The organism is Rickettsia endosymbiont of Gonocerus acuteangulatus (assembly GCF_964026435.1).
In the GTDB taxonomy this organism is placed as follows: domain Bacteria; phylum Pseudomonadota; class Alphaproteobacteria; order Rickettsiales; family Rickettsiaceae; genus Rickettsia.
The window spans coordinates 115,344-171,765 of the sequence record NZ_OZ032147.1 but is presented as its reverse complement, the minus strand read 5'-3'; the positions used below and the strand labels follow the sequence as shown (position 1 = coordinate 171,765).

Genomic DNA, 56,422 nt, shown 5'->3' with positions numbered 1-56,422 from the left:
CCTATTTCTAAAAATTTTATTTGATATCTCTTTTCTATCTCTAAACATATTTCTCGTAATACTTGATCAACTGATACGTCAAACACTGCTCGGCGATATTTTGCTGGAAATACCATGTGATACAGCAGTACCGTAACATTATGACTTTTATGTATATATTTGCTCATTCCGCCATATTACGCCGCAAGCGGCGGGGAATATACCCAAAAGAGATTTAAAATAATAAGATTTTAAATAGGTAATGATGAACAGAAAATATAGACACTTATCTCGAGAAGAGAGATATGAGATAAAAAGAATGTATGACCTAGGAGTCAGTATTAATAAGATAGCACAACATCTTACGAGGTCTAAAAGCACTATTAGTATGGAGCTAAAAAGACAAAACTTACGCTATGTTATAGCAAATATGCTAAAAACCCTTACTACAAAGCTATGTTTTTACAGTGCATCACTTTATAATATCCTTTAATTTATAGGAATTATATCAAACATAGCGTAAGTTTTAAAGAAATAAGGTAAAAGATAAGTATATGCCTTGTGTTGCTCAGGAAAAATATGAAAACAGGATGTATCAGCAAGAGTTATTAAAAATAGAAAAGAACCCTATGTTGTTAGATTATATTAAAAATGCTATGATTCGCAAGAAATGGTCGCCGGATGCTATAGCCGGAAAGTTAAAACTAGACAAAAATACAGCTTTGTGTATCAGTACAGAAAGTATATATAGATTTGTTTACACTTCTGTAGTAGCAGCTAAATTAAAGTTATATAGCTATTTACCTTCTAAAAGATATAAAAGGCAAGAAAGAGGGAAGAGGCGTCAAAGGATCATTATACCACAAAGGATCTCAATACATCAGCGTGATGCAATAGCTACGAAAAAGGTAGAAGTAGGGAATTTTGAGGCAGATCTTACATTTCATAAAGGTAATCAAAGTATGAATATTGGTGCACTGGTGGATAAAAAGAGTCAAAAGATTATTTTAGTGCTGAATAACTCCAAGAGAGCTACAACAGTTACCAATGGTTTTTTAAGAAAGATAAAAACTCTTCCAAATAGTGTGAGAAAGACTATTACTATGGATAATGGCAAAGAGTTTGTAGGGCATGTTGCCTATAGACTATCTGGGTTTCAAACTTTCTTTTGTGATCCATACCGCCCTAGACAAAAAGCATTAGTGGAAAAAATGAATTCTATGATTCATAGAATTTTACCTAAAAATACAGATATTACTACCGTTACACAAAGAGGTCTTGACAATGTTGCTGAGATTTTAAATAACATGCCAAGAAAGATTTTTGGTTATAAAACCCCCAATGAAATTTGGGCAGAAAATTTATAGGTTTTGTTCTACTTAGTCCTTGCATTTTCAATGCTCTATAGGATTTAAATCAGGAGAGTAAGTTGGTAAATACAATATGGTACAACCAACGGATTCAATGAACTCTTTAACTTTAGAATTTTTATGAAAATTAATGTTATCCATAATAACGGTTTGCCCAGGTTGTAATTCTGTAATTAATACATCCCTAATATAAGTTTTAAAGACCTCTGTATTACAATTACCTTCAAATATTACAGGAGCAATAAGATTACCATTACAAAGACCAGCTATCATACTTATTCTAAATTTATGTTGATACACCTTTTCTCCATAACACCTTTGTCCTATAATGCTCCATCCATACTCTTTGCAAGCATTATCCTCTATTCCAGATTCATCAAGATATACTAATTTGTCTTTTGTGATGGTTTGTATCTTTGCTATAAATTCATTTCTTAATTTAATATCTCTTTTCGGATGAAAATGAGTTTTGTTTATAGCTATAGCCAAGTTTTCTGATTTGTCTTAAAATAGTTACAGATGCAATATTACCCCATTGCTTTGCTAACTCCTTTGATGTTTTATTCATATTAGCTTTAAAAAATTCTTTAATGTCATTGTCAATTAAAAAGGGACCAGTAAATTGCACGAAAAAGGAACCACTATATTTAAAAATTTTTATGCCATATTACCTCCAGATTTATAGTTATTAATACGATAACTTTTACCTTTTATGTTTAGTATATGAGCATGATGTACCACTCGATCAATAATTGCATGAGTTAATACTTCATCAGCAAATATTTCATTCCATTTTTCAAAATCCTTGTTTGTGGTAATAATGGTAGATTTATTTTCATATCGTTTAGCAATAATATTAAAAAAGTCTTCTACTGAATGTTTTGGCAATTGCTTAAACCCGAGCTCATCAAGAATTAATAAATCAAACGATAGGAGTAATTTAACCTTTTTGTGATAACTATTATCTGCTCTTGCAATATGTAAATTATAAAGCATATCCGATACCGTAGTAAAATATACAGAGTATTCTCGTGTTAAAGCTTTTAATGCTAGCCCAATGGCAAGATGAGTTTTCCCAGTTCCTGAATCACCTATGAATATTACATTTCCCTTAGTATTAATATAATCACAAGTTGATAAATCACTTATTACTTTGGCATCAACACTTGGTTGGAAATTAAAATCAAAGTCTTCTAAATTTTTAGTTACCGGCAATTTAGCAGCACTTTTACGGCGACGGTAATTATTATCCTTACGGTTAGATTTTTCATCTTCACATAATAGTGATAGAAATTCTTTAAATCCTAGTTTATTATTTTGAGCATAAATAATCCTTTCATTTAAACTATTGACTATACCTGATAATCTAAAGCTTCATAGGTCATTAAATAAGTTCTGCATTATTACCTCCAAACTCTGGTAATGGTAAGTTTACTGCATTACTATTTAAAATATTCTTAATTTTAGAGTAAGAACTTATACCATAATGTAGTGCTCTATGACAGGCTTTATCTATTAAGTCATCATTGTAAACCTTACGTAAAGAAATGATACCTCGTGCACAACATTGCCAATCATTCACTCTTGTTTGTTGTAATGATTCTAATAATAAACTGCAATTATTCCCTATCTGCTGCATTTGTTGTTGATAATGTTCACTATATTCTATAAAACCTGGGCATAGACGTTTGTATTTAGCATAATGAGACGGATTAGTGGTAAATATCCCCTTGCCCTCTGTTCTAACGTGTCTTGCTATTAAATCATTTTGTATAGAAAATATTTGAACAAGTTTTGGGGACAATTGTACCATTACCTCACTGTATATATATTTTGCTGGTACAGAGTAATAATTATTATCTATGGTAATATGACAATCTTTTGCTACTTTTCGATTATGCCAAGATGACAAATCAAAAGTTTCTAATGGTAAAGGAATCAAACTACTTCTTTCCTCTTGCTCAAACAGTTCTCTAGGTATTCTCTTAGTAGTACCATGTATTCGGCTATTGGCCTTATTTAACCAATTTGCAAGACCATTTGTTAATTCTTCATATCTATCAAATTTACGACCAGCAAAAAAATTATTTTTAACGTATTTTATTCCCGACTCAACTTTGCCTTTTTCTTGCGGTTGATACACTCGACAAGGAGAAAGTAAAATTCCATAATGATCGGCTAAGCACTTATATTCCTTCTGATATACTGGCTCATAAAAATTGGCATCTACTACTCCAGCTTTAAGATTATCAAGTTTTATTACTTTTGGACTACCAGCAAAATAATTAAATGCATTGATATGACATTGAATCCATGTTTGACAACTTTGATCAAACACTACTTCATAATAATCAAGGCGACTATAGCTTAAACGCATATTAAATACATATGCTTTAACTCTACGCCCTTTAGAATTATACTGTAAGCCTATGTCACCAAAATCTACTTGTGCTTCCTCTCCTGCTAAAGTATGAAAACGAATGCAACTGTTATCCTTAATTTTATATTTTTTGATATAACGGGTCAAAGAAGTATAACTGCTTGTATAACCTTGATTTTTTAACTCCTCAAAAATTCTTATGTAACTCAGATTTTTTTCTAATAACTCAATTATTTTTTCGTGCCAAAAATCCAAAACTGAAGATCGTTCATAGATTGCTGGGGATTCTGTACCAGCCTCTACATAGCGGTTTATTATTTTTCGTACTGTTTTGCGGTCTGTTCTTGTTAGTTTGGCAATATTCCTTTGACTATTGCCTTGTTTATAAAGGGTGATAATTGTTGTATACATATTTATTCTTATCATTGTATCACTAGATATTTACTTGCTTAATTATCTAGTGAATATTGCACATTAACCTTATTAGGTCACACCAACTTCTCTGGTCCCTTTTTCGTGCAATTTACTGGTCCCTTTTATTTTAGCAATGACATTAAAAGATTCTGAATCTTTTATCTTATGACTATGTCCTTTCTGATAACCAGTTGCTGCTTCTAAAGTACCTTGCTTATCTTTTAATTTTTTCCATTTATATATAGTATCACGACTTACATTAAATAATTTACTTACCTTACTTATTCGTATCCCTGCTTCTACAGCTTTTATAACTCTTAGTCTTAGTTCTATTGCATATGCTCGTGCCATATCTCTTTACATGCTTGTTAATATTTGCTTACTATAACATGATACTCTCGCTCTGTCAGTACCTTAATGACTTATGCTATAGCTGCATAACCAAGGGCAATAGCTATATGGGTTTTTCCTACTCCAGAAGGACCAAGCAGAATAATATTTTCCTGTCTTTCTACAAAAGATAGAGATCTTAGGCCTTCCAGAATCTTGCGTTTTATTCCTGTAGCAAAATCATAATCAAAATTATCCAGCGTTTTAATAGCAGGAAAACCTGCCATTCTGGTTAGTATTGATTTACTTCTATTCTGTCGTGCCAACAGCTCTGTTTTTACAAAACTTACGCTATGTTTGATATAATTCCTATAAATTAAAGGATATTATAAAGTGATGCACTGTAAAAACATAGCTTTGTAGTAAGGGTTTTTAGCATATTTGCTATAACATAGCGTAAGTTTTGTTTAATATTGACTCAAGGAAATCCGTATAACTTGAGTCTTCTTTACTAGAAGATTGTGCAATATCAAAATAATTTTCAGCTATCTGAATAAGGTTTAAAGAGCGGCATAGCTCTTCTATACGTTGGTGCTGTAGGTTCATAATGCCTCCAGTATACTTTGGTATATGCAGAGGGAATGTTTTAAGGAAACTGTAGAAAATCGTTCCCTTTTATCTTCCATAATCTCTAGTGCTGCAGGATGACTACCACTATAATCCAATGGTAGTGGCGGAAGATTGCTCCTTTCAAACTTTAATCTTTCTGCAGGTATAGCATAAGTCATTAAGGTACTGACAGAGCGAGAGTATCATGTTATAGTAAGCAAATATTAACAAGCATGTAAAGAGATATGGCACGAGCATATGCAATAGAACTAAGACTAAGAGTTATAAAAGCTGTAGAAGCAGGGATACGAATAAGTAAGGTAAGTAAATTATTTAATGTAAGTCGTGATACTATATATAAATGGAAAAAATTAAAAGATAAGCAAGGTACTTTAGAAGCAGCAACTGGTTATCAGAAAGGACATAGTCATAAGATAAAAGATTCTGAATCTTTTAAAGAATTTTTTAAAGCTAATATGAATAAAACATCAAAAGAGTTAGCAAAGCAATGGGGTAATATTGCATCTGTAACTATTTTAAGACAAATCAGAAAACTTGGCTATAGCTATAAACAAAACTCATTTTCATCCGAAAAGAGATATTAAATTAAGAAATGAATTTATAGCAAAGATACAAACCATCACAAAAGACAAATTAGTATATCTTGATGAATCTGGAATAGAGGATAATGCTTGCAAAGAGTATGGATGGAGCATTATAGGACAAAGGTGTTATGGAGAAAAGGTGTATCAACATAAATTTAGAATAAGTATGATAGCTGGTCTTTGTAATGGTAATCTTATTGCTCCTGTAATATTTGAAGGTAATTGTAATACAGAGGTCTTTAAAACTTATATTAGGGATGTATTAATTACAGAATTACAACCTGGGCAAACCGTTATTATGGATAACATTAATTTTCATAAAAATTCTAAAGTTAAAGAGTTCATTGAATCCGTTGGTTGTACCATATTGTATTTACCAACTTACTCTCCTGATTTAAATCCTATAGAGCATTACTGGTTTAAGATAAAAAATGAAATTAGGAAAGTTGTAGGAGATTTTGAAACATTTTATGATGCTGTTTTTAATACTAATAAAAGTAATCCCCGCCGCAAGCAGCGGGGTATTTTAGAAGAAAGCTAGCTGATGATCCTCATGCAGTTTCTGATATTCCTTGCCTTGGTTTTTTACGTATTTTCCTATCATATTCTCATTTCCATGCTTACCTACCGTACTCGTAAAATATCCATCAGTCCAAAATTCTCCACCCCATAATTGTTTCTTTACCTGTGGACACTGTCTAAATATTTGACGAGCTGTAACACTTTTAATTGTTGTTACTATTTTTGTTACGCTATAGGTTGGTACAGATTGTACCAAAAAATGGACATGATCTTCATCAACCCCTATTTCTAAAAATTTTATTTGATATCTCTTTTCTATCTCTAAACATATTTCTCGTAATACTTGATCAACTGATACGTCAAACACTGCTCGGCGATATTTTGCTGGAAATACCATGTGATACAGCAGTACCGTAACATTATGACTTTTATGTATATATTTGCTCATTCCGCCATATTACGCCGCAAGCGGCGGGGAATATACCCAAAAGAGATTAAATTGTCAGTATCTTAATGATTTATGCTATATTTCGCCTGTTGTTCCATGCACACGCCGATTCGCAGTATCACGCAACCATTTTAGCACCTCTGAATTTGCAGTATCCACATCCAACACTAACTCTGCAGTTTTTAATTTTGTTGCTAATGGATTATAAAAGCTTTCTCTTATATATCTGTTAAATCGCTCAACCGTGCCCTTAGTTTTTGCTCTATAAGGCCTACACACTTTTAATCGGAAACTGTAATGTTTGGCAAAATCCAGCATACCTTTATTAAAGCGGTGTATGCCAGGACCATATGTATCCCTATCCAGTATTACTGTCTTCATGTTGTCATACAGTACTTCTTCTGGCACTCCGCCAAAATATTCAAATGCCCGCTTATGGCATTCTATTAATGTTACAAGCTTCTCATTAGTAACAAATTCTACATAGCTTGCTCGACTAAATCCTAATGTAGCCACAAAAGCTGATAGAGGACTTTTCCCCTTACGAAATTCTATCCAGTCAACTTGCATCTGTTTGCCAGAAGCAGTCTCAAATCTTATCATATCCTCCTGTTTAGCTGCAGGCTTTATACTCCTTAAATAATCCCTGAGTTGGGTCATCCCGCCTGTGTAACCCAACTCCTTTATCTCTTGAAACAGTACCAGATAGTGATACAGGATGGGCTGATTTTATTCTGTCACTCAAGTAGTCTTTATATGGGGCAAGCTTTGTTACCAACTTTGGCCTATCCTTATATTTAGGGGAACCATCATATTTTAAATATTTACGTACTGTATTTACTGATGCACCTACTTCTCTTGCTATACTTCTTAAGCTTTTACCATGTTTATTCAATATTTTTATTTCCATTATTTGCTCCAGTATTATCATTATTCATTACCTCCTTATTCAGAAGATATTACTTTAATACTGTATCAATTTTTATCCGTTGCTCTGTATCATTTTACTTCCGTTGCTAACAAAATTTAATTCTATAAATTTTTTAAATCCCTCTATGTCTCTTATTATTCTACGATGTCCTGTATGATAACCACTTTTTGCTTTGACATCCCCAGTTTGTTTCTTTAATTTTTTCCACTCTATTATAGTCTTCCTACTAATAGAGTATATCTCTGAAGTCTCTTTTATTGTTTTACCATCTGTTAAACTTTTTATTACTCGTATTCTTAAATCGTATGAATATGCCTTTGCCATAAGTTTTTCATTTAGTATAATCCAACTCATACTATAAGTCATTACCTTATCGCATTAAGCTATATAATAAAAATACAAAACTTACGCTATGTTATATAGCAAATATGCTAAAAACCCTTACTACAAAGCTATGTTTTTACAGTGCATCACTTTATAATATCCTTTAATTTATAGGAATTATATCAAACATAGCGTAAGTTTTGAATATTAAATAGAATAATAAAAGAGATATGTACAAAGTTAATCCAAGAGTAGATTTAGCATTTAAAAAAATCTTTGGGGTAGAAGAGAATAAGGATTTATTGATATCACTTATTAATTCAATAGTTAGTGAAAAAGATCAAGTAAAAGAAGTAACGCTACTTAATCCATATAATCCGAAAAATTTTGCAGCAGATAAATTATCTATTCTCGATGTAAAGGCTAAAAGTGAAGCCGGTAAAATGTTCAATATCGAAATACAAGTGACCGATGAAGCTGACTATGATAAAAGAGCCTTATATTATTGGTCTAAATTATATGCAGAACAATTAAAAACCAGTGATGACTATTCAAAATTAAATAAAACAATAGGTATTCATATACTAAATTTTACTAGTATTCCGAATACTGCAAACTATCATAGTGCCTTTGAGTTAAGAGATAGAGTAACCGGCTTAGTATATTTTGAAGATATAGAGTTACATACAATAGAACTAAATAAATTTACTAATGCTAAAGAAGAGCTAACAGATATAGTAAAAAAGGTTAAAGATTCTCTTGATATATGACTAGCTTTTTTAACTCGCCATGATTTATTAAATAAAGATAAGTTGCCAAAAAAACTAGATAATAAAGTTTTAAAGAAAGCCTTAACTGTACTTGAAGTTATGAATTTTAACGAGGAAGAGCGAAACGCTTATGAAGACCGCTTAAAATGGCTTATGATCGAAGCTAATACCTTAAAAAAGGCAGAAATGAAAAAAGCTGAAAGCAGAAATTTAGAAAGGATTATTTAAACCAAGTTTTCCGTATGTTTCTGAATTATCTATGACTTTTATTCCTTGCTTGATTAGGCGTAATATATAATACATTCCTGCCCCGAAAACAATCGTATATACTACTATAAACGCCATCAAAGAAATAAACACATATTTACCTAGCACTGGTGATGCCATGTCAGCAGTTCTTAAAATATTATAGACAATATAAGGTTGTCTGCCTACTTCAGTAACAAACCAACCGGCAAGTACTGCAATAAAGCCTGAAGGTGACATTAACATATACCAATATTGAAACCATTTAGCATTATATAATCTTTTCTTTAAATAAAGATATAATCCGGCGATGCCAGTAAATACCATTAAAAAACCAATCCCGACCATAATACGGAAACTATAAAATACTGTAGCAACAGGTGGGCGTTCATCTTTTGACCATTCTTTTAGTCCTTTTATTTCACCATCTAAACTATGAGTTAAGATTAAGCTACTAGCATATGGTATTTGTATGGCATATTTTGTTCTTTCCTCTTCTTTGTCTGGAAAGCCAATAATATTTAAAGCTACCCCTTTTTCTGTGTCCCAAATTCCTTCCATAGCCAAAACTTTAACAGGCTGATATTTAAGAGTATTTAAGCCATGCTGATCACCAATAAATACTTGAACAGGAGCAACAAATAGTGCCATTAATACTGCCATAAAAAGCATAATTTTAGCATGTTCTTTATAGCGATTATTTAGCAAATAAAAGCTCCCTACGCCGCCAACAACAAATGAAGTAGTTAAGTAAGCTGCCGTAAGCATATGAAGAAAACGATATGGGAAAGAGGGGTTGAAGATAATTTCAAGCCAATTTAAAGGATAAAAAAGCCCATCATCCCTAACTTCAAAGCCAGTAGGTGTGTGCATCCAGCTAATAGCTGAAAGTATCCAAAAAGCTGAAATAACAGTACCAATAGCAACTATTAAAGTAGAAATAAAATGTACTTTTTTGCTGACTTTATTAAAGCCAAACAACATGATACCAAGAAAGGAAGACTCTAAAAAGAAAGCGGTGAAAACCTCAAAGCCGAGTAATGGACCAAGCACGTTGCCGACCTTATCAGAAAAATTTGACCAATTAGTACCAAATTGATAGGACATTACAACGCCAGAAACTACGCCCATACCAAAAGTAACTGCAAAAATCTTTACCCAGAATTTATATATTTCTTGGTAAACAGTTTTTCCTGTTTTTAACCATAACCCCTCAATGATTGTCAGAAAGCTTGCAAGACCTATAGTAAATGCCGGAAATATGATATGAAAGCTTATGGTAAAAGCAAACTGAATTCTTGATAATAATACTTGATCAAACATATATTACGAAACCATAACTAATAAATTTCTGTATTTGATTTAATTATCCGCCTTTGCTATTATCAAATTCTATCTGATTAGTTTTAACAAATTTTCCTTTTTCGGAGTTCCAATTATAATAAACATTTACTATTCTTACTTCTGTAACATTAACATCACCGTTTGGCAATTGCGTAACATCATATCCTTTACGGATAGAATCAGTAATTAACAGGCTTGCTTGGCAAATATATTTTACATCGAAGAATGGAGAATTATCATCTTTCAGGTCTTCTTGTTCTTCTAAAAAATTATTAGATAATTCTTTCTCTTGCATTTCTAATGATTTTGAGTTTATTTTCTGATTATTGTAACACTATTTAAAGCAAGAAGCAAGACTTTTCAATATCATTTAATAGTTTTAGATATATTTTTACAAAAAAATTAACAAAACTTACGCTATGAGTAAAAAAGTGATAAATTATTGTAAAAATAATTAAACATGTCAAAGAGGATAAAGTTGCAAGCAATACCAATTAATAGGACAGATTATTGTCAATTTTTAATAGTTAGCCAAAAGAATTATAGTTTAACCTACTACGCTGAACATGCAAAGAAATGTAGTCATGATGTTATTAATAGATTTTTAAGGAATGAAAAATATACACCTTCTTTGTTATGGGAACACATCAAGAATGATGTTATTTTTTCATCTAATGGATATACAATATTTGATGATACGGTTTTAAATAAAAGGAATACGAAGCAAATAGAAATTGCAAGATCGCAGTACAGTGGAGCTACAGGTAGAGTTACTAAAGGTATAGGAGTAGTGAGTCTGGTATATTATAACCCTGATATTAATAAGTTTTGGGTAATAGATTATCGAATTTTTGCACCTGATCATGATGGAGCAACAAAACTAGAACACCTATTAAACATGTTAAATAATGCTGTTTATAGCAAGAAGATTCCTTTTCAAACAGTACTTTTTGACACATGGTATTCTACACACAAAATTATGCAACATGTTGACTCTCTGGGGAAATATTATTATGCCCCTATTAAAGCCAATAGAAACGTTAGTAAAACACACGATTCTAAACCTTATAAAGCTGTAAAAGAGTTGACATTTTCAGATGAAGAGATCAGGCATGGAGTAGAGATTCATATAAAAGGCTTTGCTAAAAATAAGCATGTTAATTTGTTTAAATTTACTGTTTCTACCAACAGAGTTGAGTATGTTGTTACCAATAACAAAACTCACAAATCTTCTAAAGCTGCACAAGATGAGTGTGGCTTTCGATGGGTAATTGAGAGCATGCACAGAGAAATTAAGCAACTTACTGGGATAGAACGTTGTCAATGCAGGAAACAGCGTATTCAACGTAATCATATTAGTTGGGCATTTTTAGTTTGGGCATTTCTCAAAAGGACTGCAAATACAATCGGTAAAACGGTTTACCAAATAAAGTTAGGGCTTTTAGATGACTATATGCAACAACAGCTGCGTTCTCCATCTTTACGATATTTAGAACCAAACATAGCGTAAGTTTTGTTAAGTTAAATACACTGCTTTTTTAAAATATGAGGTAACATTATAGTGATAAAATATCCTACTTTATCCAAATCGACGCTTAGTTTAGGTATTTATTTTTTAAAATTTGATAAAGTTAAAATTCTTTTATTAACTGCTAGTTGTATTATATTTGGTATGATTCCAGCGGTTGATAGCATATTACTACAAAAAATTATCGATTTAATTGAGTCATTCAGTGACGATAATGCACATAATCTTTTATCTTCAATGATTTATTGGGCAGTATTTTATGCTCTTTGGTGGGAGGGAATTAATATCGCTTACCGCTTATACGATTATTTATATCTAAAAACCATGCCGGTTATTAAAGGAAAGATATTAAATGAACTTTATAATTATACTCAGTATCATAGTCATAAATTCTTTCAAGATAATCTAGCAGGGCATATTAGCAATAGAATTACTGAGACTGCTAGATCATTTGAAATGATAATTTCGATATTTGGCGAGAAAATTCTCCGTAAGCTAGCAATTATTGCTTTTGCATTAGTTGCTTTATATTCAGTACATTATGTTTTTGCCACGATATTTATTATATGGATTACAGTTTTCTTAGGGCTTAGCGTTTTATTTTCAGGTAACATTAATAAATATTCGTTAAATTATGCAAGAAGCCAATCGTTTGTTGCTGGTAGCATTGTTGATGCAATTAGTAATATTAATGCGGTTAGAATGTTCACCTCTCATAAATTTGAGCGTCAACATTTAGAAACAAGAGTAGAAAATGCCGTAGCTGATGAACAAACTATGCAGTTTTTTATGTTCAAACTGCGCTACGCTCTTGGTACTTCTTGCTCGATAATGATTTTTGTCATGATTTACTACCTCTCAACACTTCGTAGTGAACTCGCTATAACCATAGGTGATTGTGTGCTGGTGTTAACATTATGCATAAATGTGTCAGATAATATTTGGGATTTAACCCAAGAAATCGGTGATATGTTTGAACAGGTGGGAGCATTTAATCAAGGTCTATCGCTAATGGGACCACATATTATAACCGATATAGAAAACGCTTCTCCTTTAGATATAAAAGATGGCATTATTGAATTTAGAAATGTTACATTTAATTACCATCATAATAATAACTTATTCCGTAATAAATCAGTATTAATTCCAAGTAAGCAGAAAGTAGGGTTAGTTGGATTTTCCGGCTCAGGTAAAACAACTTTCATTAGCTTAATTACCAGATTACACGATATCGAAGATGGGATGATCTTGATTGATGGTCAAAATATCAAAAATGTAACGCAGGATTCTTTAAGAAAAGCTATTAGCCTTATCCCGCAAGAGCCAATACTTTTCCATCGTACTATTTTAGAAAATATTAGATATGGTCGTAAAGAGGCATCGTTTGAAGAGGTAGTTGAAGCAGCAAAAGCCGCTCATATACATGAGGTGATTAGTAAGTTACCAGAAGGGTACGATACTATGTGCGGCGAGCGTGGCAATAACCTTTCAGGCGGTCAGCGTCAGAGAGTTATTATAGCAAGGGCTATCTTAAAAAATGCACCTATCCTAATTTTTGATGAAGCAACAAGTAGCCTAGATAGTGAAACAGAAAGCTTAATCCAAGAATCAATGGAATATTTAATGCAAAATAAAACTGTGATAGTTATTGCTCATAGGTTATTGACTTTGCTTAATATGGATAGAATTTTAGTTTTTGATAAGGGTAGTATTACTGAAGATGGTAGCCACGCAGAGCTGCTGAAAAATAGTAAGCTTTACCAAAAATTATGGAATTCACAAGTGAAAGGGTTGATAACCTAAATTTATGGGTAATGAATTTTTGCTTGATATTAAAGAAATTTATAATACTAAAAATATACTTTCACAAAATAATATAAAGAATTTCAGGAAAAGTTTTCTTAAGTTTAATATAGATGAAATAAATAATAAATTTTCATCTATACCAACTGTAAGTGCAGCCATAGAAATAATGGCTTATATATTCAAGCAGTTAAATAGTAAAAACGCTATAGAATTGAAGCACTCACTAATACAGCAATTAATTTATAATTATCCATATGAAAGTTATAAAGATCATAAATTATTAGCTAATTATAAAATAATAGAAAAATCTAATTTTGTTGAATATACATTAAACCGTGAATATGTAATAGGGACACCACATAAAGTGGTTAGCAAAAAACTGAAACGCTAATAACTAAGATTCAGCTAATGAGCTTTGCTTTTCAATGTAGTATTTTAAATCTCTTTTGGGTATATTCCCCGCCGCTTGCGGCGTAATATGGCGGAATGAGCAAATATATACATAAAAGTCATAATGTTACGGTACTGCTGTATCACATGGTATTTCCAGCAAAATATCGCCGAGCAGTGTTTGACGTATCAGTTGATCAAGTATTACGAGAAATATGTTTAGAGATAGAAAAGAGATATCAAATAAAATTTTTAGAAATAGGGGTTGATGAAGATCATGTCCATTTTTTGGTACAATCTGTACCAACCTATAGCGTAACAAAAATAGTAACAACAATTAAAAGTGTTACAGCTCGTCAAATATTTAGACAGTGTCCACAGGTAAAGAAACAATTATGGGGTGGAGAATTTTGGACTGATGGATATTTTACGAGTACGGTAGGTAAGCATGGAAATGAGAATATGATAGGAAAATACGTAAAAAACCAAGGCAAGGAATATCAGAAACTGCATGAGGATCATCAGCTAGCTTTCTTCTAAAATACCCCGTTGCTTGCGGCGGGGATTACTTTTATTAGAAGCGACGAAAAAGTAACAGAAGAAATATTTAAATATATAATCACAGCAATAAGTTTATATTTTAAAAACCCTAATGGAAACTATATAGAATGTGCCAAATATTTATTGCCTGTAATAAAACTTATTGAACCGAAATCTCAACTTTTAATTATACACGTATTAGTACCATATATACAATCTAACTTGGATTTATCAGACCAATTTGTTGATTTACTAACAGAAAATAGAAATTTTGCAGCTGCTAAGGATTTACTTGAAGCATCTATTTGGTCATTAGATACTAATACTAAAGATCAAACTTTAGCTCAATGGTATTATAGAGTAGGTCGTATTTATAAAGAAACCGGAGACTATAAAATATCAACAAAATGTTATAAATATGCTTCCAAGCTTTTATCAAACCATGAATCAATAATTTTTAGTTTATGGTCTAATTATAGAATCCAAGGTAAATTTAACAAAGCCCAGAATTTATTAGAACAAATTTCAGTATCAGATGTAAAATCCATACTGGAAATGTTAGCTAATCCATATGAAATTTCTTATAAAAGTGAAAAATTTATCTCAATTAAAGTAGATGGCTTATCTTCTTTCTATAAAACTCTTTACAATGGCTGTGAATATATGGCTTTTTATAATCAAATTCCAAATAAACAGGCAATTACTAACAAAAAACAATCTGAATTAACCAAGAAATTGCAAGAAATTCTTGATTCTTCGAATAATACATTATTAGCATTCTCGCTTGCTATATCTACTAAGCAATATAAAATATCTTCTAAACTCTTACATGATATATCTCAACATACAATAAATTTATATGATAAGGCTCTGTTAAAGCTTCATAGTTACATAGATCCAAATTATATATTACCTGAGAATAATACTCTTAATCCGGCTGAAAAGGTGGAAGTCCTTAATGCAATTAATACTAGTTTAATAGCAGATAATAAAGAGTTAGTACCTGAAAAAGTCGAAAAGATTTTCCAGAATATTGATAATGCTTTACAAAATGATTCTCATAACGAAGATACTTTAGAGATGGGAGTTGTCACTGCTTTACTAAATACTAATAAAGAAAAATTACAAAAATATGCAGATAAATTAAGTCAAGAAAAACAAAAAGAGATTATTACAAATTATTCTAACGATAATAAACAAACAGAAAATTTAGAACAATTAATTAATGGGCATGATGCAAAGAAAATTCATCAATATTATCAAATAAAAAAGCAATATGAACTTCAATAATTTAATTGTTCAAAAATTACTAATTTTAATAAAAATTCTTGGAATATACCTACAGAAGGTAAAATTGAAATTGATAATAAAGTAGAGGAAGGTAAAGCTATATTATTAGGTAAATATCGAGCATTAGATTGCTATGGTACTATTTCTAAAAAAATTTATGGTATATTTAAAAATGAAATTACCCCTTTTGTTTTCGCTTTAAAAAAGGATAATACATCATAAATTTGGAGTAAACGGAGTTAAGATCATTGGAAAAAATGTTTTTGAAGCTAAATGGAGTTGTGAAAAACGTCTATTTACTAATAAATTATATTTTAGTGACCAAGGAATATTAATAAGTTTTGATGAATATGGTAATCATGAGGAAGTAAAAAAATTCATCCTTGGTCATCAGTTAGAGTTATGTAATGCGGAGTAATGTGAAGTTAGGATAAGAAGTTTATCCAAAACTAGCGTGAGTAATATTATCCCCAACCTCCCCAATTACTTGCATATGCTCTTCATATTCTATCGCAGAAATATAGCATAAATCATTAAGATACTGATAATTTAATAGTATTAAAAACAGCATCATAAAATGTTTCAAAATCTCCTACAACTTTCCTAATTTCATTTTTTATCTTAAACCAGTAATGCTCTATAGGATTTAAATCAGGAGAGTAAGTTGGTAAATACAATATGGTACAACCAACGGATTCAATTAACTCTTTAACTTTAGAATTTTTATGAAAATTAATGTTATCCATAATAACGGTTTGCCCAGGTTGTAATTCTGTAATTAATACATCCCTAATATAAGTTTTAAAGACCTCTGTATTACAATTACCTTCAAATATTACAGGAGCAATAAGATTACCATTACAAAGACCAGCTATCATACTTATTCTAAATTTATGTTGATACACCTTTTCTCCATAACACCTTTGTCCTATAATGCTCCATCCATACTCTTTGCAAGCATTATCCTCTATTCCAGATTCATCAAGATATACTAATTTGTCTTTTGTGATGGTTTGTATCTTTGCTATAAATTCATTTCTTAATTTAATATCTCTTTTCGGATGAAAATGAGTTTTTTTATAGCTATAGCCAAGTTTTCTGATTTGTCTTAAAATAGTTACAGATGCAATATTACCCCATTGCTTTGCTAACTCCTTTGATGTTTTATTCATATTAGCTTTAAAAAATTCTTTAAAAGATTCTGAATCTTTTATCTTATGACTATGTCCTTTCTGATAACCAGTTGCTGCTTCTAAAATACCTTGCTTATCTTTTAATTTTTTCCATTTATATATAGTATCACGACTTACATTAAATAATTTACTTACCTTACTTATTCGTATCCCTGCTTCTACAGCTTTTATAACTCTTAGTCTTAGTTCTATTGCATATGCTCGTGCCATATCTCTTTACATGCTTGTTAATATTTGCTTACTATAACATGATACTCTCGCTCTGTCAGTACCTTAATGACTTATGCTATACATCAGATTAGAAATAGTTTAAAATATGTATCATATAAAGACCGAAAAGAATTAGCGGCTGATTTAAAGCCTATTTATACTGCTAGCACAGAGGAAGAAGTGCATCTTGCTTTAGAATCTTTTGAAGCTAAATGGAGTAAACAGTATCCACAAATTGCTAAATCTTGGTATGTTCATTGGGAAAATTTAATGGTTTTTCTAGGATACCCTGAGGCGATAAGGAAAGTAATATACACAACGAATAGTGTAGAATCTGTCAATAGCCAATTACGTAAGGTTACCAAGAATAAACGGGTTTTTCCAAATGATAATGCCGTTTTTAAGACCTTATATTTGGCAATTGATTATATGACCAAGAAATGGGCTATGCCGATTCCAAACTGGAACGCAGCTATGGGCTCACTTTTTGATAAAATTTGAAGGTAGAAATAAAAGTAATCCCCGCCGCAAGCAGCGGGGTATTTTAGAAGAAAGCTAGCTGATGATCCTCATGCAGTTTCTGATATTCCTTGCCTTGGTTTTTTACGTATTTTCCTATCATATTCTCATTTCCATGCTTACCTACCGTACTCGTAAAATATCCATCAGTCCAAAATTCTCCACCCCATAATTGTTTCTTTACCTGTGGACACTGTCTAAATATTTGACGAGCTGTAACACTTTTAATTGTTGTTACTATTTTTGTTACGCTATAGGTTGGTACAGATTGTACCAAAAAATGGACATGATCTTCATCAACCCCTATTTCTAAAAATTTTATTTGATATCTCTTTTCTATCTCTAAACATATTTCTCGTAATACTTGATCAACTGATACGTCAAACACTGCTCGGCGATATTTTGCTGGAAATACCATGTGATACAGCAGTACCGTAACATTATGACTTTTATGTATATATTTGCTCATTCCGCCATATTACGCCGCAAGCGGCGGGGAATATACCCAAAAGAGATTTAAGCCCTATGAAAAATTTACACACTTAATTAGAAAGACTCAACTGTTGTAATTGTTCTGGACCATTGAATTGCTCTTGAAACATTTCATCATGCATAAGCAATATTAACTTATTAGGTAAAATCGTGTTTCCGGCATTAAATTTATCTTCAATTTCTTGTACTAAATGCGTAACTGACTGGATTGGTTTACCATGTGTATTATGAGCCCATTCTAAATCCCACCCGAAGATATAAAAACCATTTTTATATATCGCATCGTCATCTATTGTCTCCACCATATCTTCTGCTTTTGTAATATATGGATCATCTTTTTTGAGGTTAGGGGTACGGAATACATCTCTTCCTGGTAACCTTGTGATAATATGGTCACCCTTTAAACCTAAAGTAATATTATTTTTCTTTAAATCTTGAATTACATCCGAGCAATGATGATAAAAATACCTATAATGATTGTGTACATGAGTATAGCTATGATTTCCTACGTCAATAAGAGGAGATTTTCTAGCATTATTTATAAAATTTCTTACATCTTGTTTTGCATTATCATAATGTAACCCTACCATAAACAACGTAATAGGTGTTTTGGTTTTCAACATAACATTAATCAAACCCTTTGTGCCTGGTAGCGGTCCATCATCGGATGTTATATAAATGGTACGAGTATTTGGTAATGATCCATATGATGTACTTACGATAGTTAATAAGTAACCTAATATAATTATTCTTAAAATTTTCATAATGTTAATCTCTTTTAAAGTTATATCGATTGGTTATAAAAATTTTATTGTCGTTTTATTTGAAAAATTGGCAATAATATTTCTTATTTTTGATCCTCAAGTATTAAAACGTATGCTGAGGTCAAAAATTTATATGCTTCTTGCTTTTCTTAAGTTGATTTTTATTTATTAAGAGGGTTATCTTTCTGCTCTAAACTAAATAAAGTAAAGCCTGTAAAGATTTTACTTTCTTTTTTACTAGTTGCATATTCTTCTAAAGTTACTTCGACAATTTCTTTAGGTTCTAAGGAAGTTGCGTGTCTAAAATAAAGCTTATCGTTTTTAGTAAATACAAACCCAACGTGAGCTATATTATGTTCTGATTTTGTTAGCTCTAATAATTTTGGGTTGTCCATTGTTATAATCGCAAGATATGTCTTTCCTGTTAGTTGCTTTGTCAGTTCTTGCTCATGATCTAAGAAATCGGTAAAGCTTATATAACTAATATCAGATTTAAAAGGTTTGATGGATTTTATCTGATTATATTTTTCGCCAAATGAAAAACATTCGTCTTTAGATACATTATCTTTAATGTAATTATTGATTTGTGTTTCAAGTAAACCTGCTTTATTAATCATCGCAGTTTTAACTTTAGCATATGGAAGATTTGCAAATACATCTTCCATTGTAAAATATACAGAGTATTCTCGTGTTAAAGCTTTTAATGCTAATCCAATAGCAAGATGAGTTTTGCCAGTTCCAGAATGACCTATGAATATGACATTGCCCTTAGTATTAATATAATCACAAGTAGATAAATCACTTATTACTTTGGTATCAATACTTGGTTGGAACTGAAAATCAAAGTCTTCTAAATTTTTAGTGACTGGTAATTTAGCAGCACTTTTACAACGACGGTAATTATTATCCTTACGGTGAGATTTTTCATCTTCACATAATAGTGAGAGAAATTCTTTAAATCCTAGTTTATTATTTTGAGCATAAATAATCCTTTCATTTAAGCTATTGACTATACCTGATAATCTAAAACTACGTAGGTCATTAAGCAAGTTCTGCATTCTGACCTCCAAACTCTGGCAATGGTAAGTTTACTGCATTACTATTTAAGATATCAAAACTTACGCTATGTTTGGTTCTAAATATCGTAAAGATGGAGAACGCAGCTGTTGTTGCATATAGTCATCTAAAAGCCCTAACTTTATTTGGTAAACCGTTTTACCGATTGTATTTGCAGTCCTTTTGAGAAATGCCCAAACTAAAAATGCCCAACTAATATGATTACGTTGAATACGCTGTTTCCTGCATTGACAACGTTCTATCCCAGTAAGTTGCTTAATTTCTCTGTGCATGCTCTCAATTACCCATCGAAAGCCACACTCATCTTGTGCAGCTTTAGAAGATTTGTGAGTTTTGTTATTGGTAACAACATACTCAACTCTGTTGGTAGAAACAGTAAATTTAAACAAATTAACATGCTTATTTTTAGCAAAGCCTTTTATATGAATCTCTACTCCATGCCTGATCTCTTCATCTGAAAATGTCAACTCTTTTACAGCTTTATAAGGTTTAGAATCGTGTGTTTTACTAACGTTTCTATTGGCTTTAATAGGGGCATAATAATATTTCCCCAGAGAGTCAACATGTTGCATAATTTTGTGTGTAGTAGAATACCATGTGTCAAAAAGTACTGTTTGAAAAGGAATCTTCTTGCTATAAACAGCATTATTTAACATGTTTAATAGGTGTTCTAGTTTTGTTGCTCCATCATGATCAGGTGCAAAAATTCGATAATCTATTACCCAAAACTTATTAATATCAGGGTTATAATATACCAGACTCACTACTCCTATACCTTTAGTAACTCTACCTGTAGCTCCACTGTACTGCGATCTTGCAATTTCTATTTGCTTCGTATTCCTTTTAATAAAAGTAATCCCCGCCGCAAGCAGCGGGGTATTTTAGAAGAAAGCTAGCTGATGATCCTCATGCAGTTTCTGATATTCCTTGCCTTGGTTTTTTACGTATTTTCCTATCATATTCTCATTTCCATGCTTACCTACCGTACTCGTAAAATATCCATCAGTCCAAAATTCTCCACCCCATAATTGTTTCTTTACCTGTGGACACTGTCTAAATATTTGACGAGCTGTAACACTTTTAATTGTTGTTACTATTTTTGTTACGCTATAGGTTGGTACAGATTGTACCAAAAAATGGACATGATCTTCATCAACCCCTATTTCTAAAAATTTTATTTGATATCTCTTTTCTATCTCTAAACATATTTCTCGTAATACTTGATCAACTGATACGTCAAACACTGCTCGGCGATATTTTGCTGGAAATACCATGTGATACAGCAGTACCGTAACATTATGACTTTTATGTATATATTTGCTCATTCCGCCATATTACGCCGCAAGCGGCGGGGAATATACCCAAAAGAGATTTAAAACCGTATCATCAAATATTGTATATCCATTAGATGAAAAAATAACATCATTCTTGATGTGTTCCCATAACAAAGAAGGTGTATATTTTTCATTCCTTAAAAATCTATTAATAACATCATGACTACATTTCTTTGCATGTTCAGCGTAGTAGGTTAAACTATAATTCTTTTGGCTAACTATTAAAAATTGACAATAATCTGTCCTATTAATTGGTATTGCTTGCAACTTTATCCTCTTTGACATGTTTAATTATTTTTACAATAATTTATCACTTTTTTACTCATAGCGTAAGTTTTGTAGAATATGCTAATAGTTTATTCGAAAAATTCTCGTCTTTTAATGATATTGCTAGCTTGTGAAGATTTTGCATATTAATAGGAGAGATTTTATTTGTTTGTGTGCTTATACTTTGAACCTTATCCGTAGTAGGTGACTCATTAAAAGCATAGCTATTAAAAGAAATAATAGAACAAATGCTTAAAGTTAAAATTAATTTCTTTCTCATTATAAACCTCTCCTATTTAATAAAAGAGGCATTATAAAGAAAAATTAACTATCTATCAAGAATTAGTTAATAAATATTTACTATTTGAGAATTTTCATTAGTTCTTCCCATTCTCGTTTAGTCATTCCGCTAGTTTCATGGGTAACTTTTTCACCGTTTATCATCTTCTTAATTACTTCCAAACCTTTGCGGGAAATATTTGCTCCCTGCATACGGTATTCTTCAAAAGCTTCATAAGTAAAAGGTAACCAAGCTTTAACTATATCAAGCATCTTCTCGGCATAAACTCTAATTTCATATTGAGCGTGCGGATCAGCACGTAGCCTTAAGAAGTGAAGCAAATTATGTAAATTAATTTTCCAATACCATTCCGTATAATAGTTTAAGGTCAAATTCATGCGAGCAAGCTCCCTAGCTATACCGGTAGTATTTTCGTCTATGACATTACCTTCTTCGTCGGTATTCATTAATTCCGTATAGTGCTTATAACAATTGCGGGCATCTTCTTCTAATATGTTAAGGACCTTTTCGGCTACTTCTTTTGGTAGGCTATCGCTTTCTCGGCATTGTTTATTAGTACTAGATTGCGGGGCAATATTTTGTGGTTCAGGTAAATAAAACTCATTACCTAATATTGAGTATCTAGCAGAATATTCGTTAACGCTTGCTGTTCTATGCCTAATCCACTGTCTTGCAATAAAGATCGGTAATTTAATGTGAAACTTAATATCACACATCTCAAAAGGCGTAGTATGATAGTGACGTAGTAAATAATTGATCAACCCTTTATCTTGGTTTAGCTGTTTTGTGCCTTTGCCGTAAGAAACACGAGCAGCTTGTACTATAGCACTATCATCACCCATATAGTCGATTACTCTAATAAAACCGTGATCTAATACTTTTATAGGCTCATATAGAATCGCTTCAAGTGCTGGAACTACTACTCTTTTTGTTGCGTTATTCATTTATTCCTCTGTGTTTTTGTTTTACAAGTGTATAGTTGTTACCCCGTGGCTTGTCCACGGGGTCCAGAAAAATAATTAAAAATACTACGTATTTTTTACTGGATCCCGTGGACAAGCCACGGGATGACACCGAAGGTGCTTTTCGATCCATGCAACTATGCCGCCACGGGATGACAAGTTATAATAAATAACTATATAAACAAAACTTACGCTATGTTTGGTTCTAAATATCGTAAAGATGGAGAACGCAGCTGTTGTTGCATATAGTCATCTAAAAGCCCTAACTTTATTTGGTAAACCGTTTTACCGATTGTATTTGCAGTCCTTTTGAGAAATGCCCAAACTAAAAATGCCCAACTAATATGATTACGTTGAATACGCTGTTTCCTGCATTGACAACGTTCTATCCCAGTAAGTTGCTTAATTTCTCTGTGCATGCTCTCAATTACCCATCGAAAGCCACACTCATCTTGTGCAGCTTTAGAAGATTTGTGAGTTTTGTTATTGGTAACAACATACTCAACTCTGTTGGTAGAAACAGTAAATTTAAACAAATTAACATGCTTATTTTTAGCAAAGCCTTTTATATGAATCTCTACTCCATGCCCTGATCTCTTCATCTGAAAATGTCAACTCTTTTACAGCTTTATAAGGTTTAGAATCGTGTGTTTTACTAACGTTTCTATTGGCTTTAATAGGGGCATAATAATATTTCCCCAGAGAGTCAACATGTTGCATAATTTTGTGTGTAGAATACCATGTGTCAAAAAGTACTGTTTGAAAAGGAATCTTCTTGCTATACACAGCATTATTTAACATGTTTAATAGGTGTTCTAGTTTTGTTGCTCCATCATGATCAGGTGCAAAAATTCGATAATCTATTACCCAAAACTTATTAATATCAGGGTTATAATATACCAGACTCACTACTCCTATACCTTTAGTAACTCTACCTGTAGCTCCACTGTACTGCGATCTTGCAATTTCTATTTGCTTCGTATTCCTTTTATTTAAAACCGTATCATCAAATATTGTATATCCATTAGATGAAAAAATAACATCATTCTTGATGTGTTCCCATAACAAAGAAGGTGTATATTTTTCATTCCTTAAAAATCTATTAATAACATCATGACTACATTTCTTTGCATGTTCAGCGTAGTAGGTTAAACTATAATTCTTTTGGCTAACTATTAAAAATTGACAATAATCTGTCCTATTAATTGGTATTGCTTGCAACTTTATCCTCTTTGACATGTTTAATTATTTTTACAATAATTTATCACTTTTTTACTCATAGCGTAAGTTTTGTAAATTTCTGCCGTTTCTTTTTAGCCATAATTTAGCCGGTTGGTATTCGGGATAAATATCTTCAACTAGCTGCCAAAAATTTTTGCTATGGTTCATTTCCTTTAAATGTGCCATTTCATGAGCTACTAAATATTTTAGAACTTCGTAAGGAGCAAAAACTATTCGCCAGTTAAAAAAAAGATTGCTGCAGCTAGAACAGCTGCCCCATTTCGTAGTTACATTTTTCATTATTCTAATATTAGAATAAATTAAATTATGCTTTTTGGAAATGGTTTCTACTATAGCTTTTATTTCTGATAGTAATTTTTTTTTCAAAAATACTTCAATGCTAATTTTTTTAAGTACCTTGCTGCAATATACTTCCAATGCGTCATTTTGTAATTTTACCTGATTTTCAGGCGAATCAATATGCGTTATTTGATAATCTTTGCCTAAAATGGAAATCTTATTTTCTTCATTGATAGGTTTAGTTACGTTACGGCGTAATTTTTGCCTAACCCAATGTTCTTTACTTAGCAAAAAATTATAACCCCTTTCAGCTTTTACCTTAAGGGGTAATACAAGCTCAGCTCCTTTATGTGTAATTTGGATAGTTATATTCTTAGCCTGATTGCTTCTTCTAACTGCTACATTCTGAGGATCACCATATTTAGTTAAAGTAATAAGTTCCATTTTAGAATGCGATATATTTAGTTGGGTCAACTGCTACTTTGCCTTTACGCATAGCTAGATACAGCTTATCTTCCACATGCCCGATTATACTAGTTTTAGTAACTTTATCACCTTTTTTAACTGATAAATCTTTTAATCCGGCATAAGCTACTTCTAGATCATCTTTATCTAATTTAACGATTACTAAATTACCGAATTGTGCATTATTTCCTGAAAATATAACAGTTCCTGAGCCTATAGAATTAACGCTGCTTTCTTCTAAAACAGCAATATCTATGCCTTTATTCTTCCCCTCTTTAAACTCGGTAACAATCTCGCCATCTAGAGGTTTCTCAAAAATTAGCTTTGTTATTTCTTCATCATGTTTTGTGGTAGGAATCACTACAACATCATTATCGTTTTCAGTAGTTTCTATTGCAGGCTCTTCTAAAGAGCCGCTTACTTCTAATTTAGGAGCTTCTTCTATAGTGCTACTAGTTATTATCCCCTCATCATTATCAATAACATTACCAGAATTACTAATGGTAATTCCTCTTTCTTTATACTCGATTGGGGCAGGAGGTTGATCAACGCAAGCAGCTAAACAAAAGAATATTAGACTACTTAGTGCAACAGGGTATTTCATATATTTAATAAGATTATTATATTGTGTTAGTCAATAAATTATACTTATTATATAATTCTTATCATTCATTTTCCATTAAAAAAATTAATTATGAAAACTTACGATATTGTTATAGCAAGTGATCACTCCGGTTATGAACTTAAATCCAAAATTATCGATTATCTACAAAAAAAATCTTTGAGTGTTTACGATTGCGGAACACATAATACGCAATCCGTTGACTATCCCGATTATGCCAAAAAAGTAGTAAATAATATTATTGAAAAGCTCACTCGCCTTGGTATTTTAATCGGTGATACGGGCATTGGTATGTCGATTGCTGCTAATCGTAGTTCAGAAATAAGAGCGGCTCTATGTGTTAATGTGTCAACAGCTGAGAGTGCTAAAGCTCATAACGATGCTAATATTTTGGTATTGGGTGCAAAAATCCTAGATCAAGTAGAGGTATTTAATATTATAGATAAATTTCTAGCCACTAAATTTGAAGGCGGGAGACATAGCGTTAGGTTATCGAAGATTAAATAAATAATCTTAGTCGTCTGAGCTACGCGACTAAAGGCTTTGTTACGTAGATCGAAAAACGTCCTCGATGTCATTCCCGCGGAAGCGGGAATCCAGAAAAATAAACATAAAAGCAGCAAGTTTTTAAAATTAAAAGCTTAGGTATCTCGCTTTATGCTGGATTCCCGCCTACGCGGGAATGACATCGAGGGTATTTTTTGAGCTACGCAACAATGACATATAATTCTTAATTTATTAAAAACATATTTTAGCTCTAAATACAACTTATATTTTACTTATCACAACAATAATGATTTCCTTATTCTGCTCTAATAAACGAGTCATGTACTCGGTTATGGGCATTACGATCTTATTAGCTTTTTATCAAGGCATAATAAATATTATCGGGCTTGGTGCGTTAGCTGTTTTTTCTGCTATTACTTATGCTTATTTCAATTTCCTGCAGCTGAATAAAGTAATAAGAACCTTATTATTTGTATCTATCTCGGTTTGTTTTGCTGCGTTTGCTTTCCATAAAGTTCCTGGATTTTTAACGTAATTGCGATTAGTAATTTACAATTATCTAAAGCTTCCATGACATTTTCAATGTATTTGAATTTTGATAAGGTATAGCATAAGTCATTAAGGTATAGCATAAATCATTAAGATACTGACAATTTAATAGTATTAAAAACAGCATCATAAAATGTTTCAAAATCTCCTACAACTTTCCTAATTTCATTTTTTATCTTAAACCAGTAATGCTCTATAGGATTTAAATCAGGAGAGTAAGTTGGTAAATACAATATGGTACAACCAACGGATTCAATGAACTCTTTAACTTTAGAATTTTTATGAAAATTAATGTTATCCATAATAACGGTTTGCCCAGGTTGTAATTCTGTAATTAATACATCCCTAATATAAGTTTTAAAGACCTCTGTATTACAATTACCTTCAAATATTACAGGAGCAATAAGATTACCATTACAAAGACCAGCTATCATACTTATTCTAAATTTATGTTGATACACCTTTTCTCCATAACACCTTTGTCCTATAATGCTCCATCCATACTCTTTGCAAGCATTATCCTCTATTCCAGATTCATCAAGATATACTAATTTGTCTTTTGTGATGGTTTGTATCTTTGCTATAAATTCATTTCTTAATTTAATATCTCTTTTCGGATGAAAATGAGTTTTGTTTATAGCTATAGCCAAGTTTTCTGATTTGTCTTAAAATAGTCAAAACTTACGCTATGTTTGGTTCTAAATATCGTAAAGATGGAGAACGCAGCTGTTGTTGCATATAGTCATCTAAAAGCCCTAACTTTATTTGGTAAACCGTTTTACCGATTGTATTTGCAGTCCTTTTGAGAAATGCCCAAACTAAAAATGCCCAACTAATATGATTACGTTGAATACGCTGTTTCCTGCATTGACAACGTTCTATCCCAGTAAGTTGCTTAATTTCTCTGTGCATGCTCTCAATTACCCATCGAAAGCCACACTCATCTTGTGCAGCTTTAGAAGATTTGTGAGTTTTGTTATTGGTAACAACATACTCAACTCTGTTGGTAGAAACAGTAAATTTAAACAAATTAACATGCTTATTTTTAGCAAAGCCTTTTATATGAATCTCTACTCCATGCCTGATCTCTTCATCTGAAAATGTCAACTCTTTTACAGCTTTATAAGGTTTAGAATCGTGTGTTTTACTAACGTTTCTATTGGCTTTAATAGGGGCATAATAATATTTCCCCAGAGAGTCAACATGTTGCATAATTTTGTGTGTAGAATACCATGTGTCAAAAAGTACTGTTTGAAAAGGAATCTTCTTGCTATAAACAGCATTATTTAACATGTTTAATAGGTGTTCTAGTTTTGTTGCTCCATCATGATCAGGTGCAAAAATTCGATAATCTATTACCCAAAACTTATTAATATCAGGGTTATAATATACCAGACTCACTACTCCTATACCTTTAGTAACTCTACCTGTAGCTCCACTGTACTGCGATCTTGCAATTTCTATTTGCTTCGTATTCCTTTTATTTAAAACCGTATCATCAAATATTGTATATCCATTAGATGAAAAAATAACATCAAAACTTACGCTATGTTATAGCAAATATGCTAAAAACCCTTACTACAAAGCTATGTTTTTACAGTGCATCACTTTATAATATCCTTTAATTTATAGGAATTATATCAAACATAGCGTAAGTTTTGACATCATTCTTGATGTGTTCCCATAACAAAGAAGGTGTATATTTTTCATTCCTTAAAAATCTATTAATAACATCATGACTACATTTCTTTGCATGTTCAGCGTAGTAGGTTAAACTATAATTCTTTTGGCTAACTATTAAAAATTGACAATAATCTGTCCTATTAATTGGTATTGCTTGCAACTTTATCCTCTTTGACATGTTTAATTATTTTTACAATAATTTATCACTTTTTTACTCATAGCGTAAGTTTTGTATAAAAAGTAATCCCCGCCGCAAGCAGCGGGGTATTTTAGAAGAAAGCTAGCTGATGATCCTCATGCAGTTTCTGATATTCCTTGCCTTGGTTTTTTACGTATTTTCCTATCATATTCTCATTTCCATGCTTACCTACCGTACTCGTAAAATATCCATCAGTCCAAAATTCTCCACCCCATAATTGTTTCTTTACCTGTGGACACTGTCTAAATATTTGACGAGCTGTAACACTTTTAATTGTTGTTACTATTTTTGTTACGCTATAGGTTGGTACAGATTGTACCAAAAAATGGACATGATCTTCATCAACCCCTATTTCTAAAAATTTTATTTGATATCTCTTTTCTATCTCTAAACATATTTCTCGTAATACTTGATCAACTGATACGTCAAACACTGCTCGGCGATATTTTGCTGGAAATACCATGTGATACAGCAGTACCGTAACATTATGACTTTTATGTATATATTTGCTCATTCCGCCATATTACGCCGCAAGCGGCGGGGAATATACCCAAAAGAGATTTAATGTAAGTCGTGATACTATATATAAATGGAAAAAATTAAAAGATAAGCAAGGTACTTTAGAAGCAGCAACTGGTTATCAGAAAGGACATAGTCATAAGATAAAAGATTCAGAATCTTTTAAAGAATTTTTTAAAGTTAATATGAATAAAACATCAAAGGAGTTAGCAAAGCAATGGGGTAATATTGCATCTGTAACTATTTTAAGACAAATCAGAAAACTTGGCTATAGCTATAAACAAAACTCATTTTCATCCGAAAAGAGATATTAAATTAAGAAATGAATTTATAGCAAAGATACAAACCATCACAAAAGACAAATTAGTATATCTTGATGAATCTGGAATAGAGGATAATGCTTGCAAAGAGTATGGATGGAGCATTATAGGACAAAGGTGTTATGGAGAAAAGGTGTATCAACATAAATTTAGAATAAGTATGATAGCTGGTCTTTGTAATGGTAATCTTATTGCTCCTGTAATATTTGAAGGTAATTGTAATACAGAGGTCTTTAAAACTTATATTAGGGATGTATTAATTACAGAATTACAACCTGGGCAAACCGTTATTATGGATAACATTAATTTTCATAAAAATTCTAAAGTTAAAGAGTTCATTGAATCCGTTGGTTGTACCATATTGTATTTACCAACTTACTCTCCTGATTTAAATCCTATAGAGCATTACTGGTTTAAGATAAAAAATGAAATTAGGAAAGTTGTAGGAGATTTTGAAACATTTTATGATGCTGTTTTTAATACTATTAAATTGTCAGTATCTTAATGATTTATGCTATAATGCCGGCATTAATAATTTTTATTATGAGTGATTTATCTATTTTAGAACGCTTGAAAAGTGAAGGGGCTGTTAAATATACAATTATTTTCGCTATTCTCATGTATAGCAATAATTATAACTCTAGTATTAGTAAGCGGTTATGTTTTATTTGAGCCTAAACTCCCCGATATATTACTGATATGGATGATTAATAATTTCTTTTTTATCTGTTTTAGTGAAGAAGTATTTTTTAGGGGATTTATACAAAGAACGCTACAAAACCTTTTGCCGAAACAACAAATGTTAGCAGTTATTATAAACTTTAATATTTGGAGCTATGCATTACCGCGGTGGTTTAACATATATAGTGTTAAGTAGCATAGGCGGTTTTTTTAATGGTTATACATATTACAAAACGAATAGAATATTATGTACTATGATAGTTCATTTTGCTTTAAATCTATTTCACATATTGCTATTTACTTATCCAGCACTTATTAGACCTCTTGCGTAACGTGGCTACCTTAGGGCGTTTTTCGATCCACGCTGGCAATGTCTGCACGGGGATGAAATGCAAGCTTTTTTCTGGATCCCGTGGACAAGCCACGGGATGACACCAAGAACGTTTTTCGATTTATGCAATAATAATTCTTTACTTCCCAGCTCTCTTACGGTCGTTAGGGTCGAGTAGAGCCTTACGTAAGCGGATAGATTTTGGGGTTACCTCAACTCGCTCATCATCTTGTATATAGCTAATTGCTTGCTCTAAGGTCAAAAGCATTGGCGGGGTTAATTTAATAGCCTCATCTTTACCGGATGCTCTAACGTTGCTTAGCTGTTTAGCCTTAAGCGGATTTACTTCTAAATCGTTATCACGGCTATGTTCACCGATAATCATACCTCTATATACTTTGTCACCTGGATTGATAAACATTTTTCCTCTATCTTCCAGATTCCATAAAGCGTAAGCAACTGCCTCACCATCGCCGTTAGAGATAAGCACGCCCTTAGTCCTCCCTTCGATAGTGCCTTTATAATCAGCATAGCCATGGAAAATACGGTTCATGATACCAGTACCACGAGTTTCGGTTAAAAACTGACTATGATAACCGATCAAACCTCTTGATGGACCGATAAAGGTAACACGGCTTTTACCCCCGCCTGATGGCCTCATGTCGGTCATTTCACATTTTCTAAGTGACAAGGAGCTTACGACCACACCAACATAATCATCATCAACGTCAACTTGAATTTCTTCCATAGGTTCTTGTTTATTGCCATTTTCACCTGTTTGGAATAATACTTCCGGTCTACTGATGGATAATTCAAAGCCCTCACGACGCATAGTCTCGATTAAGATACCAAGCTGTAATTCTCCACGTCCTGCAACTTGGAAAGCATTTGATCCAGCTGCTTCGGTCACTTTAAGGGCGACGTTACTCTCAAGCTCACGCATCAATCTGCTACCGATTAAGCTTGATGTGACTTTCGTACCCTCTCCTGCAAGTGGTGAATCATTAACGCTAAAGGTCATGGATAGGGTTGGTGGATCAATTGGTAGTGATGGTAGTGCTTCAGTTACTTCAGGTGCACATATCGTATTAGCAACGTTAGCATTTTCAGCACCAGCAATGGCGATAATATCACCGGCTGTAGCCTCATCTATAGCAATTCTCTCGAGTCCTCTAAAGGCTAATATTTTAGTGATTCGCCCATTTTCAAGTACTTTATTTTCACGGTTTAGTACTTTAATATTTTGGTTAACTTTAACGCTACCGCTTTGTACTCTACCGGTTAAAATTCTACCGAAGAAAGGATTGAATTCTCTAGTAGTAACAAGCATAGAAAATGGTGCTTTAGCATCAGCTATAGGAGCATGTACATGCTTTACTATCAGGTCAAATAAAGGTGCTAGATCATCTGCTAAATTGTCTAAAGGATTTATCGTTTCATCAAAATTTAATGAAGCTCTTCCTGCTCTACCTGAAGCATAAACTATTTTATCTATGAAATTAAGCTGATCATCATTTGCTTCTAACGCTACAAATAGCTCATATACTTCATCAATAACTTTATTTATTCTTTGATCGTCTCTATCGATCTTATTGATAACAACGATAGGTTTTAAACCAAGCTTTAAGGCTTTAGAAAGCACAAATTTTGTTTGTGGCATTGGTCCTTCTGATGCATCAACAAGTAGCACGACGCCATCAACCATGCTAAGTATGCGTTCTACTTCACCGCCAAAGTCAGCGTGTCCTGGTGTGTCTACTATATTGATACGTACATCACCCCACATAAGGGCAGTACATTTGGCAAGTATGGTAATCCCACGTTCACGTTCAAGATCGTTAGAGTCCATAGCACGCTCTGCTACTTGTTGGTTAGCTCTAAAAGTACCGCTTTGTTTAAGCATGTTGTCAACAAGCGTGGTTTTCCCGTGATCAACGTGGGCAATAATTGCTATATTACGAATAGATGTCATCTTTAAAAATTCTCACAAGTTTACAATAGTTTTCTGCATTATATACCAAAATAGCAAAAATTGGAATAAACTTCTTGTAAAACTCATGAATTCAATTTAAAGAACAATATATATTAACTTTTACAATTTCATTTATGAAGCAAAAAAATTATTATGTCTTGATGTTGACGGAACAATATTTTTCAAGAGTTTGCATAATTACCTTGGTGAGAAACTAACTATAGATCATAAATTTGGAATATCTATCACCGAAAAACTAAAAATACAGTATACAGATGAGTTTTTGAGAAATCCGTCTTTAGGTTGGAGGAATGAAAAAAGACTAGTAACTTTAATAAAAAAGGCCTGGTTATCTGAGTATGAAGTGGCTTTAGTATCATTAACGATTATCCGCAAGCCGTAGAATATGCTATGACAAAAATACTTAAAGAAGATGTGGAAAAGCTATATATAGTGTCTTATTTGCCAGAAGCTCTAAAGCAATATTATATGGTTCATCCTGTTTGTGACAAACAGAAGCATATAGAAGAAGCTATGAAAAAAGCAGGAGTAACAAATCCAGCAAATGTATTATTAATTGCAGATACATTATATAATGTAGAGGCTGCAAAAAAGCTGGAATGAAAGCTGTATTAATAGAGTCGCAAGATATAAGTTTTAAGATTGCTTTTGATACTTTAATGGAGCTTAATAAAATTCATATGGTTGATAATGTTAATCTAGAAGAACCTTTGACAGAACCACAGCTTGAGGGTAGTGATAGTAATAAGGATGTTAGTATGGGTGATGATCAAGAATGGCAGCAAGATGTGCTAATGTTAGGAGAACATTCAGACTAGACAAATCATATTATGTTATTTATTCTTGATTAGTGGAGTTTTATATACAGTAGTGTCATCCCGTGGTGGTATTGTTGCGTGGATTGAAAAATGTCCTATATGTCATTCCTGCGAAAGCAGGAATCCAGGAAAAAAACCATAAATACAGGAAATTTTTAAAATTAAAAGCTCAATTTGTCTCGCTTTATACTGGATTCCTGCTTTCGCAGGAATGACATAGAAGCCACGGGATGACAAGTACCCAATCTCCTAACTAACAAAAACAAACAGAGTTATATCGTGCAGTATAGATTATTAGGGTTGCTTTTAATAATAAGTTTTTCATATTTTGCTCAAGCAGAGTTGCCAAATAAAGAAGATAATTTTAAAGTTAGAGTGGCTATTGTTGATGTTCAATCGATTTTAGAAGGGTCAATGGCTATAAAAAATTTGCGTAATAAAGTTGAAAAAATTAATCAAAAAATTCAAGAAGATATTAACGCAAAAGAAGCAGAATTTAAACCTATGGAAGAGAGCGTGATGAAAGAACGTTCTTCTTTAAGTGAAGATGAGTTTGAAAAGAAAGTAAGCGAATTTTATGAAAAAGTTACTGAAGTAAAAAAAGAAATTCAGAGTAAAAAAGCAAGACTTGAGCAAGTTCATGCTGAAGCTATGAGCAAAATTCATGAATTAACGATTACAATAATTAGTGAGCTTGCAGAAAAATATAGCGTTAATTTAGTCATTCCAAGTGCTCAAATTTTATATGCGAAAGATAATTTAAATATAACTTCTGAAGTAACTTTTATATTGAATGAGAGATTGAAAGAAGTCCAAATCAATTATAATTATTAATAAGTATCAATATGGCAGAATTTACACCGATTACAATTGCATACGGGGATGGTATAGGTCCTGAAATAATGGAAGCCGTGCTTTATATATTACGGAAAGCTGAAGCACGAATTCGCTTAGAGACTATAGAGGTAGGGGAAAAACTCTATATAAAGCACTATAGTTCAGGTATAAGTGAACAAAGTTGGGAGTCGATAGAACGCACGGGAATTATACTTAAAGCTCCGATTACTACGCCGCAAGGAGGAGGGTATAAAAGCCTAAATGTTACGATTCGTAAAACATTACAGCTTTTTGCCAATATTCGCCCGTCTGTTTCGTTCTATCCGTTTACCAAAACTCTACATCCAAATTTAAACCTGACTATCATACGTGAAAATGAAGAAGATTTATATGCTGGTATAGAATACCGCCAGACGCATAATATGTATGAGTCGGTTAAGCTTATTAGTCGTACGGGTTGTGAGACAATTATCAGATATGCCTTTGAGTATGCAGTAAAAAATAATCGTAAAAAAGTTACTTGCTTAAGTAAGGATAATATCATGAAATTTTCTGATGGGATTTTTCATAAAGTATTTAATGAAATCGCCAAAGAATATCCGCAAATTAACAACGAACATTATATTATCGATATCGGTACGGCAAGGCTTGCGACTAAACCGGAAATATTTGACGTTATTGTAACTTCTAACTTATACGGCGATATCATTTCTGATGTAGCCGCCGAAATTTCAGGCTCGGTAGGCTTAGCTGGTTCTGCCAATATCGGAGAGCATTATGCAATGTTTGAAGCAGTGCATGGTAGTGCTCCTGATATTGCAGGTCAAGACATCGCAAATCCGTCAGGGCTATTAAATGCTGCTATAATGATGTTAGTGCATATAGGGCAGGGTGATATTGCTACTCTAATCGAAAATGCTTGGAAGAAGACTATAGAAGATGGCATGCATACAGCAGATATATATAATAAAGACCATTCTACTAAGAAAGTTGGTACAAAAGAATTTGCTGAAGAAGTAGTAAAAAGGCTAGGTCAGAAGCCAGAGAAATTAGCTAAAGCAGATTATCCGTTAGTTACTAAAAAGCAAGAAAGTAATACCACATATAGAATCAACACTAAAGAGGTGAAAAAATTAGTCGGCACAGATATATTTGTAAATATGAACGTTGCTTCTGCTCATGATATAGCTGATAAGGTAAATAAGCTTGATCTCGGTAATTTTGAGCTGAAAACAATCTCTTCTAAAGGATTGAAATTATGGCCTCGTGATACAAGATTCGAGACCATATCCGATCATTGGTGTTGTCGTTTTATGACTAAAGACGGAAAAGAATTAAAGCATTTAGATATAACAAAATTACTTGAGACCTTAAGCAAAGCAAATATCGACTTTATCAAAGTAGAAAACCTTTTTGAGTTTGATGGAGCAGCTGGATATAGCTTAGTCCAAGGGGAGTGAGAAATGTGTCACCCTAGCTAACTTTATCGGCTTTGTTGCGTGGTTCGAAAAACATCATCGGTGTCATCCCGTGGCTTGGGAACTAGATCCAGAAAAAAGCGAGATAAACCGAGCTTTTAGTTTTAAAAATTTACCGTATCTATACTTTTTTATTACTGGAACCCGTGGACAAGCCATGGGATGACACAGTATAAAATATTAAAAATGTCACTAAATAAAAACATGCATAACAATAACTCCTCATTTCCAATAGTTTCTTCAGCTTCAGAAATTCTTGATTGGATAAAGAACGTACATACCAATGCATTAATTTTTTTAGATGTGGATGATACTATTATAACACCAGAATCTGTTACTTTTAGAAAATCGCCATATAATCAAATGCTTGATAGAATCAAGGAAAACAAAAATAATTATGATAATTTTGAAGAAATTGTCAGCAACTGGCGTTTGCAACGAAAAGTGATGCTTATTGGTGAAGATTGGAAACAGGTTTTAAACAACCTTAAAAAAGATTATCTTGTTTATGCTCTTACCCAAATGAATACCGGAGAGTTCGGTAATATTCCGTCAATGCAAGAATGGCGATATAAAGAACTAAGGAATCTAGGTATAGAATTCTCCGATAATAAAGAATTAGTAATTTATAATACGGCAAAAAAAGATGATGCTGTTTTTTATAAAGGGATATTTATAACAGGCAACCATTCGAAAAGTGGTACTTTAGCCAAATTTTCTAAAGAGTTACAAGCTAGTTTTATTGTGTTTGTTGATGATCGAAAAAAGCATATAGAAGATGTTAAGGATTATTGCGAAAAGAATAATATCGGCTTTCTAGGTATTTTGTTTGACGGACTTAAGAATTTACTAGGTGAACCTGATCCAAAACTTGCCCAGTTTCAAGAGCAATATTTGATAGAAAATGCTCAATGGCTTGAAGACGCAGAAGCTTATAAATTTATAGCAAAGGGTGATTATTTAGGTTAAAAATCAATTTATACTTGCAATTAGTAAAATTTGTAATAAAAATATTATTAAATTAACTATATGAGGTTAAAATTATGGGAAATACAATCGTAACAAGTACTGAGCTATCAAGACCTTTATTTATTTTAGCAAATAATGGAGATATAGAAGCTATAAATAACCTAATCGCTATTAAACCTGAAGTTTTAATTGATATAAATTTGGTTGATCCGGAAACAAATTGTACTGCTATCGGTATTGCCACGCTCAAAGAACATTTATAAATGGTAAGATTTTTATTAAAAGCAAAAGAAAATAATTTAGTTGGAAGCATAGAACATAGAGAAAATCCTCCAGCTCAAGCCCCACTGGATTTGGCTGGTAAAAATAATAATTTAGCAATTGCCAAATTATTATTGGAATATGGAGAAAGATGTAATTTTCCAGAAAATAAATATGGTAGTTATTTTGAAAAGATGATTAAATCATCTCAATTAGCACATAAAATTTTTAGTTTAAAGGATCTAGATATTAAGGATATACAAAATTTAGAAACAATTAAAAATGATCTTTATTTGAAATATTAATAACTACTTTCAAAAATGATATATCTCATTCAGAATATATACCAAGTCCTGATTATTCAAAAGTAAGTAGTAATTTATCTGCATATTGTGATAATATAAAAAATATTTATCAAAATAAATTTGAAGAATCTTTAATGGATAAATAAAAGTAATCCCCGCCGCAAGCAGCGGGGTATTTTAGAAGAAAGCTAGCTGATGATCCTCATGCAGTTTCTGATATTCCTTGCCTTGGTTTTTTACGTATTTTCCTATCATATTCTCATTTCCATGCTTACCTACCGTACTCGTAAAATATCCATCAGTCCAAAATTCTCCACCCCATAATTGTTTCTTTACCTGTGGACACTGTCTAAATATTTGACGAGCTGTAACACTTTTAATTGTTGTTACTATTTTTGTTACGCTATAGGTTGGTACAGATTGTACCAAAAAATGGACATGATCTTCATCAACCCCTATTTCTAAAAATTTTATTTGATATCTCTTTTCTATCTCTAAACATATTTCTCGTAATACTTGATCAACTGATACGTCAAACACTGCTCGGCGATATTTTGCTGGAAATACCATGTGATACAGCAGTACCGTAACATTATGACTTTTATGTATATATTTGCTCATTCCGCCATATTACGCCGCAAGCGGCGGGGAATATACCCAAAAGAGATTAAAAGTTATTACAGAGCTAGAACTTCAACATTTGAATAAAGCAAAACAGTCTACTATAGAATTTACAAGAAATCTTTTTGAAGATAGCAATTATGATTTTCAAAATTATTTAAAGAGTATGATTGAGAACCCTGAAAAACAACGTTTAAAAGAAATAATAAGAAGCAATACAAATCTAGAAAAAATCATTGATGAATTAACATATAATAAATATTTGGATATGGAATTAAGAGATAAGCTTAATGATTTTATCGAATCAGATTATTCTAGTGATTTAGATTCTTCTAATAGCTTAGATAATGAAGTACAAAATATAGGTGAAATATAGTAAACAGGGCTTAGAAATGGCGATAAACTCATTGAGGTTAGCTTTGCCTAAAGGTTTCGATTATTCAGATCAAATAGCTACAGTTAAAACCACTAAAGGTGAATTTAAATATAGACCCGAAAGCCTAAATAAAAAGGACATATACAGGTTTAAGCCTAATCTATCAAAAGAAGTTAAGCTGAAAATCAAGAGGTTTTTTAACAGTTAAATAGTTCTTTCTACTAATTCTAACGGATTTTTAATAGTATAGCTTAATGCGATAAGGTAGTGACTTATAGTATGAGTTGGATTATACTAAATGAAAAACTTATGGCAAAGGCATATTCATACGATTTAAGAATACGAGTAATAAAAAGTTTAACAGATGGTAAAACAATAAAAGAGACTTCAGAGATATACTCTATTAGTAGGAAGACTATAATAGAGTGGAAAAAATTAAAGAAACAAACTGGGGATGTCAAAGCAAAAAGTGGTTATCATACAGGACATCGTAGAATAATAAGAGACATAGAGGGATTTAAAAAATTTATAGAATTAAATTTTGATAAAACCACCATGGAGCTAGCTAATAACTGGAGTCAAAAAGTATCTGCAAGTACGATATCAAGATTGCTTAATAAATTAGGTTATAGTTATAAAAAAAACTTTTCTTCATCCCAAAAGGGATATTGGTCTGAAAATACTATAAGTAAGTAGAACAGAACCTATTTAAAATAATAAGATTTTAAATAGGTAATGATGAACAGAAAATATAGACACTTATCTCGAGAAGAGAGATATGAGATAAAAAGAATGTATGACCTAGGAGTCAGTATTAATAAGATAGCACAACATCTTACGAGGTCTAAAAGCACTATTAGTATGGAGCTAAAAGAAATAAGGTAAAAGATAAGTATATGCCTTGTGTTGCTCAGGTGTCATTGCTAAAATAAAAGGGACCAGTAAATTGCACGAAAAAGGGACCAGAGAAGTTGGTGTGACCTAATAAGGTTAATGTGCAATATTCACTAGATAATTAAGCAAGTAAATATCTAGTGATACAATGATAAGAATAAATATGTATACAACAATTATCACCCTTTATAAACAAGGCAATAGTCAAAGGAATATTGCCAAACTAACAAGAACAGACCGCAAAACAGTACGAAAAATAATAAACCGCTATGTAGAGGCTGGTACAGAATCCCCAGCAATCTATGAACGATCTTCAGTTTTGGATTTTTGGCACGAAAAAATAATTGAGTTATTAGAAAAAAATCTGAGTTACATAAGAATTTTTGAGGAGTTAAAAAATCAAGGTTATACAAGCAGTTATACTTCTTTGACCCGTTATATCAAAAAATATAAAATTAAGGATAACAGTTGCATTCGTTTTCATACTTTAGCAGGAGAGGAAGCACAAGTAGATTTTGGTGACATAGGCTTACAGTATAATTCTAAAGGGCGTAGAGTTAAAGCATATGTATTTAATATGCGTTTAAGCTATAGTCGCCTTGATTATTATGAAGTAGTGTTTGATCAAAGTTGTCAAACATGGATTCAATGTCATATCAATGCATTTAATTATTTTGCTGGTAGTCCAAAAGTAATAAAACTTGATAATCTTAAAGCTGGAGTAGTAGATGCCAATTTTTATGAGCCAGTATATCAGAAGGAATATAAGTGCTTAGCCGATCATTATGGAATTTTACTTTCTCCTTGTCGAGTGTATCAACCGCAAGAAAAAGGCAAAGTTGAGTCGGGAATAAAATACGTTAAAAATAATTTTTTTGCTGGTCGTAAATTTGATAGATATGAAGAATTAACAAATGGTCTTGCAAATTGGTTAAATAAGGCCAATAGCCGAATACATGGTACTACTAAGAGAATACCTAGAGAACTGTTTGAGCAAGAGGAAAGAAGTAGTTTGATTCCTTTACCATTAGAAACTTTTGATTTGTCATCTTGGCATAATCGAAAAGTAGCAAAAGATTGTCATATTACCATAGATAATAATTATTACTCTGTACCAGCAAAATATATATACAGTGAGGTAATGGTACAATTGTCCCCAAAACTTGTTCAAATATTTTCTATACAAAATGATTTAATAGCAAGACACGTTAGAACAGAGGGCAAGGGGATATTTACCACTAATCCGTCTCATTATGCTAAATACAAACGTCTATGCCCAGGTTTTATAGAATATAGTGAACATTATCAACAACAAATGCAGCAGATAGGGAATAATTGCAGTTTATTATTAGAATCATTACAACAAACAAGAGTGAATGATTGGCAACGTTGTGCACGAGGTATCATTTCTTTACGTAAGGTTTACAATGATGACTTAATAGATAAAGCCTGTCATAGAGCACTACATTATGGTATAAGTTCTTACTCTAAAATTAAGAATATTTTAAATAGTAATGCAGTAAACTTACCATTACCAGAGTTTGGAGGTAATAATGCAGAACTTATTTAATGACCTACGAAGCTTTAGATTATCAGGTATAGTCAATAGTTTAAATGAAAGGATTATTTATGCTCAAAATAATAAACTAGGATTTAAAGAATTTCTATCACTATTATGTGAAGATGAAAAATCTAACCGTAAGGATAATAATTACCGTCGCCGTAAAAGTGCTGCTAAATTGCCGGTAACTAAAAATTTAGAAGACTTTGATTTTAATTTCCAACCAAGTGTTGATGCCAAAGTAATAAGTGATTTATCAACTTGTGATTATATTAATACTAAGGGAAATGTAATATTCATAGGTGATTCAGGAACTGGGAAAACTCATCTTGCCATTGGGCTAGCATTAAAAGCTTTAACACGAGAATACTCTGTATATTTTACTACGGTATCGGATATGCTTTATAATTTACATATTGCAAGAGCAGATAATAGTTATCACAAAAAGGTTAAATTACTCCTATCGTTTGATTTATTAATTCTTGATGAGCTCGGGTTTAAGCAATTGCCAAAACATTCAGTAGAAGACTTTTTTAATATTATTGCTAAACGATATGAAAATAAATCTACCATTATTACCACAAACAAGGATTTTGAAAAATGGAATGAAATATTTGCTGATGAAGTATTAACTCATGCAATTATTGATCGAGTGGTACATCATGCTCATATACTAAACATAAAAGGTAAAAGTTATCGTATTAATAACTATAAATCTGGAGGTAATATGGCATAAAAATTTTTAAATATAGTGGTTCCTTTTTCGTGCAATTTACTGGTCCCTTTTTAATTGACAATGACACTCAGGAAAAATATGAAAACAGGATGTATCAGCAAGAGTTATTAAAAATAGAAAAGAACCCTATGTTGTTAGATTATATTAAAAATGCTATGATTCGCAAGAAATGGTCGCCGGATGCTATAGCCGGAAAGTTAAAACTAGACAAAAATACAGCTTTGTGTATCAGTACAGAAAGTATATATAGATTTGTTTACACTTCTGCAGTAGCAGCTAAATTAAAGTTATATAGCTATTTACCTTCTAAAAGATATAAAAGGCAAGAAAGAGGGAAGAGGCGTCAAAGGATCATTATACCACAAAGGATCTCAATACATCAGCGTGATGCAATAGCTACGAAAAAGGTAGAAGTAGGGAATTTTGAGGCAGATCTTACATTTCATAAAGGTAATCAAAGTATGAATATTGGTGCACTGGTGGATAAAAAGAGTCAAAAGATTATTTTAGTGCTGAATAACTCCAAGAGAGCTACAACAGTTACCAATGGTTTTCAAAACTTACGCTATGTTTGATATAATGCCCATGAATTAAGGGATATTATGAAGTGCTTCACTATAAAACATTGCTGTGTAATAAGAGTTTTTAGCATATTTGCTATAACATAGCGTAAGTTTTGTTTTTTAAGAAAGATAAAAACTCTTCCAAATAGTGTGAGAAAGACTATTACTATGGATAATGGCAAAGAGTTTGTGGGGCATGTTGCCTATAGACTATCTGGGTTTCAAACTTTCTTTTGTGATCCATACCGCCCTAGACAAAAAGCATTAGTGGAAAAATGAATTCTATGATTCATAGAATTTTACCTAAAAATACAGATATTACTACCGTTACACAAAGAGGTCTTGACAATGTTGCTGAGATTTTAAATAACATGCCAAGAAAGATTTTTGGTTATAAAACCCCCAATGAAATTTGGGCAGAAAATTTATAGGTTTTGTTCTACTTAGTCCTTGCATTTTCATTTAAAATCTTATTATTTTAAATAAGTTTTGTTCTACTTACTTATAGTATTTTCATATTGAAACTAAAAACTATAGATAAACAAGATTTAGTATTTATCGATGAGTCTGGGATAGAAGATAATAGCTGTAGAGAACACGGGTGGAGCATTATCGGTCAAAGATGTTATGGTGAAAAGGTCTATCAACATAAATCACGGATTAGTATGATTGCTGGGCTGTGTGTCAAAGATATTATTGCCCCAATAATATTTGATGGGACATGTAATAAGGACATTTTTGAAACTTATGTACAAGAGATATTGATCAAGGAATTAAAGGCTGGTCAGATAGTAGTAATGGATAATATTAATTTTCATAAAAGTACAAAAGTGAAAACGTTAATTGAATCTGTTGGTTGCAGTATTTTATTTTTACCAACTTACTCTCCTGACTTAAATCCTATTGAGCATTACTGGTTTAAAATCAAGAATGAAATAAGAAAAACTATTTCTAATTTTGAGCACTTTTTTGATGCTGTTTACTATGCTCTTAAAAAAGTCACTACCTTATCGCATTAAGCTATACCAGATAGTTTTTATTCGATGTCATTCCTGCTTAAGGTTTGCCTGCGTGGATCGTTTCCCCCTGTCATCCCGTGATTTATTCTATGTCATTCCCGCGTAGGCGGGAATCCAGTGTAAAGCGAGATAATATCGAGCTTTTAGTTTTAAAAACTTGCTGCTTTTATGTTTATTTTTCTGGATTCCCGCCTACGCAGGAATGACATATAAGGTCACCTACACCTGAATAAAATATAATATTTTTTTTAAAACTGTCCGATACTATTCGGATTTTTACCCGATTGTTAAATCTTTAGATACAATTTTAATTTACCTATTTGTACAGATAAAATTCTAATTCCTCATTATATCAATTAGAATTATCTACCCCTTTACTCCGGTAGTTGTAGCCTTATCAAGCTGAGTATTTTTAATTTCTGCCTCAGTAAAGTCAGCATTAGTTAAGTTACTACCAGTGAAATTAGCTTGATCAATTTTAGCCGATTTGAATATACTATCCGTTAACGTAGAGTTTGAAAAATCTGTTTTATTAACTATTGCATTAGAAAAATCGGCTTTCTCTATAGTAGAGTTTTGAATCGCTGTATTTGTTAAATTAGCGTTTTTGAAAATAGCACCAGAAAAATTAACTGCGTTAAATATTAAATTACTTAAATCAAAATTTGCTAAATTCATATTTGCTAGATTAGCAGTTTTTTGTAAATCTTTTACAGAAGTAATTAATATATTTGAAGGAAATTTATTAAAATCTTCACTATTTAAAATGATATTGCTTGCAAAGTTGGTATTAACAAAGGTCGAATTTGTATAGTGGCTGTTAGTTATTTGTGAATTATAAAAAGAAGAATTGTTAAATGTAATGTTTGTTAAATTAGATCCTATTAAAGCTATCTGATTTAAATTTCCCGAGGTAATTTTTATATCCGAGAAATTTATATTTTGCATTAATGTTTTAGAAAAATTTACATTACTAAATTGACTATTGCTTATATTCGAGTTTGATAATTCACTATTATTTAAGTCGGTATTAATTACTGTGAACTGCTTAACATCATTATTGCTAAAGATGTTATTAGCCCAACTTAAATTGTTGAAAATAATATTTACCCCAGCCATTTTATTAAGTCTTGCAAAATTAGCGTTACTATTTTTTATCGATAAATTATTAAATTTAATATCATTTAGGCTTACATTATTTAATAAGCTAGTATCTACTTTAAACTGATTTAAAGTAGAGCCACTAATTACACTACTTTGTAAATCACATTTAACTATATTGATATTTTGCAGAGTTGAACCTTGAAAAGTAGTATAAGAAAAAATAGAGTTATTAGCCTGCACATTATTAAAATTTATCTCATTAAATATACTTTGTGTAAAATTAGAATCCTTAATTATTACGGCAGTTAATTTCGCTCTACTCAAGTCGCTAGATTCAAAATAATTATTAGTAAAATTAGTATTATTTATGATGTTTCCTTCTAAATCTGCACCATAAAATATTGAATTTTCTATATTAGTATTTTTAAAACTATTGCTTTTAAGAACGGCTTTTTGAAAATTAACCCCATCAAGAGTATCATTATTCCATAATATATTTTCAAGCTTAGCATTTTCAAAATTTACATTTTTAATAATAGCCTTGCTAAAAGCAGTATTACTAAAATTTGCCTGAACAAAATTTATATCTTGCAGAGTAATATTATCAAAAATTGAACCTTGGAAATCAGAGTTATATCCTGAAACATTTTGTATTGTTCCATTTGCAAAATTACTTTCTTGTATGATAGCATTTGTTAAGATAGCTTTTTGTAAATTAGCCCCAGTAAAATCAACACGTAATATTTCGCAGGAAGTTAAGTCTACCTCTGATAAATCTTCGTCTATTAATTTTACTCCAATTAGTTTTACTCCTCTTAGATTTGAGCCAAATTGTCCTTTAAGGTTAACTTTAATATTTTTAGCATTCTGTGATATTATATAATTCCTAATCACAGTACTTTGGTTATCAGTTAATAAACCATTTGCATCACGTGTAGGTTCAGAACAGTTAGTTAGGAATAGCGAAAAAGTAAATACTAGAAGTAGGTTAGGCGTTTGCTTCTTCATATTCCTCCTTGTTGATTCTACCAGTTGGAGGTATATGTAAGCTTAATAGTTTTAATTTACGATGCAATGCTGATCGCTCCATGCCAACAAATGAAGATGTTTTCGAGATATTATTGTTAAAACGACTCATTTGTGCTGATAGATATTGGCGTTCAAAAACTTCTCTAGCTTCTCTAAGGGGCATAGATAGCATGTCAAAGCTATCTTCAAGTTTAGTAAGATTAACGCTATTTGCTAGAATCTCTGAGGGTATCATATAGGGTTTAATTACTTCGTTATTTCCTGGAGTGATAGGATTCATAATTAAAGTCCACTCAACAACGTTGCGTAACTGTCTAATATTACCTGGCCACTCGTAAGATTGTAATGCAGCTATAGTTTCATCAGCAAAAACACGTTCTTTTAAACCTGAAAATTTTGAAAGTTGTTTAACGAAATATTTAACTAATAGTGATATATCTTCTTTTCTGTCAAATAATGATGGTACTTTTAATGACGATACATTTAGGCGATAATATAAATCTTCTAAAAACCTACCATTATTAACTTCTTCTTGAATATTTTTAGAAGTGCCAGTAATGATTTTTATGTCAACTTTGACAATTTTCCCGCAAGGTTTTTTAATAGTATGATCTTTTAAAAACTTTAATAACTTTATTTGAATTGGAACTGGGATATTGCTAACTTCATCTATATATAAGGTGCCGTTATTAGCAAATTCTAAAATAGTAGGTCGTTTGTTACTGTTATTATTGCTTTCTTGTTTTTCTGCTTCACCGAATAACTCTTGATTAATTTTTTCTAAAGTCATGCATGTAGGGCTGAAAATAATGAATGGGTTATTAACCCTCTTTGATTTTTTATGAATTAACCTTGCTGTTAACTCTTTACCACTACCTACTTTACCATGAATCATAATACGGCTGCTGGAGCTTGCCGCTTTATCTATTTCTGCTTTATATTTTAAAGTAATAGTAGAGTTGCCTACTAATTCAGTTTTATCTATAACTTTTGATTTTAAATCTATATTCTCACGTTTTAGCTTTGTAACTTCACAAGCTCTTTTGAGTAAAATAACTAATTTATTATTATTAAAGGGTTTTTCTAAATAGTCGTAAGCTCCCATTTTTATAGCATTTACTGCTGTCTCTATTGTACCATGACCACTAATAATTATTACCGGCATTAAAGGATAGTGTTTTTTAATTACCTCTAAGATACCAAGACCATCCATCTCGCTCCCTTGAAGCCAAATATCAAGTACTACCGCAGATACCGGTTTTTCAGAAAGTATTTTAAGAGCTTGTGTACTATTAGCTGCAACTTTAGGACTGAAACCCTCATCTTTCAAAATTGCAGCACATAGATCCCTTATATCGTCTTCATCGTCTACTATTAAAACATCTATCGATGACATTATGACTTACCCTAAAATATTGATATAAATATATACGTTAATGCCGAATTTAAAAGAAAGCAACATTTTTTTATAACATTTTTGTCACAATGTTTATGGATAGTTTAATATTTAGGTAAAATATGACAATTTGTTAGGTTATTATAAGATGTCATCTCATGGTTTGTCCACGGGATCTCAGGACACATAATGTAATATAAGATCCCGTGATCAAGTCACGGGATGACAGGAGTTGCGTGATGAGAATCTTCAACAAATAATATTTATGATCTTTTTAGGAACAAGGATAATTTTTTTAGGCTCTTTGCCTTCTAAAAATTTTTGAACTTTCGGTAAGTTAATAGCAATTTGCTTTATTTCATCTTCACTTGCGGATGTATTAAACTCATAAGTATCACGAAGCTTACCATTAACCTGAACTGCCATAACATATGTATCTAGCTCTAGCATCGATTCATTAAAAGTAGGAAATGCCACATTATATAAAAATGTTTTGTGACCAAGCTTTTGCCAAATTTCTTCTGTAATATGCGGGATGAAGGGATATAATAGCTGAATTAGTACATTAAAGCCGTGTTTTGCGTTCTGCACGTCAATTTCTTCTTTATTTATCTCGCTCGATATAGCATTAAAAAGCTCACGCATACGTGCTATTGCTCTATTTAAAGCAAAATGTTTTATATCCTCAGTAACATGTTTGATGGTAAAATGAATTAACCTCTTTAATTCTTTATTAGTATTGTCATTATCTGAAAGCTTTATTATCGCTTCTTGCATCTGTTCAAGCTTATTGATAAAACGTGCACTCCCCTCAATACCGCTTGCTGACCATTCTAAATCTTTTTCCGGTGGGCTGTCAGATAATACGAAAAATCTTATTGCATCTGCACCATATTGCTGTTGCATAGTTTCAAGATCAATGAGGTTCTTTTTGGATTTACTCATTTTCTCGATGCGACCTTGTGTAACCAAACTGCCATTTTCTTTATGGAAAAATTCATTACCTTTTTTAATTACTTCCTCAGGATATAGCCAATTATTATGCTCGTCTTTATAAGTAGCGTGCAGTACCATACCTTGCGTGAATAATCCTTTAAAAGGTTCACGGACGCTAACATAATTTTGCTCGTTCATTACTTTGGTAAAGAATCTTGCATATAATAAATGCATTACGGCGTGTTCAATGCCACCAATATATTTATCAACCGGCAACCAATAATCGCAAGCTTTTTTATCGCTTATTTCTAGAGCTTGGCTATTACAATATCTTGTGAAATACCAAGAAGATTCAAAGAATGTATCAAAAGTATCAGTTTCACGAATAGCAGGCTTGCTACATTTCGGGCAGTGAACATGCTTCCAAGTTGGGTGATTGTCTAAAGGGTTGCCGTGACCATCAAATTTCACGTAATCAGGTAGCGTAACCGGTAAATCCGAGTCAGGTACAGGTACTAAACCGCAAGAATCACAATGAATTATAGGGATAGGACAGCCCCAAAAACGTTGTCTTGAGATCCCCCAATCTTTCAGGCGATAATTTATTGTGCGTTTGCCTATGCTTAATTTCTCAAATTCTTCTATGACTCTTTGCTTAGCTTCATTAGTAGATAAGCCGTTTAGAAAACCAGAATTAATAATTATTCCATCTTCAGTATAAGCAGCTTTCTGCACATCAGTATCTGCTTCAATTACCTGCTTTATAGGTAAATTCATTTTAACAGCTAACTCATGGTCACGCTGATCATGAGCAGGGCAGCCAAAAACTGCACCTGTGCCGTAATCCATCAACACGAAATTAGTAATAACAACAGGTAAAGTTATATTTGAGTCAAAAGGATGAATAACATACAACCCTGTAAATATTCCCTCTTTCTCAGCTTTGTCAAGTTCAGCAGAGCCGGTTATATTAGAGCATTTAGCGATAAAATTTTCTATTGCAGGAGTTTTAGAAACTAATTTTTCTATTATTGGATGGTTAAAAGCAATACCTATAAAGCTAGCTCCAAAGATAGTTTCAGGCTTAGTTGAGAAAACCTCTATAGAATCTTCATTATCTTTAATTTTAAAACGAAAGTTAGCACCTACAGATTTACCGATCCATTTTTCTTGCATAGAGCGTACTGCTTCAGGCCACTCCATTAAATTTGAAATCTCATTCAATAACTCTTCAGCATAATTCATGATTTTTAAGAACCATTGCTTTAAATAACGCTTTTCAACTATCGCACCTGAACGCCAACCACGCCCATCAACAACCTGTTCGTTTGCAAGTACAGTATTATCAACTGGATCCCAGTTAACAAGAGAATCTTTTTGATAAGCAAGATTTCTTTCATAAAGCTCTAGGAAGAATTTTTGCTCATGTTTATAATAATCAGGATCGCAACTATTTATCTCTCTAGACCAATCATAGGAAAAGCCCATCGATTTCAGCTGCTTTTTCATATTCTCGATATTCGAATAAGTCCACTCTTTTGGGTGAGAATTGTTTTTTATTGCTGCATTTTCTGCCGGTAAGCCGAAAGAGTCCCAGCCCATAGGATGAAGTACGTTAAAGCCTTGCATAGTCATGAATCTAGCAACTACATCACCTATAGAGTAATTACGTACGTGACCTACGTGAATTTTACCGGATGGATAAGGTAGCATCTCTAAAACGTAATATTTAGGTTTGCTACTTTCGTTTGATACTTCAAAGGCTTTTTCTTTTTGCCAAATCTGTTGCCATTTCTGTTCGATATTCATGTTTTTTTATTTCTTTTGGTATGTATGTCATTCTGTGTGGATCGAAAAACGCCTCGGTGTCATCTAGTTGCTTGGGAACTAGATCCAGAAAATAATAAAAAATACTAATTTTATTAGTATTTTTAACTGGCTCTAGTTCATAAATCACGGGATGACAGGTGTGGGAATGACATATCATTTCGCACTATTAATATATATTTCCCTTGCTCTTCTTAGAATTTTGTCTTCAAGTGTGATAGCGAGATTTGAAGTATTTTCATTCATTACCCATTGTTTATTCTTCAACACTTCTTCAAATACTTTTACTTCAATTGCGTCAGGATGTATCACATCATCCTTAATAAATATATTTATTTTAAAACGGAAATTGGGTGTAGCGGGAGGGCTATACCATTCTGTAATGATCACACCACCATTTGAGTCAGCTGATGCAAGAGGAATAAAACTTAGAGTGTTTATTGATGCTTGCCATAGATATTTATTAATTGAGCAACCCACTGCTTTAGTAGATTCATTTTTAATTCTACCTGGCCTAAAAACTAGTTCTTCTTCCCCAGCTATTGAACCTACTTCATCCCATTTCTGCTCTTGTTTGCTTTTGGGATAATCGTCAGCCAAAATAATATTATTTCCTACACTGAATACGATAAAGATTGCTGCAAAAAATAGTTTTATATTTTTGTTCATAACCGGCATTTATTTGAAAGTTTACTTGTGGGAAATAATAAAGAAGGTTTATTGAATAGTCAAAAATTATTTTATTTTTATATCAGCTCTTAGTGCTAACATTTTTTCAGTTATAGTATTTTTAGCTTCAGAACTACAACTTTTAATAGACCTAGCAGATACAAGCCATAGGGTGACAATAAAGAATAGGTAAAAATATATGAAAAAAATAATCTACAGCAATCAAACTTTTGACAATATAGAAATAAAATCCTTAACTAATAGTGAAGTAGTAATTAATGGCTATGCAAGTGTCTATAATATCGCTGATCATCATAATGATTTAATAGTTAAAGGGGCTTTTGCAAATGTCGTTCATCAAAATATAAAATTCCTTTGGCAGCATGATAGTAAAAAACCAATCGGAATTATTAGTCATCTTGTGGAAGATGATCACGGTTTAAAAATGGAGGCAGTGATAAATAATAAGGTTAAAGCTGGTCGTGAAGCGATAGAGTTAATAAAACAGGGTGCAATAGATGGTTTATCTATCAGATTTTATATAAAAAACTCGGTTTTTAATGATGCAAAACAAAGAGTAATTACCGAAGCTGATCTGTTAGAAATAAGTATTGTTACTTTTCCTGCTAATCAAAGTGCTAAGATTTTATATATCACTAAAGGACAAGAAGTTGAGATTAGTGCAGAATATTCGAATCAAATCACTGAATTACAAGAAAAAGTCCATAATATCCAAAATATTTTAGAAAGACCAAATAATATAAATATCGAAGACCAAGAACAAAAAACAGCTTTTATTAATTATTAATTATGTACGTAAAGGTGAGGAAAATAGCTTTACCCAAAAATCATCTTTAAATAGCGGTGCTGAAGCAGGCGGATTTTTAATATTACAAACCCTGTATCATTAGTATTATTATAGAAGTAAATGCCAGATCGCCTATGAGGCAACTTGCTTCAATTGAAACAATTTCTACAAACGCTCTTGATATAATAAAAGTAATCCCCGCCGCAAGCAGCGGGGTATTTTAGAAGAAAGCTAGCTGATGATCCTCATGCAGTTTCTGATATTCCTTGCCTTGGTTTTTTACGTATTTTCCTATCATATTCTCATTTCCATGCTTACCTACCGTACTCGTAAAATATCCATCAGTCCAAAATTCTCCACCCCATAATTGTTTCTTTACCTGTGAACACTGTCTAAATATTTGACGAGCTGTAACACTTTTAATTGTTGTTACTATTTTTGTTACGCTATAGGTTGGTACAGATTGTACCAAAAAATGGACATGATCTTCATCAACCCCTATTTCTAAAAATTTTATTTGATATCTCTTTTCTATCTCTAAACATATTTCTCGTAATACTTGATCAACTGATACGTCAAACACTGCTCGGCGATATTTTGCTGGAAATACCATGTGATACAGCAGTACCGTAACATTATGACTTTTATGTATATATTTGCTCATTCCGCCATATTACGCCGCAAGCGGCGGGGAATATACCCAAAAGAGATTCAATATTATTTATATTTTTATGTTAGTTATTTGTTAGTTATTTTACAAAATCCAAAAGAAGTACAAGGAGCAGATTTAGAATTAGACAAAAATGATGAAAAAATTTTTACGCATATATATGATAATCAGATATGGAAAAAAGGTTCTGGAACTGGTTCTTATAAAGAATATACAGAGGAATATAGGAAAATTTTACAAGAATATTTCTATGATCCAAAATTTCATACTATTGTTGATTACGGTTGTGGAGACTTTCAAATAATGGAATTAATAGATATTCCAAACGATAAAGTTTATATAGGTCTTGATGTAGTAAAAAGTGTTATAGAAAATAACAAAAAGTTATTTGCTAAGGATAATGTAAGATTTTATAAAGTAGATGATTTTGATAAAGTTGAAGACCTGAGTTTATTGTCAGGAGATTTATTAATAGTTAAAGATGTGTTTATACATTGGCCAAATGCTAAAATTCAAAAATTCTTAGACACAGTTTTGCCAAATTTTAAATACGCTTTAATAACTAATGATGCAATACAAGAAGAATTTACTAGAGATATACAGTTAGGGAATTTTAGACCAGTAGATATTACAAAAGAACCTTTCAATTTTAATGAAAATGTTAAGCTAATTAAAAAGTATTCTTATTATAGTACTGAATATAGCGTAGATGTACCAAAAACTATTTACTTATATACCAACCCTTCTCAAATCCAAGATTGATATTTAAAGATGCACTAAAATTCATAACATAGGTAGCATTATGAGTATTTTAATCTCTTTTGGGTATATTCCCCGCCGCTTGCGGCGTAATATGGCGGAATGAGCAAATATATACATAAAAGTCATAATGTTACGGTACTGCTGTATCACATGGTATTTCCAGCAAAATATCGCCGAGCAGTGTTTGACGTATCAGTTGATCAAGTATTACGAGAAATATGTTTAGAGATAGAAAAGAGATATCAAATAAAATTTTTAGAAATAGGGGTTGATGAAGATCATGTCCATTTTTTGGTACAATCTGTACCAACCTATAGCGTAACAAAAATAGTAACAACAATTAAAAGTGTTACAGCTCGTCAAATATTTAGACAGTGTCCACAGGTAAAGAAACAATTATGGGGTGGAGAATTTTGGACTGATGGATATTTTACGAGTACGGTAGGTAAGCATGGAAATGAGAATATGATAGGAAAATACGTAAAAACCAAGGCAAGGAATATCAGAAACTGCATGAGGATCATCAGCTAGCTTTCTTCTAAAATACCCCGCTGCTTGCGGCGGGGATTACTTTTATTTAAAGAGTTAAAATTACGAAGCTAGAGAATTTTGTCTATTGTTTTCAAATCAAGTTAGCTAGCGGTGAAGAGCTAAACTTAACAAACAGTGATCACATTATAAAAAATAAAGAGACAAAACTTACGCTATGTTTGGTTCTAAATATCGTAAAGATGGAGAACGCAGCTGTTGTTGCATATAGTCATCTAAAAGCCCTAACTTTATTTGGTAAACCGTTTTACCGATTGTATTTGCAGTCCTTTTGAGAAATGCCCAAACTAAAAATGCCCAACTAATATGATTACGTTGAATACGCTGTTTCCTGCATTGACAACGTTCTATCCCAGTAAGTTGCTTAATTTCTCTGTGCATGCTCTCAATTACCCATCGAAAGCCACACTCATCTTGTGCAGCTTTAGAAGATTTGTGAGTTTTGTTATTGGTAACAACATACTCAACTCTGTTGGTAGAAACAGTAAATTTAAACAAATTAACATGCTTATTTTTAGCAAAGCCTTTTATATGAATCTCTACTCCATGCCTGATCTCTTCATCTGAAAATGTCAACTCTTTTACAGCTTTATAAGGTTTAGAATCGTGCGTTTTACTAACGTTTCTATTGGCTTTAATAGGGGCATAATAATATTTCCCCAGAGAGTCAACATGTTGCATAATTTTGTGTGTAGAATACCATGTGTCAAAAAGTACTGTTTGAAAAGGAATCTTCTTGCTATAAACAGCATTATTTAACATGTTTAATAGGTGTTCTAGTTTTGTTGCTCCATCATGATCAGGTGCAAAAATTCGATAATCTATTACCCAAAACTTATTAATATCAGGGTTATAATATACCAGACTCACTACTCCTATACCTTTAGTAACTCTACCTGTAGTTCTACTGTACTGCGATCTTACAATTTCTATTTGCTTCGTATTCCTTTTATTTAAAACCGTATCATCAAATATTGTATATCCATTAGATGAAAAAATAACATCATTCTTGATGTGTTCCCATAACAAAGAAGGTGTATATTTTTCATTCCTTAAAAATCTATTAATAACATCATGACTACATTTCTTTGCATGTTCAGCGTAGTAGGTTAAACTATAATTCTTTTGGCTAATTATTAAAAATTGACAATAATCTGTCCTATTAATTGGTATTGCTTGCAACTTTATCCTCTTTGACATGTTTAATTATTTTTACAATAATTTATCACTTTTTTACTCATAGCGTAAGTTTTGAGGAATACGAAGCAAATAGAAATTGCAAGATCGCAGTACAGTGGAGCTACAGGTAGAGTTACTAAAGGTATAGGAGTAGTGAGTCTGGTATATTATAACCCTGATATTAATAAGTTTTGGGTAATAGATTATCGACAAAACTTACGCTATGTTATAGCAAATATGCTAAAAACTCTTATTACACAGCAATGTTTTATAGTGAAGCACTTCATAATATCCCTTAATTCATGGGCATTATATCAAACATAGCGTAAGTTTTGGTACATTTGATGATCTTAAAAACATAGATGAAAACAAAATGAAAGCTCTAACATCGAATTCGGCACTTATGTGCTATAGGATTAAGTATTTTACATTTAACGATCTTAAGGATTTAAGCTTAGAAATAATACACACCTTAACAAGTAAAAAAGCTTACATTAACTATAAACGTAAGGATTTTAAATTCGAAGATTTTAAAGCAAGTTTAGAAAAAATAAAAATAGCTGATAATCATAAAATAGAAATTTCTAAAAATTTTGAAGTCTCTTCTTTCACTGATTTAGTTGTGAACGATCATAATCATGAAGAGAGTGTAGATATAATTGAAAGAGATTTATAGTTTATTGTCATGAGCTACTAGACTGTAAAGAGCGTGGCAACCTGAGGTAATACAACATTCCTGAGATTGTCCTGTACTATACCTAATGTATTTCCATCCAATTATTACCTGCTCTAATTTCAGTAATAATTGGTACATCCATATTGGTAGAATTCTCCATAATTTGCTTGATAATCGGCATTATCGTTTCTACTTCATCTATTGGTGTTTCAAATAGTAACTCATCGTGAATTTGCAACACTAATCTAGTTTTAAGTTTACGCTTCTCTATTTCTCTATCAAGTAGGGTCATCGCTATTTTGATTATATCGGCATTAGTTCCTTGAATCGGTGCATTAATAGCGGCACGCTCAGCAAATTGCTTGAGCCTTTTATCATTAATTAGCGGCACAAAACATTTACGTCCGAAGAAATCAGTAACATATCCGTTTGCTTGAGCAAAGCTCTTAGTCGCTTCCATATATTCCTGTACGCCCTTATATTCAGCAAAATATTTTTTGATATATTCAGCAGCTTCGCTATTACTAACATTTAGCTGCTTTGCAAGCCCAAAAGCACTTATCCCGTAAATAATGCCAAAATTTATAGCTTTTGCTTTACGTCTATGTTCACTAGTTAACTCCTCTTTTTGTAAATTGAAGATCTGGCAAGCAGTTTGGGTATGTATATCATCTTTATTAATAAATGCTTGTTTTAAAGCCTTTATATCCGCAATATGGCTTAATATTCTAAGCTCTATTTGCGAGTAATCCGCTGATATTAATTTATAGCCTTGCTCTGCAATAAAAACTTGCCTGATTTTATTCCCCTCCTCTGACCTAATCGGTACATTTTGCAAATTAGGCTCTTGCGAGCTAAGCCTGCCTGTAGTGGTGGAAGTTTGCAAGAAAGTTGTATGAATCCGGCGAGTTATATTATCTATTTGCTTTGGCAGACTATCAGTATAGGTATTTTTTAGTTTAGTAAGCTGACGCCATCTTAGCAATAAATCAGCGATAGGATAACCTTGCTCGCTAAGCTTTTCGAGTATCTCAGCACCCGTTGAATAGGAGCTTGCTTTAGCAGAAGTTTTACCGAAAGGTAATTGCATCTTTTCAAATAAAATTTCGCCTAATTGTTTTGGTGAACCAATATTAAACTTCGCACCGCTTAAAGCAAAAATTTCTTCCTCAAGCTTTAATATTTCTGCTCCAAATTCGCTAGATAATTGATTCAAATAATTCGCATCTACCTTTATGCCGGCTTTTTCCATTTTATCTATTACAAAGCAAACAGGCAAATCGATTTCTTTATAAATTCTAAAAGCCTTGTTATCCTTAAGCTCTAATATAGTTTGCTGATAAAGATCGGTAAAATTAGCTACTATTTTTGCCGCTTCTTCTATTGTTGCTTCTTTTTCTACAGCTTCAAATAAATTCTTTTGCGGTAAGCCTGCAGACAGTGCATAATTCATTAGCTCTAAATCTTCAATTGCTTTAATTTGCTCTGCCCTACTAGCATAAAATTTCAGCAGAGGTTTTAGTAAATAAGTTATTTTCTTTATTGACTGGTCAGTTAGTAAATTAAAAATAATATCTGTAAACCATTCATTATCAGCCTTAGAATTGTAAGAAAAAAGATTATTAGCCTCATTTGAGATTTTAATAATATAAGCTTGACTCCTTAGGGATATAATAAACGCAATATTAGCTCCTTTATTCTGCAATATATATATGCCAAATATCCCTGCTTTTTTAGCCTTTCCAGCGAAAGCTTCAAGCTCGGCTTTATTACTAATCTCTTTTATCTCTATGGTTTTTTCTTCTATTACTTCTTTATGTTCACTAATTTTAATGTCAAATAAATTCTCTGCTCTTTTATATAAAGATTTAAAGCCATATTCATGTAGAAATTCTGTTAATTTATTATGATCAGGTGGCGACCATTCCAAGGCATCTAGCTTGAAATCCATGTCAACATTATAATCCAACCCAATTAACTGCCATGAAATTAGAGCAGCTTCTTTTGAGTTTTGTAGCGTCTCACGTTGTTTTATGCTTGAAAC

General features: G+C 32.0%; 68 protein-coding genes and 7 pseudogenes (2 of these 75 only partly in view). 35 read left to right on the top strand and 40 right to left on the bottom strand.

The annotated features are described in order from the left end of the window. On the bottom strand, window positions 1-167 hold the 5' portion of the coding sequence (gene tnpA, locus AAGD55_RS01080) for an IS200/IS605 family transposase (RefSeq protein ID WP_341790826.1). It extends 277 nt beyond the left edge of the window; only the first 167 of its 444 coding nucleotides appear in the window; it begins with the start codon at window positions 165-167; its stop codon lies off the left edge, out of view. Window positions 168-241: 74 nt separating this feature from the next. On the opposite strand from tnpA (AAGD55_RS01080), the gene AAGD55_RS01075 reads away from it, so the two are divergent. Both AAGD55_RS01075 and AAGD55_RS01070 read left to right on the top strand, forming a co-directional pair. Next, window positions 242-472, top strand: a complete 231-nt coding sequence (locus AAGD55_RS01075) for a helix-turn-helix domain-containing protein (RefSeq protein WP_341791811.1) — start codon at window positions 242-244, stop codon at window positions 470-472. A gap of 61 nt (window positions 473-533) precedes the next feature. Then, the gene (locus AAGD55_RS01070) at window positions 534-1,346 is read left to right on the top strand and encodes an IS30 family transposase (protein WP_341791810.1); all 813 of its coding nucleotides are present in this window, start codon (window positions 534-536) and stop codon (window positions 1,344-1,346) included. A 27-nt stretch (window positions 1,347-1,373) separates the two neighbouring features. Here AAGD55_RS01070 and AAGD55_RS01065 read toward each other — a convergent pair. The 7 genes and pseudogenes from AAGD55_RS01065 to AAGD55_RS01035 form a co-directional block, all read right to left on the bottom strand. Further along, a pseudogene (locus AAGD55_RS01065) lies at window positions 1,374-1,944 on the bottom strand (IS630 family transposase); the annotation flags it as partial. A 62-nt stretch (window positions 1,945-2,006) separates the two neighbouring features. Beyond that, window positions 2,007-2,678: an IS21-like element helper ATPase IstB gene (gene istB, locus AAGD55_RS01060; RefSeq protein WP_341792485.1), complete on the bottom strand. Its 672-nt coding sequence runs from the start codon at window positions 2,676-2,678 to the stop codon at window positions 2,007-2,009. Window positions 2,679-2,733: 55 nt separating this feature from the next. Further along, the gene (gene istA / locus AAGD55_RS01055; RefSeq protein WP_341791809.1) at window positions 2,734-4,140 is read right to left on the bottom strand and encodes an IS21 family transposase; all 1,407 of its coding nucleotides are present in this window, start codon (window positions 4,138-4,140) and stop codon (window positions 2,734-2,736) included. Between the two features lie 72 nt (window positions 4,141-4,212). Then, window positions 4,213-4,494 (bottom strand): IS630 transposase-related protein, encoded by a 282-nt coding sequence (locus AAGD55_RS01050; RefSeq protein WP_341791808.1) that lies wholly within the window; start codon window positions 4,492-4,494, stop codon window positions 4,213-4,215. A 71-nt stretch (window positions 4,495-4,565) separates the two neighbouring features. Further along, window positions 4,566-4,799 (bottom strand): ATP-binding protein, encoded by a 234-nt coding sequence (locus AAGD55_RS01045; protein ID WP_410526106.1) that lies wholly within the window; start codon window positions 4,797-4,799, stop codon window positions 4,566-4,568. A 118-nt stretch (window positions 4,800-4,917) separates the two neighbouring features. After that, window positions 4,918-5,079 (bottom strand): hypothetical protein, encoded by a 162-nt coding sequence (locus AAGD55_RS01040; RefSeq protein ID WP_341791807.1) that lies wholly within the window; start codon window positions 5,077-5,079, stop codon window positions 4,918-4,920. After that, window positions 5,076-5,261 (bottom strand): hypothetical protein, encoded by a 186-nt coding sequence (locus AAGD55_RS01035; protein ID WP_341791806.1) that lies wholly within the window; start codon window positions 5,259-5,261, stop codon window positions 5,076-5,078. The genes AAGD55_RS01040 and AAGD55_RS01035 overlap by 4 nt, the downstream gene beginning before the upstream one ends. Window positions 5,262-5,327: 66 nt before the next feature. Here AAGD55_RS01035 and AAGD55_RS01030 point away from each other — a divergent pair. Next, window positions 5,328-6,228 (top strand): IS630 family transposase gene (locus AAGD55_RS01030; RefSeq protein WP_341791805.1). Its coding sequence is split into 2 segments (ribosomal slippage): window positions 5,328-5,654 and window positions 5,656-6,228, totalling 900 coding nucleotides; the frame shifts between segments, so codons are not numbered across the junction. Here AAGD55_RS01030 and tnpA (AAGD55_RS01025) read toward each other — a convergent pair. The 4 genes from tnpA (AAGD55_RS01025) to AAGD55_RS01015 all read right to left on the bottom strand — a co-directional run bounded on the left by tnpA (AAGD55_RS01025) (window position 6,214) and on the right by AAGD55_RS01015 (window position 7,942). Next, a complete protein-coding gene (tnpA, locus tag AAGD55_RS01025; protein WP_341790826.1) occupies window positions 6,214-6,657 on the bottom strand; it encodes an IS200/IS605 family transposase in 444 nt (147 codons plus the stop codon). The two genes, AAGD55_RS01030 and tnpA (AAGD55_RS01025), sit on opposite strands and share 15 nt — an antisense overlap. A gap of 75 nt (window positions 6,658-6,732) precedes the next feature. Next, a complete protein-coding gene (gene istA, locus AAGD55_RS01020) occupies window positions 6,733-7,317 on the bottom strand; it encodes an IS21 family transposase (RefSeq protein ID WP_410526105.1) in 585 nt (194 codons plus the stop codon). Beyond that, window positions 7,271-7,588: a hypothetical protein gene (locus AAGD55_RS12290; RefSeq protein WP_341791321.1), complete on the bottom strand. Its 318-nt coding sequence runs from the start codon at window positions 7,586-7,588 to the stop codon at window positions 7,271-7,273. Before AAGD55_RS12290 ends, istA (AAGD55_RS01020) begins: the two co-directional genes overlap by 47 nt. A gap of 51 nt (window positions 7,589-7,639) precedes the next feature. Then, a complete protein-coding gene (locus tag AAGD55_RS01015) occupies window positions 7,640-7,942 on the bottom strand; it encodes an IS630 transposase-related protein (RefSeq protein WP_341791804.1) in 303 nt (100 codons plus the stop codon). A 200-nt stretch (window positions 7,943-8,142) separates the two neighbouring features. On the opposite strand from AAGD55_RS01015, the pseudogene AAGD55_RS01010 reads away from it, so the two are divergent. Then, window positions 8,143-8,910 (top strand): annotated as a pseudogene (locus AAGD55_RS01010) (Rpn family recombination-promoting nuclease/putative transposase). Here the strand turns inward: AAGD55_RS01010 and AAGD55_RS01005 are convergent. Both AAGD55_RS01005 and AAGD55_RS01000 read right to left on the bottom strand, forming a co-directional pair. After that, the gene (locus tag AAGD55_RS01005; RefSeq protein ID WP_341791803.1) at window positions 8,893-10,251 is read right to left on the bottom strand and encodes a cytochrome ubiquinol oxidase subunit I; all 1,359 of its coding nucleotides are present in this window, start codon (window positions 10,249-10,251) and stop codon (window positions 8,893-8,895) included. The pseudogene AAGD55_RS01010 and the gene AAGD55_RS01005 overlap by 18 nt on opposite strands. Before the next feature lie 43 nt (window positions 10,252-10,294). Beyond that, window positions 10,295-10,567 (bottom strand): DUF2671 domain-containing protein, encoded by a 273-nt coding sequence (locus AAGD55_RS01000; RefSeq protein WP_341791802.1) that lies wholly within the window; start codon window positions 10,565-10,567, stop codon window positions 10,295-10,297. Between the two features lie 165 nt (window positions 10,568-10,732). Here AAGD55_RS01000 and AAGD55_RS00995 point away from each other — a divergent pair, with 165 nt between their 5' ends. From AAGD55_RS00995 to AAGD55_RS00975, 5 genes are all read left to right on the top strand, one after another. Next, on the top strand, window positions 10,733-11,782 hold the full coding sequence (locus AAGD55_RS00995) for a transposase (RefSeq protein WP_341790834.1): 1,050 nt from the start codon (window positions 10,733-10,735) through the stop codon (window positions 11,780-11,782). 51 nt (window positions 11,783-11,833) lie between these two features. Continuing rightward, window positions 11,834-13,603, top strand: coding sequence for an ABC transporter ATP-binding protein (locus AAGD55_RS00990; protein WP_341791801.1), 1,770 nt, complete (start codon window positions 11,834-11,836; stop codon window positions 13,601-13,603). A gap of 19 nt (window positions 13,604-13,622) precedes the next feature. Further along, the gene (locus tag AAGD55_RS00985; RefSeq protein WP_341791800.1) at window positions 13,623-13,997 is read left to right on the top strand and encodes a hypothetical protein; all 375 of its coding nucleotides are present in this window, start codon (window positions 13,623-13,625) and stop codon (window positions 13,995-13,997) included. A gap of 95 nt (window positions 13,998-14,092) precedes the next feature. Further along, window positions 14,093-14,536, top strand: a complete 444-nt coding sequence (tnpA, locus tag AAGD55_RS00980; protein WP_341790826.1) for an IS200/IS605 family transposase — start codon at window positions 14,093-14,095, stop codon at window positions 14,534-14,536. A gap of 9 nt (window positions 14,537-14,545) precedes the next feature. Continuing rightward, window positions 14,546-15,826: a hypothetical protein gene (locus AAGD55_RS00975; protein ID WP_341791799.1), complete on the top strand. Its 1,281-nt coding sequence runs from the start codon at window positions 14,546-14,548 to the stop codon at window positions 15,824-15,826. Window positions 15,827-16,359: 533 nt separating this feature from the next. On the opposite strand, the gene AAGD55_RS00970 is transcribed toward AAGD55_RS00975, so the two are convergent. Next, the gene (locus AAGD55_RS00970; protein ID WP_341791798.1) at window positions 16,360-17,229 is read right to left on the bottom strand and encodes an IS630 family transposase; all 870 of its coding nucleotides are present in this window, start codon (window positions 17,227-17,229) and stop codon (window positions 16,360-16,362) included. A 66-nt stretch (window positions 17,230-17,295) separates the two neighbouring features. Here AAGD55_RS00970 and AAGD55_RS00965 point away from each other — a divergent pair, with 66 nt between their 5' ends. Further along, window positions 17,296-17,730, top strand: coding sequence for a transposase (locus AAGD55_RS00965; protein ID WP_341791797.1), 435 nt, complete (start codon window positions 17,296-17,298; stop codon window positions 17,728-17,730). A gap of 43 nt (window positions 17,731-17,773) precedes the next feature. On the opposite strand, the gene tnpA (AAGD55_RS00960) is transcribed toward AAGD55_RS00965, so the two are convergent. The 12 genes from tnpA (AAGD55_RS00960) to AAGD55_RS00900 all read right to left on the bottom strand — a co-directional run bounded on the left by tnpA (AAGD55_RS00960) (window position 17,774) and on the right by AAGD55_RS00900 (window position 25,535). After that, window positions 17,774-18,217: an IS200/IS605 family transposase gene (gene tnpA / locus AAGD55_RS00960; RefSeq protein ID WP_341790826.1), complete on the bottom strand. Its 444-nt coding sequence runs from the start codon at window positions 18,215-18,217 to the stop codon at window positions 17,774-17,776. A gap of 73 nt (window positions 18,218-18,290) precedes the next feature. Further along, window positions 18,291-19,004, bottom strand: coding sequence for a polysaccharide deacetylase family protein (locus AAGD55_RS00955; RefSeq protein ID WP_341791796.1), 714 nt, complete (start codon window positions 19,002-19,004; stop codon window positions 18,291-18,293). A gap of 161 nt (window positions 19,005-19,165) precedes the next feature. Further along, on the bottom strand, window positions 19,166-20,062 hold the full coding sequence (locus tag AAGD55_RS00950) for an N-acetylmuramoyl-L-alanine amidase-like domain-containing protein (protein ID WP_341791795.1): 897 nt from the start codon (window positions 20,060-20,062) through the stop codon (window positions 19,166-19,168). Window positions 20,063-20,122: 60 nt separating this feature from the next. After that, window positions 20,123-20,845: a transposase gene (locus tag AAGD55_RS00945; protein ID WP_341791794.1), complete on the bottom strand. Its 723-nt coding sequence runs from the start codon at window positions 20,843-20,845 to the stop codon at window positions 20,123-20,125. A gap of 117 nt (window positions 20,846-20,962) precedes the next feature. Further along, a complete protein-coding gene (gene tnpA / locus AAGD55_RS00940; protein ID WP_341790826.1) occupies window positions 20,963-21,406 on the bottom strand; it encodes an IS200/IS605 family transposase in 444 nt (147 codons plus the stop codon). A 9-nt stretch (window positions 21,407-21,415) separates the two neighbouring features. Beyond that, on the bottom strand, window positions 21,416-21,700 hold the full coding sequence (locus tag AAGD55_RS00935) for a hypothetical protein (RefSeq protein ID WP_341791162.1): 285 nt from the start codon (window positions 21,698-21,700) through the stop codon (window positions 21,416-21,418). A gap of 37 nt (window positions 21,701-21,737) precedes the next feature. Beyond that, window positions 21,738-21,962: a hypothetical protein gene (locus AAGD55_RS00930; protein WP_341791793.1), complete on the bottom strand. Its 225-nt coding sequence runs from the start codon at window positions 21,960-21,962 to the stop codon at window positions 21,738-21,740. Window positions 21,963-22,042: 80 nt separating this feature from the next. Continuing rightward, window positions 22,043-22,927: an FAD-dependent thymidylate synthase gene (gene thyX, locus AAGD55_RS00925; protein WP_341791792.1), complete on the bottom strand. Its 885-nt coding sequence runs from the start codon at window positions 22,925-22,927 to the stop codon at window positions 22,043-22,045. Window positions 22,928-23,133: 206 nt separating this feature from the next. Beyond that, complete coding sequence (locus tag AAGD55_RS00915; protein ID WP_341791790.1) at window positions 23,134-23,547, bottom strand: transposase; 414 nt, start codon at window positions 23,545-23,547, stop codon at window positions 23,134-23,136. Continuing rightward, window positions 23,498-24,184 (bottom strand): transposase, encoded by a 687-nt coding sequence (locus AAGD55_RS00910; RefSeq protein ID WP_341791789.1) that lies wholly within the window; start codon window positions 24,182-24,184, stop codon window positions 23,498-23,500. Before AAGD55_RS00910 ends, AAGD55_RS00915 begins: the two co-directional genes overlap by 50 nt. Before the next feature lie 33 nt (window positions 24,185-24,217). Beyond that, window positions 24,218-24,910 carry a M48 family metallopeptidase gene (locus tag AAGD55_RS00905; protein WP_341792484.1) on the bottom strand — a complete coding sequence of 231 codons (693 nt, stop codon included), beginning with the start codon at window positions 24,908-24,910 and terminating at the stop codon, window positions 24,218-24,220. Between the two features lies 1 nt (window position 24,911). Beyond that, the gene (locus AAGD55_RS00900; RefSeq protein ID WP_341791788.1) at window positions 24,912-25,535 is read right to left on the bottom strand and encodes a M23 family metallopeptidase; all 624 of its coding nucleotides are present in this window, start codon (window positions 25,533-25,535) and stop codon (window positions 24,912-24,914) included. Window positions 25,536-25,625: 90 nt separating this feature from the next. Here AAGD55_RS00900 and rpiB point away from each other — a divergent pair, with 90 nt between their 5' ends. Continuing rightward, on the top strand, window positions 25,626-26,060 hold the full coding sequence (gene rpiB / locus AAGD55_RS00895) for a ribose 5-phosphate isomerase B (RefSeq protein WP_341791787.1): 435 nt from the start codon (window positions 25,626-25,628) through the stop codon (window positions 26,058-26,060). 331 nt (window positions 26,061-26,391) lie between these two features. Beyond that, window positions 26,392-26,595 carry a hypothetical protein gene (locus tag AAGD55_RS00890; protein ID WP_341791786.1) on the top strand — a complete coding sequence of 68 codons (204 nt, stop codon included), beginning with the start codon at window positions 26,392-26,394 and terminating at the stop codon, window positions 26,593-26,595. Window positions 26,596-26,698: 103 nt separating this feature from the next. On the opposite strand, the pseudogene AAGD55_RS00885 reads toward AAGD55_RS00890, so the two are convergent. The 4 genes and pseudogenes from AAGD55_RS00885 to tnpA (AAGD55_RS00870) form a co-directional block, all read right to left on the bottom strand. Further along, window positions 26,699-27,260 (bottom strand): annotated as a pseudogene (locus AAGD55_RS00885) (IS630 family transposase); the annotation flags it as partial. A 30-nt stretch (window positions 27,261-27,290) separates the two neighbouring features. Continuing rightward, window positions 27,291-28,073, bottom strand: coding sequence for a transposase (locus AAGD55_RS00880; RefSeq protein ID WP_341792483.1), 783 nt, complete (start codon window positions 28,071-28,073; stop codon window positions 27,291-27,293). Window positions 28,074-28,230: 157 nt separating this feature from the next. After that, a complete protein-coding gene (locus tag AAGD55_RS00875) occupies window positions 28,231-28,470 on the bottom strand; it encodes a hypothetical protein (protein ID WP_341791785.1) in 240 nt (79 codons plus the stop codon). Window positions 28,471-28,561: 91 nt separating this feature from the next. Beyond that, the gene (gene tnpA / locus AAGD55_RS00870) at window positions 28,562-29,005 is read right to left on the bottom strand and encodes an IS200/IS605 family transposase (protein WP_341790826.1); all 444 of its coding nucleotides are present in this window, start codon (window positions 29,003-29,005) and stop codon (window positions 28,562-28,564) included. 40 nt (window positions 29,006-29,045) lie between these two features. On the opposite strand from tnpA (AAGD55_RS00870), the pseudogene AAGD55_RS00865 reads away from it, so the two are divergent. Together AAGD55_RS00865 and AAGD55_RS12285 are read left to right on the top strand one after the other, a co-directional pair. Beyond that, window positions 29,046-29,835: pseudogene (locus AAGD55_RS00865) on the top strand (IS630 family transposase); the annotation flags it as partial. 198 nt (window positions 29,836-30,033) lie between these two features. Further along, window positions 30,034-30,343, top strand: a pseudogene (locus AAGD55_RS12285) (CPBP family intramembrane glutamic endopeptidase). A gap of 138 nt (window positions 30,344-30,481) precedes the next feature. Here AAGD55_RS12285 and typA read toward each other — a convergent pair. Continuing rightward, window positions 30,482-32,314 carry a translational GTPase TypA gene (typA, locus tag AAGD55_RS00855; protein ID WP_341791783.1) on the bottom strand — a complete coding sequence of 611 codons (1,833 nt, stop codon included), beginning with the start codon at window positions 32,312-32,314 and terminating at the stop codon, window positions 30,482-30,484. A 411-nt stretch (window positions 32,315-32,725) separates the two neighbouring features. On the opposite strand from typA, the gene AAGD55_RS00850 reads away from it, so the two are divergent. From AAGD55_RS00850 to AAGD55_RS00820, 7 genes are all read left to right on the top strand, one after another. After that, window positions 32,726-32,938, top strand: coding sequence for a hypothetical protein (locus AAGD55_RS00850; protein WP_341791782.1), 213 nt, complete (start codon window positions 32,726-32,728; stop codon window positions 32,936-32,938). Next, window positions 32,935-33,153 (top strand): hypothetical protein, encoded by a 219-nt coding sequence (locus AAGD55_RS00845; protein WP_341791781.1) that lies wholly within the window; start codon window positions 32,935-32,937, stop codon window positions 33,151-33,153. The genes AAGD55_RS00850 and AAGD55_RS00845 overlap by 4 nt, the downstream gene beginning before the upstream one ends. Before the next feature lie 279 nt (window positions 33,154-33,432). Continuing rightward, window positions 33,433-33,987: an OmpH family outer membrane protein gene (locus tag AAGD55_RS00840; protein WP_341791780.1), complete on the top strand. Its 555-nt coding sequence runs from the start codon at window positions 33,433-33,435 to the stop codon at window positions 33,985-33,987. 11 nt (window positions 33,988-33,998) lie between these two features. Then, the gene (locus AAGD55_RS00835) at window positions 33,999-35,450 is read left to right on the top strand and encodes an NADP-dependent isocitrate dehydrogenase (protein WP_341791779.1); all 1,452 of its coding nucleotides are present in this window, start codon (window positions 33,999-34,001) and stop codon (window positions 35,448-35,450) included. Window positions 35,451-35,672: 222 nt separating this feature from the next. Continuing rightward, window positions 35,673-36,437: a DUF2608 domain-containing protein gene (locus tag AAGD55_RS00830; RefSeq protein ID WP_341792482.1), complete on the top strand. Its 765-nt coding sequence runs from the start codon at window positions 35,673-35,675 to the stop codon at window positions 36,435-36,437. Between the two features lie 74 nt (window positions 36,438-36,511). After that, window positions 36,512-36,700: a hypothetical protein gene (locus AAGD55_RS00825; RefSeq protein WP_341791778.1), complete on the top strand. Its 189-nt coding sequence runs from the start codon at window positions 36,512-36,514 to the stop codon at window positions 36,698-36,700. Beyond that, window positions 36,701-37,003, top strand: a complete 303-nt coding sequence (locus AAGD55_RS00820; protein WP_341791777.1) for a hypothetical protein — start codon at window positions 36,701-36,703, stop codon at window positions 37,001-37,003. A 177-nt stretch (window positions 37,004-37,180) separates the two neighbouring features. On the opposite strand, the gene tnpA (AAGD55_RS00815) is transcribed toward AAGD55_RS00820, so the two are convergent. After that, the gene (gene tnpA / locus AAGD55_RS00815) at window positions 37,181-37,624 is read right to left on the bottom strand and encodes an IS200/IS605 family transposase (RefSeq protein ID WP_341790826.1); all 444 of its coding nucleotides are present in this window, start codon (window positions 37,622-37,624) and stop codon (window positions 37,181-37,183) included. Here tnpA (AAGD55_RS00815) and AAGD55_RS00810 point away from each other — a divergent pair. The 9 genes and pseudogenes from AAGD55_RS00810 to AAGD55_RS00770 form a co-directional block, all read left to right on the top strand. Continuing rightward, window positions 37,617-38,000, top strand: a complete 384-nt coding sequence (locus tag AAGD55_RS00810; protein WP_341791776.1) for a hypothetical protein — start codon at window positions 37,617-37,619, stop codon at window positions 37,998-38,000. The two genes, tnpA (AAGD55_RS00815) and AAGD55_RS00810, sit on opposite strands and share 8 nt — an antisense overlap. Window positions 38,001-38,279: 279 nt before the next feature. Next, window positions 38,280-38,696, top strand: coding sequence for a helix-turn-helix domain-containing protein (locus tag AAGD55_RS00805; RefSeq protein WP_341791775.1), 417 nt, complete (start codon window positions 38,280-38,282; stop codon window positions 38,694-38,696). 39 nt (window positions 38,697-38,735) lie between these two features. Continuing rightward, the gene (locus AAGD55_RS00800; protein ID WP_341791774.1) at window positions 38,736-38,885 is read left to right on the top strand and encodes a helix-turn-helix domain-containing protein; all 150 of its coding nucleotides are present in this window, start codon (window positions 38,736-38,738) and stop codon (window positions 38,883-38,885) included. Between the two features lie 172 nt (window positions 38,886-39,057). Further along, a complete protein-coding gene (gene istA / locus AAGD55_RS00795) occupies window positions 39,058-40,464 on the top strand; it encodes an IS21 family transposase (RefSeq protein WP_341790850.1) in 1,407 nt (468 codons plus the stop codon). Then, a complete protein-coding gene (istB, locus tag AAGD55_RS00790; RefSeq protein WP_341790851.1) occupies window positions 40,448-41,191 on the top strand; it encodes an IS21-like element helper ATPase IstB in 744 nt (247 codons plus the stop codon). The genes istA (AAGD55_RS00795) and istB (AAGD55_RS00790) overlap by 17 nt, the downstream gene beginning before the upstream one ends. Window positions 41,192-41,220: 29 nt before the next feature. Next, window positions 41,221-41,766, top strand: a complete 546-nt coding sequence (locus tag AAGD55_RS00785) for an IS30 family transposase (protein WP_341791773.1) — start codon at window positions 41,221-41,223, stop codon at window positions 41,764-41,766. Between the two features lie 138 nt (window positions 41,767-41,904). Next, the gene (locus tag AAGD55_RS00780) at window positions 41,905-42,033 is read left to right on the top strand and encodes a hypothetical protein (RefSeq protein ID WP_341791772.1); all 129 of its coding nucleotides are present in this window, start codon (window positions 41,905-41,907) and stop codon (window positions 42,031-42,033) included. After that, window positions 42,030-42,185 carry a hypothetical protein gene (locus tag AAGD55_RS00775; RefSeq protein ID WP_341791771.1) on the top strand — a complete coding sequence of 52 codons (156 nt, stop codon included), beginning with the start codon at window positions 42,030-42,032 and terminating at the stop codon, window positions 42,183-42,185. The genes AAGD55_RS00780 and AAGD55_RS00775 overlap by 4 nt, the downstream gene beginning before the upstream one ends. 81 nt (window positions 42,186-42,266) lie before the next feature. Next, window positions 42,267-42,773, top strand: a pseudogene (locus AAGD55_RS00770) (IS630 family transposase); the annotation flags it as partial. 366 nt (window positions 42,774-43,139) lie between these two features. Here AAGD55_RS00770 and AAGD55_RS00765 read toward each other — a convergent pair. The 4 genes from AAGD55_RS00765 to AAGD55_RS00750 form a co-directional block, all read right to left on the bottom strand. Next, window positions 43,140-44,885, bottom strand: coding sequence for a pentapeptide repeat-containing protein (locus AAGD55_RS00765; RefSeq protein ID WP_341791770.1), 1,746 nt, complete (start codon window positions 44,883-44,885; stop codon window positions 43,140-43,142). After that, the gene (locus tag AAGD55_RS00760) at window positions 44,866-46,302 is read right to left on the bottom strand and encodes a sigma-54 dependent transcriptional regulator (protein ID WP_341791769.1); all 1,437 of its coding nucleotides are present in this window, start codon (window positions 46,300-46,302) and stop codon (window positions 44,866-44,868) included. The genes AAGD55_RS00765 and AAGD55_RS00760 overlap by 20 nt, the downstream gene beginning before the upstream one ends. 249 nt (window positions 46,303-46,551) lie before the next feature. After that, window positions 46,552-49,047 (bottom strand): leucine--tRNA ligase, encoded by a 2,496-nt coding sequence (gene leuS, locus AAGD55_RS00755; RefSeq protein WP_341791768.1) that lies wholly within the window; start codon window positions 49,045-49,047, stop codon window positions 46,552-46,554. A gap of 174 nt (window positions 49,048-49,221) precedes the next feature. After that, window positions 49,222-49,734 carry a DUF3576 domain-containing protein gene (locus tag AAGD55_RS00750; RefSeq protein WP_341791767.1) on the bottom strand — a complete coding sequence of 171 codons (513 nt, stop codon included), beginning with the start codon at window positions 49,732-49,734 and terminating at the stop codon, window positions 49,222-49,224. Window positions 49,735-49,933: 199 nt separating this feature from the next. On the opposite strand from AAGD55_RS00750, the gene AAGD55_RS00745 reads away from it, so the two are divergent. Beyond that, window positions 49,934-50,542 carry an HK97 family phage prohead protease gene (locus tag AAGD55_RS00745; RefSeq protein WP_341791766.1) on the top strand — a complete coding sequence of 203 codons (609 nt, stop codon included), beginning with the start codon at window positions 49,934-49,936 and terminating at the stop codon, window positions 50,540-50,542. A 220-nt stretch (window positions 50,543-50,762) separates the two neighbouring features. On the opposite strand, the gene tnpA (AAGD55_RS00740) is transcribed toward AAGD55_RS00745, so the two are convergent. Further along, on the bottom strand, window positions 50,763-51,206 hold the full coding sequence (tnpA, locus tag AAGD55_RS00740) for an IS200/IS605 family transposase (RefSeq protein ID WP_341791765.1): 444 nt from the start codon (window positions 51,204-51,206) through the stop codon (window positions 50,763-50,765). Window positions 51,207-51,284: 78 nt separating this feature from the next. On the opposite strand from tnpA (AAGD55_RS00740), the gene AAGD55_RS00735 reads away from it, so the two are divergent. Together AAGD55_RS00735 and tnpA (AAGD55_RS00730) are read left to right on the top strand one after the other, a co-directional pair. Then, entirely contained in the window at window positions 51,285-51,974 is a 690-nt protein-coding gene (locus AAGD55_RS00735) for a hypothetical protein (RefSeq protein ID WP_341791764.1), read from the top strand. A 99-nt stretch (window positions 51,975-52,073) separates the two neighbouring features. Further along, a pseudogene (gene tnpA / locus AAGD55_RS00730) lies at window positions 52,074-52,516 on the top strand (IS200/IS605 family transposase). A gap of 157 nt (window positions 52,517-52,673) precedes the next feature. Here the strand turns inward: tnpA (AAGD55_RS00730) and AAGD55_RS00725 are convergent. After that, a complete protein-coding gene (locus AAGD55_RS00725) occupies window positions 52,674-53,723 on the bottom strand; it encodes a transposase (RefSeq protein ID WP_341791763.1) in 1,050 nt (349 codons plus the stop codon). A gap of 51 nt (window positions 53,724-53,774) precedes the next feature. Between AAGD55_RS00725 and AAGD55_RS00720 the strand changes: the two genes are divergently transcribed. Together AAGD55_RS00720 and AAGD55_RS00715 are read left to right on the top strand one after the other, a co-directional pair. Then, window positions 53,775-54,026, top strand: a complete 252-nt coding sequence (locus tag AAGD55_RS00720; protein WP_341791762.1) for a hypothetical protein — start codon at window positions 53,775-53,777, stop codon at window positions 54,024-54,026. Between the two features lie 79 nt (window positions 54,027-54,105). Next, on the top strand, window positions 54,106-54,378 hold the full coding sequence (locus AAGD55_RS00715) for a hypothetical protein (RefSeq protein ID WP_341791761.1): 273 nt from the start codon (window positions 54,106-54,108) through the stop codon (window positions 54,376-54,378). Window positions 54,379-54,460: 82 nt separating this feature from the next. Here the strand turns inward: AAGD55_RS00715 and polA are convergent, their stop codons facing one another. Next, a protein-coding gene (gene polA, locus AAGD55_RS00710) for a DNA polymerase I (RefSeq protein ID WP_341791760.1) crosses the window boundary here: on the bottom strand, window positions 54,461-56,422 show its 3' portion. 654 nt of this gene lie beyond the right edge of the window; the window shows 1,962 of its 2,616 coding nt (coding positions 655-2,616); the start codon falls outside the window, past its right edge; the stop codon is at window positions 54,461-54,463.

Coding starts and splice junctions, on each gene's coding strand:
- rpiB (WP_341791787.1), top strand. CDS start 25,626: ATGAAAACTTACGATATTGTTATAGCAAGTGATCACTCCGGTTATGAA.
- tnpA (WP_341790826.1), bottom strand. CDS start 18,217: ATGAGCAAATATATACATAAAAGTCATAATGTTACGGTACTGCTGTAT.
- AAGD55_RS00830 (WP_341792482.1), top strand. CDS start 35,673: ATGCATAACAATAACTCCTCATTTCCAATAGTTTCTTCAGCTTCAGAA.
- AAGD55_RS00820 (WP_341791777.1), top strand. CDS start 36,701: ATGGTAAGATTTTTATTAAAAGCAAAAGAAAATAATTTAGTTGGAAGC.
- AAGD55_RS00995 (WP_341790834.1), top strand. CDS start 10,733: ATGTCAAAGAGGATAAAGTTGCAAGCAATACCAATTAATAGGACAGAT.
- AAGD55_RS00760 (WP_341791769.1), bottom strand. CDS start 46,302: ATGTCATCGATAGATGTTTTAATAGTAGACGATGAAGACGATATAAGG.
- AAGD55_RS01005 (WP_341791803.1), bottom strand. CDS start 10,251: ATGTTTGATCAAGTATTATTATCAAGAATTCAGTTTGCTTTTACCATA.
- istA (WP_410526105.1), bottom strand. CDS start 7,317: ATGACCCAACTCAGGGATTATTTAAGGAGTATAAAGCCTGCAGCTAAA.
- AAGD55_RS00905 (WP_341792484.1), bottom strand. CDS start 24,910: ATGGAACTTATTACTTTAACTAAATATGGTGATCCTCAGAATGTAGCA.
- istA (WP_341790850.1), top strand. CDS start 39,058: ATGTATACAACAATTATCACCCTTTATAAACAAGGCAATAGTCAAAGG.
- AAGD55_RS00910 (WP_341791789.1), bottom strand. CDS start 24,184: ATGTCAAAGAGGATAAAGTTGCAAGCAATACCAATTAATAGGACAGAT.
- AAGD55_RS12290 (WP_341791321.1), bottom strand. CDS start 7,588: ATGATAATACTGGAGCAAATAATGGAAATAAAAATATTGAATAAACAT.
- AAGD55_RS00765 (WP_341791770.1), bottom strand. CDS start 44,885: ATGAAGAAGCAAACGCCTAACCTACTTCTAGTATTTACTTTTTCGCTA.
- AAGD55_RS01075 (WP_341791811.1), top strand. CDS start 242: ATGATGAACAGAAAATATAGACACTTATCTCGAGAAGAGAGATATGAG.
- AAGD55_RS00835 (WP_341791779.1), top strand. CDS start 33,999: ATGGCAGAATTTACACCGATTACAATTGCATACGGGGATGGTATAGGT.
- AAGD55_RS00745 (WP_341791766.1), top strand. CDS start 49,934: ATGAAAAAAATAATCTACAGCAATCAAACTTTTGACAATATAGAAATA.
- AAGD55_RS01050 (WP_341791808.1), bottom strand. CDS start 4,494: ATGGCACGAGCATATGCAATAGAACTAAGACTAAGAGTTATAAAAGCT.
- AAGD55_RS00775 (WP_341791771.1), top strand. CDS start 42,030: ATGAATTCTATGATTCATAGAATTTTACCTAAAAATACAGATATTACT.
- tnpA (WP_341790826.1), bottom strand. CDS start 6,657: ATGAGCAAATATATACATAAAAGTCATAATGTTACGGTACTGCTGTAT.
- AAGD55_RS00825 (WP_341791778.1), top strand. CDS start 36,512: ATGGGAAATACAATCGTAACAAGTACTGAGCTATCAAGACCTTTATTT.
- AAGD55_RS00805 (WP_341791775.1), top strand. CDS start 38,280: ATGAGTTGGATTATACTAAATGAAAAACTTATGGCAAAGGCATATTCA.
- AAGD55_RS00850 (WP_341791782.1), top strand. CDS start 32,726: ATGACAAAAATACTTAAAGAAGATGTGGAAAAGCTATATATAGTGTCT.
- AAGD55_RS00955 (WP_341791796.1), bottom strand. CDS start 19,004: ATGAAAATTTTAAGAATAATTATATTAGGTTACTTATTAACTATCGTA.
- tnpA (WP_341790826.1), bottom strand. CDS start 21,406: ATGAGCAAATATATACATAAAAGTCATAATGTTACGGTACTGCTGTAT.
- istA (WP_341791809.1), bottom strand. CDS start 4,140: ATGTATACAACAATTATCACCCTTTATAAACAAGGCAATAGTCAAAGG.
- tnpA (WP_341790826.1), bottom strand. CDS start 29,005: ATGAGCAAATATATACATAAAAGTCATAATGTTACGGTACTGCTGTAT.
- AAGD55_RS00800 (WP_341791774.1), top strand. CDS start 38,736: ATGATGAACAGAAAATATAGACACTTATCTCGAGAAGAGAGATATGAG.
- AAGD55_RS01035 (WP_341791806.1), bottom strand. CDS start 5,261: ATGACTTATGCTATACCTGCAGAAAGATTAAAGTTTGAAAGGAGCAAT.
- AAGD55_RS00965 (WP_341791797.1), top strand. CDS start 17,296: ATGACTTATGCTATACATCAGATTAGAAATAGTTTAAAATATGTATCA.
- thyX (WP_341791792.1), bottom strand. CDS start 22,927: ATGAATAACGCAACAAAAAGAGTAGTAGTTCCAGCACTTGAAGCGATT.
- AAGD55_RS00890 (WP_341791786.1), top strand. CDS start 26,392: ATGGGCATTACGATCTTATTAGCTTTTTATCAAGGCATAATAAATATT.
- AAGD55_RS01015 (WP_341791804.1), bottom strand. CDS start 7,942: ATGAGTTGGATTATACTAAATGAAAAACTTATGGCAAAGGCATATTCA.
- AAGD55_RS00875 (WP_341791785.1), bottom strand. CDS start 28,470: ATGTCAAAGAGGATAAAGTTGCAAGCAATACCAATTAATAGGACAGAT.
- tnpA (WP_341790826.1), bottom strand. CDS start 37,624: ATGAGCAAATATATACATAAAAGTCATAATGTTACGGTACTGCTGTAT.
- AAGD55_RS01070 (WP_341791810.1), top strand. CDS start 534: ATGCCTTGTGTTGCTCAGGAAAAATATGAAAACAGGATGTATCAGCAA.
- AAGD55_RS00950 (WP_341791795.1), bottom strand. CDS start 20,062: ATGCAGAACTTGCTTAATGACCTACGTAGTTTTAGATTATCAGGTATA.
- AAGD55_RS00900 (WP_341791788.1), bottom strand. CDS start 25,535: ATGAAATACCCTGTTGCACTAAGTAGTCTAATATTCTTTTGTTTAGCT.
- AAGD55_RS00750 (WP_341791767.1), bottom strand. CDS start 49,734: ATGAACAAAAATATAAAACTATTTTTTGCAGCAATCTTTATCGTATTC.
- AAGD55_RS00930 (WP_341791793.1), bottom strand. CDS start 21,962: ATGAGAAAGAAATTAATTTTAACTTTAAGCATTTGTTCTATTATTTCT.
- istB (WP_341790851.1), top strand. CDS start 40,448: ATGCAGAACTTATTTAATGACCTACGAAGCTTTAGATTATCAGGTATA.
- AAGD55_RS00935 (WP_341791162.1), bottom strand. CDS start 21,700: ATGTCAAAGAGGATAAAGTTGCAAGCAATACCAATTAATAGGACAGAT.
- AAGD55_RS00915 (WP_341791790.1), bottom strand. CDS start 23,547: ATGAAGAGATCAGGGCATGGAGTAGAGATTCATATAAAAGGCTTTGCT.
- tnpA (WP_341790826.1), top strand. CDS start 14,093: ATGAGCAAATATATACATAAAAGTCATAATGTTACGGTACTGCTGTAT.
- AAGD55_RS00715 (WP_341791761.1), top strand. CDS start 54,106: ATGTGCTATAGGATTAAGTATTTTACATTTAACGATCTTAAGGATTTA.
- tnpA (WP_341791765.1), bottom strand. CDS start 51,206: ATGAGCAAATATATACATAAAAGTCATAATGTTACGGTACTGCTGTAT.
- AAGD55_RS00845 (WP_341791781.1), top strand. CDS start 32,935: ATGAAAGCTGTATTAATAGAGTCGCAAGATATAAGTTTTAAGATTGCT.
- leuS (WP_341791768.1), bottom strand. CDS start 49,047: ATGAATATCGAACAGAAATGGCAACAGATTTGGCAAAAAGAAAAAGCC.
- AAGD55_RS00725 (WP_341791763.1), bottom strand. CDS start 53,723: ATGTCAAAGAGGATAAAGTTGCAAGCAATACCAATTAATAGGACAGAT.
- typA (WP_341791783.1), bottom strand. CDS start 32,314: ATGACATCTATTCGTAATATAGCAATTATTGCCCACGTTGATCACGGG.
- AAGD55_RS00970 (WP_341791798.1), bottom strand. CDS start 17,229: ATGGCACGAGCATATGCAATAGAACTAAGACTAAGAGTTATAAAAGCT.
- AAGD55_RS01040 (WP_341791807.1), bottom strand. CDS start 5,079: ATGAACCTACAGCACCAACGTATAGAAGAGCTATGCCGCTCTTTAAAC.
- AAGD55_RS01000 (WP_341791802.1), bottom strand. CDS start 10,567: ATGCAAGAGAAAGAATTATCTAATAATTTTTTAGAAGAACAAGAAGAC.